54 protein-coding genes (1 of these 54 running past the window's edge) are annotated in these 56,258 nt (G+C 67.9%); 40 read left to right on the forward strand and 14 right to left on the reverse strand.

Features of this window, described 5'->3' with window-relative positions:
- The first annotated feature begins 401 nt into the window (after nucleotides 1-401).
- Complete coding sequence (locus tag ASF72_RS01255; protein ID WP_056595863.1) at nucleotides 402-845, forward strand: hypothetical protein; 444 nt, start codon at nucleotides 402-404, stop codon at nucleotides 843-845.
- Nucleotides 846-962: 117 nt separating this feature from the next.
- Here ASF72_RS01255 and ASF72_RS01260 read toward each other — a convergent pair whose 3' ends face one another.
- Complete coding sequence (locus ASF72_RS01260; protein WP_050687673.1) at nucleotides 963-1,229, reverse strand: MoaD/ThiS family protein; 267 nt, start codon at nucleotides 1,227-1,229, stop codon at nucleotides 963-965.
- A gap of 5 nt (nucleotides 1,230-1,234) precedes the next feature.
- Nucleotides 1,235-2,362 (reverse strand): GTP 3',8-cyclase MoaA, encoded by a 1,128-nt coding sequence (gene moaA, locus ASF72_RS01265; protein WP_200933604.1) that lies wholly within the window; start codon nucleotides 2,360-2,362, stop codon nucleotides 1,235-1,237.
- 298 nt (nucleotides 2,363-2,660) lie between these two features.
- Between moaA and ASF72_RS01270 the strand changes: the two genes are divergently transcribed.
- From ASF72_RS01270 to ASF72_RS01300, 7 genes are all read left to right on the forward strand, one after another.
- A complete protein-coding gene (locus tag ASF72_RS01270; RefSeq protein WP_056595975.1) occupies nucleotides 2,661-4,202 on the forward strand; it encodes a molybdopterin-dependent oxidoreductase in 1,542 nt (513 codons plus the stop codon).
- Between the two features lie 23 nt (nucleotides 4,203-4,225).
- On the forward strand, nucleotides 4,226-5,467 hold the full coding sequence (locus ASF72_RS01275) for a molybdopterin molybdotransferase MoeA (protein WP_056595978.1): 1,242 nt from the start codon (nucleotides 4,226-4,228) through the stop codon (nucleotides 5,465-5,467).
- Nucleotides 5,455-5,949, forward strand: a complete 495-nt coding sequence (gene moaC / locus ASF72_RS01280) for a cyclic pyranopterin monophosphate synthase MoaC (protein WP_056595869.1) — start codon at nucleotides 5,455-5,457, stop codon at nucleotides 5,947-5,949. The genes ASF72_RS01275 and moaC overlap by 13 nt, the downstream gene beginning before the upstream one ends.
- A gap of 101 nt (nucleotides 5,950-6,050) precedes the next feature.
- Nucleotides 6,051-6,530, forward strand: a complete 480-nt coding sequence (locus tag ASF72_RS01285) for a MogA/MoaB family molybdenum cofactor biosynthesis protein (RefSeq protein ID WP_056595872.1) — start codon at nucleotides 6,051-6,053, stop codon at nucleotides 6,528-6,530.
- Nucleotides 6,520-6,999: a molybdenum cofactor biosynthesis protein MoaE gene (locus tag ASF72_RS01290; protein ID WP_056595875.1), complete on the forward strand. Its 480-nt coding sequence runs from the start codon at nucleotides 6,520-6,522 to the stop codon at nucleotides 6,997-6,999. Before ASF72_RS01285 ends, ASF72_RS01290 begins: the two co-directional genes overlap by 11 nt.
- A 107-nt stretch (nucleotides 7,000-7,106) precedes the next feature.
- Nucleotides 7,107-7,877, forward strand: a complete 771-nt coding sequence (gene dapB, locus ASF72_RS01295) for a 4-hydroxy-tetrahydrodipicolinate reductase (RefSeq protein ID WP_056595878.1) — start codon at nucleotides 7,107-7,109, stop codon at nucleotides 7,875-7,877.
- A gap of 3 nt (nucleotides 7,878-7,880) precedes the next feature.
- Nucleotides 7,881-8,360 (forward strand): hypothetical protein, encoded by a 480-nt coding sequence (locus ASF72_RS01300; RefSeq protein ID WP_056595881.1) that lies wholly within the window; start codon nucleotides 7,881-7,883, stop codon nucleotides 8,358-8,360.
- Nucleotides 8,361-8,508: 148 nt separating this feature from the next.
- Here ASF72_RS01300 and ASF72_RS01305 read toward each other — a convergent pair whose 3' ends face one another.
- Nucleotides 8,509-9,747, reverse strand: coding sequence for a heparan-alpha-glucosaminide N-acetyltransferase domain-containing protein (locus ASF72_RS01305; protein ID WP_056595885.1), 1,239 nt, complete (start codon nucleotides 9,745-9,747; stop codon nucleotides 8,509-8,511).
- 151 nt (nucleotides 9,748-9,898) lie between these two features.
- On the opposite strand from ASF72_RS01305, the gene ASF72_RS01310 reads away from it, so the two are divergent.
- From ASF72_RS01310 to ASF72_RS01340, 7 genes are all read left to right on the forward strand, one after another.
- On the forward strand, nucleotides 9,899-10,237 hold the full coding sequence (locus ASF72_RS01310; RefSeq protein ID WP_050687687.1) for a hypothetical protein: 339 nt from the start codon (nucleotides 9,899-9,901) through the stop codon (nucleotides 10,235-10,237).
- A 166-nt stretch (nucleotides 10,238-10,403) separates the two neighbouring features.
- A complete protein-coding gene (gene dapA / locus ASF72_RS01315; RefSeq protein WP_050687689.1) occupies nucleotides 10,404-11,312 on the forward strand; it encodes a 4-hydroxy-tetrahydrodipicolinate synthase in 909 nt (302 codons plus the stop codon).
- Nucleotides 11,313-11,352: 40 nt separating this feature from the next.
- On the forward strand, nucleotides 11,353-13,044 hold the full coding sequence (locus tag ASF72_RS01320) for a ribonuclease J (RefSeq protein WP_050687691.1): 1,692 nt from the start codon (nucleotides 11,353-11,355) through the stop codon (nucleotides 13,042-13,044).
- A 120-nt stretch (nucleotides 13,045-13,164) separates the two neighbouring features.
- Nucleotides 13,165-16,074 (forward strand): FtsK/SpoIIIE family DNA translocase, encoded by a 2,910-nt coding sequence (locus ASF72_RS01325; protein ID WP_056595888.1) that lies wholly within the window; start codon nucleotides 13,165-13,167, stop codon nucleotides 16,072-16,074.
- A gap of 23 nt (nucleotides 16,075-16,097) precedes the next feature.
- Nucleotides 16,098-16,742 carry a CDP-diacylglycerol--glycerol-3-phosphate 3-phosphatidyltransferase gene (pgsA, locus tag ASF72_RS01330; protein ID WP_050687698.1) on the forward strand — a complete coding sequence of 215 codons (645 nt, stop codon included), beginning with the start codon at nucleotides 16,098-16,100 and terminating at the stop codon, nucleotides 16,740-16,742.
- A complete protein-coding gene (locus tag ASF72_RS01335; protein WP_056595890.1) occupies nucleotides 16,739-17,224 on the forward strand; it encodes a CinA family protein in 486 nt (161 codons plus the stop codon). The genes pgsA and ASF72_RS01335 overlap by 4 nt, the downstream gene beginning before the upstream one ends.
- A gap of 200 nt (nucleotides 17,225-17,424) precedes the next feature.
- Nucleotides 17,425-17,877 (forward strand): helix-turn-helix domain-containing protein, encoded by a 453-nt coding sequence (locus ASF72_RS01340; RefSeq protein ID WP_050687702.1) that lies wholly within the window; start codon nucleotides 17,425-17,427, stop codon nucleotides 17,875-17,877.
- A 108-nt stretch (nucleotides 17,878-17,985) separates the two neighbouring features.
- Here ASF72_RS01340 and ASF72_RS01345 read toward each other — a convergent pair whose 3' ends face one another.
- Nucleotides 17,986-18,519 (reverse strand): MarR family winged helix-turn-helix transcriptional regulator, encoded by a 534-nt coding sequence (locus ASF72_RS01345; RefSeq protein WP_050685706.1) that lies wholly within the window; start codon nucleotides 18,517-18,519, stop codon nucleotides 17,986-17,988.
- Nucleotides 18,520-18,560: 41 nt separating this feature from the next.
- On the opposite strand from ASF72_RS01345, the gene ASF72_RS01350 reads away from it, so the two are divergent.
- The 6 genes from ASF72_RS01350 (at nucleotide 18,561) to dapF (ending at nucleotide 24,171) form a co-directional block, all read left to right on the forward strand.
- Nucleotides 18,561-18,785: a DUF3046 domain-containing protein gene (locus ASF72_RS01350; protein WP_050685705.1), complete on the forward strand. Its 225-nt coding sequence runs from the start codon at nucleotides 18,561-18,563 to the stop codon at nucleotides 18,783-18,785.
- A 249-nt stretch (nucleotides 18,786-19,034) separates the two neighbouring features.
- Nucleotides 19,035-20,090, forward strand: a complete 1,056-nt coding sequence (gene recA, locus ASF72_RS01355) for a recombinase RecA (protein WP_050685704.1) — start codon at nucleotides 19,035-19,037, stop codon at nucleotides 20,088-20,090.
- A gap of 114 nt (nucleotides 20,091-20,204) precedes the next feature.
- On the forward strand, nucleotides 20,205-20,702 hold the full coding sequence (locus ASF72_RS01360) for a regulatory protein RecX (protein ID WP_157370866.1): 498 nt from the start codon (nucleotides 20,205-20,207) through the stop codon (nucleotides 20,700-20,702).
- Between the two features lie 3 nt (nucleotides 20,703-20,705).
- Nucleotides 20,706-22,283: a tRNA (N6-isopentenyl adenosine(37)-C2)-methylthiotransferase MiaB gene (miaB, locus tag ASF72_RS01365; protein ID WP_442854144.1), complete on the forward strand. Its 1,578-nt coding sequence runs from the start codon at nucleotides 20,706-20,708 to the stop codon at nucleotides 22,281-22,283.
- Between the two features lie 3 nt (nucleotides 22,284-22,286).
- The gene (miaA, locus tag ASF72_RS01370) at nucleotides 22,287-23,189 is read left to right on the forward strand and encodes a tRNA (adenosine(37)-N6)-dimethylallyltransferase MiaA (protein ID WP_056595893.1); all 903 of its coding nucleotides are present in this window, start codon (nucleotides 22,287-22,289) and stop codon (nucleotides 23,187-23,189) included.
- 37 nt (nucleotides 23,190-23,226) lie between these two features.
- On the forward strand, nucleotides 23,227-24,171 hold the full coding sequence (gene dapF / locus ASF72_RS01375) for a diaminopimelate epimerase (protein ID WP_056595987.1): 945 nt from the start codon (nucleotides 23,227-23,229) through the stop codon (nucleotides 24,169-24,171).
- Here the strand turns inward: dapF and ASF72_RS01380 are convergent.
- Entirely contained in the window at nucleotides 24,143-24,766 is a 624-nt protein-coding gene (locus ASF72_RS01380) for a class I SAM-dependent methyltransferase (RefSeq protein WP_050685701.1), read from the reverse strand. The two genes, dapF and ASF72_RS01380, sit on opposite strands and share 29 nt — an antisense overlap.
- Before the next feature lie 435 nt (nucleotides 24,767-25,201).
- Between ASF72_RS01380 and hflX the strand changes: the two genes are divergently transcribed.
- Together hflX and ASF72_RS01390 are read left to right on the forward strand one after the other, a co-directional pair.
- Nucleotides 25,202-26,770: a GTPase HflX gene (gene hflX / locus ASF72_RS01385; protein ID WP_050685700.1), complete on the forward strand. Its 1,569-nt coding sequence runs from the start codon at nucleotides 25,202-25,204 to the stop codon at nucleotides 26,768-26,770.
- Nucleotides 26,763-28,817: an ATP-dependent DNA helicase gene (locus ASF72_RS01390; RefSeq protein WP_056595896.1), complete on the forward strand. Its 2,055-nt coding sequence runs from the start codon at nucleotides 26,763-26,765 to the stop codon at nucleotides 28,815-28,817. Before hflX ends, ASF72_RS01390 begins: the two co-directional genes overlap by 8 nt.
- A gap of 109 nt (nucleotides 28,818-28,926) precedes the next feature.
- Here the strand turns inward: ASF72_RS01390 and lexA are convergent, their stop codons facing one another.
- Nucleotides 28,927-29,661 (reverse strand): transcriptional repressor LexA, encoded by a 735-nt coding sequence (gene lexA, locus ASF72_RS01395; protein WP_056595899.1) that lies wholly within the window; start codon nucleotides 29,659-29,661, stop codon nucleotides 28,927-28,929.
- 323 nt (nucleotides 29,662-29,984) lie between these two features.
- Here lexA and ASF72_RS01400 point away from each other — a divergent pair, with 323 nt between their 5' ends.
- From ASF72_RS01400 to ASF72_RS01430, 8 genes are all read left to right on the forward strand, one after another.
- Nucleotides 29,985-30,410, forward strand: a complete 426-nt coding sequence (locus ASF72_RS01400; protein WP_082483932.1) for a LysM peptidoglycan-binding domain-containing protein — start codon at nucleotides 29,985-29,987, stop codon at nucleotides 30,408-30,410.
- Nucleotides 30,411-30,552: 142 nt separating this feature from the next.
- The gene (locus tag ASF72_RS01405; RefSeq protein WP_056595901.1) at nucleotides 30,553-31,671 is read left to right on the forward strand and encodes a histidinol-phosphate transaminase; all 1,119 of its coding nucleotides are present in this window, start codon (nucleotides 30,553-30,555) and stop codon (nucleotides 31,669-31,671) included.
- 61 nt (nucleotides 31,672-31,732) lie between these two features.
- Nucleotides 31,733-32,359: an imidazoleglycerol-phosphate dehydratase HisB gene (gene hisB, locus ASF72_RS01410; protein WP_050685696.1), complete on the forward strand. Its 627-nt coding sequence runs from the start codon at nucleotides 31,733-31,735 to the stop codon at nucleotides 32,357-32,359.
- Nucleotides 32,356-33,129, forward strand: a complete 774-nt coding sequence (hisH, locus tag ASF72_RS01415; RefSeq protein ID WP_056595905.1) for an imidazole glycerol phosphate synthase subunit HisH — start codon at nucleotides 32,356-32,358, stop codon at nucleotides 33,127-33,129. The genes hisB and hisH overlap by 4 nt, the downstream gene beginning before the upstream one ends.
- Entirely contained in the window at nucleotides 33,130-33,288 is a 159-nt protein-coding gene (locus ASF72_RS20685) for a hypothetical protein (RefSeq protein WP_164468838.1), read from the forward strand. It abuts the gene before it with no gap.
- Between the two features lie 40 nt (nucleotides 33,289-33,328).
- Nucleotides 33,329-34,075, forward strand: a complete 747-nt coding sequence (gene priA, locus ASF72_RS01420) for a bifunctional 1-(5-phosphoribosyl)-5-((5-phosphoribosylamino)methylideneamino)imidazole-4-carboxamide isomerase/phosphoribosylanthranilate isomerase PriA (protein ID WP_056595908.1) — start codon at nucleotides 33,329-33,331, stop codon at nucleotides 34,073-34,075.
- 19 nt (nucleotides 34,076-34,094) lie between these two features.
- Nucleotides 34,095-34,982 carry an SseB family protein gene (locus tag ASF72_RS01425; RefSeq protein ID WP_056595911.1) on the forward strand — a complete coding sequence of 296 codons (888 nt, stop codon included), beginning with the start codon at nucleotides 34,095-34,097 and terminating at the stop codon, nucleotides 34,980-34,982.
- 55 nt (nucleotides 34,983-35,037) lie between these two features.
- On the forward strand, nucleotides 35,038-36,339 hold the full coding sequence (locus tag ASF72_RS01430) for an MFS transporter (protein WP_056595913.1): 1,302 nt from the start codon (nucleotides 35,038-35,040) through the stop codon (nucleotides 36,337-36,339).
- Nucleotides 36,340-36,547: 208 nt separating this feature from the next.
- Here ASF72_RS01430 and ASF72_RS01435 read toward each other — a convergent pair whose 3' ends face one another.
- On the reverse strand, nucleotides 36,548-36,934 hold the full coding sequence (locus ASF72_RS01435; RefSeq protein WP_056595916.1) for a DUF1844 domain-containing protein: 387 nt from the start codon (nucleotides 36,932-36,934) through the stop codon (nucleotides 36,548-36,550).
- Nucleotides 36,935-37,331: 397 nt separating this feature from the next.
- Between ASF72_RS01435 and infC the strand changes: the two genes are divergently transcribed.
- The 5 genes from infC (at nucleotide 37,332) to ASF72_RS01460 (ending at nucleotide 41,296) form a co-directional block, all read left to right on the forward strand.
- Nucleotides 37,332-38,354 carry a translation initiation factor IF-3 gene (gene infC, locus ASF72_RS01440; RefSeq protein WP_056595919.1) on the forward strand — a complete coding sequence of 341 codons (1,023 nt, stop codon included), beginning with the start codon at nucleotides 37,332-37,334 and terminating at the stop codon, nucleotides 38,352-38,354.
- A gap of 118 nt (nucleotides 38,355-38,472) precedes the next feature.
- The gene (gene rpmI, locus ASF72_RS01445) at nucleotides 38,473-38,667 is read left to right on the forward strand and encodes a 50S ribosomal protein L35 (protein ID WP_009358635.1); all 195 of its coding nucleotides are present in this window, start codon (nucleotides 38,473-38,475) and stop codon (nucleotides 38,665-38,667) included.
- A 118-nt stretch (nucleotides 38,668-38,785) separates the two neighbouring features.
- Nucleotides 38,786-39,265, forward strand: coding sequence for a 50S ribosomal protein L20 (rplT, locus tag ASF72_RS01450; protein ID WP_050685690.1), 480 nt, complete (start codon nucleotides 38,786-38,788; stop codon nucleotides 39,263-39,265).
- 66 nt (nucleotides 39,266-39,331) lie between these two features.
- On the forward strand, nucleotides 39,332-40,249 hold the full coding sequence (locus ASF72_RS01455) for a TrmH family RNA methyltransferase (protein WP_056595922.1): 918 nt from the start codon (nucleotides 39,332-39,334) through the stop codon (nucleotides 40,247-40,249).
- A 123-nt stretch (nucleotides 40,250-40,372) separates the two neighbouring features.
- Nucleotides 40,373-41,296, forward strand: a complete 924-nt coding sequence (locus tag ASF72_RS01460) for a cation diffusion facilitator family transporter (RefSeq protein ID WP_056595993.1) — start codon at nucleotides 40,373-40,375, stop codon at nucleotides 41,294-41,296.
- A gap of 21 nt (nucleotides 41,297-41,317) precedes the next feature.
- On the opposite strand, the gene ASF72_RS01465 is transcribed toward ASF72_RS01460, so the two are convergent.
- A complete protein-coding gene (locus ASF72_RS01465; RefSeq protein ID WP_056595925.1) occupies nucleotides 41,318-42,526 on the reverse strand; it encodes an MFS transporter in 1,209 nt (402 codons plus the stop codon).
- A gap of 162 nt (nucleotides 42,527-42,688) precedes the next feature.
- Between ASF72_RS01465 and ASF72_RS01470 the strand changes: the two genes are divergently transcribed.
- A complete protein-coding gene (locus ASF72_RS01470) occupies nucleotides 42,689-43,141 on the forward strand; it encodes a (deoxy)nucleoside triphosphate pyrophosphohydrolase (RefSeq protein ID WP_050685687.1) in 453 nt (150 codons plus the stop codon).
- Nucleotides 43,142-43,227: 86 nt separating this feature from the next.
- Here the strand turns inward: ASF72_RS01470 and ASF72_RS01475 are convergent, their stop codons facing one another.
- The 3 genes from ASF72_RS01475 to ASF72_RS01485 are packed head-to-tail and all read right to left on the reverse strand — an operon-like array spanning nucleotide 43,228 to nucleotide 45,607.
- A complete protein-coding gene (locus ASF72_RS01475) occupies nucleotides 43,228-44,355 on the reverse strand; it encodes an Rv2578c family radical SAM protein (RefSeq protein ID WP_056595928.1) in 1,128 nt (375 codons plus the stop codon).
- Nucleotides 44,356-44,411: 56 nt separating this feature from the next.
- On the reverse strand, nucleotides 44,412-45,083 hold the full coding sequence (locus tag ASF72_RS01480; protein WP_235504633.1) for an SIMPL domain-containing protein: 672 nt from the start codon (nucleotides 45,081-45,083) through the stop codon (nucleotides 44,412-44,414).
- A complete protein-coding gene (locus tag ASF72_RS01485; protein WP_056595931.1) occupies nucleotides 45,080-45,607 on the reverse strand; it encodes a hypothetical protein in 528 nt (175 codons plus the stop codon). Before ASF72_RS01485 ends, ASF72_RS01480 begins: the two co-directional genes overlap by 4 nt.
- Nucleotides 45,608-45,807: 200 nt before the next feature.
- Here ASF72_RS01485 and pheS point away from each other — a divergent pair, with 200 nt between their 5' ends.
- Genes pheS through ASF72_RS01500 form a run of 3 tightly spaced genes read left to right on the forward strand, consistent with a single transcriptional unit; the run spans nucleotide 45,808 to nucleotide 50,152 of the window.
- Nucleotides 45,808-46,869, forward strand: coding sequence for a phenylalanine--tRNA ligase subunit alpha (gene pheS, locus ASF72_RS01490; RefSeq protein WP_056595932.1), 1,062 nt, complete (start codon nucleotides 45,808-45,810; stop codon nucleotides 46,867-46,869).
- Nucleotides 46,870-46,871: 2 nt separating this feature from the next.
- Complete coding sequence (gene pheT, locus ASF72_RS01495) at nucleotides 46,872-49,415, forward strand: phenylalanine--tRNA ligase subunit beta (protein ID WP_056595935.1); 2,544 nt, start codon at nucleotides 46,872-46,874, stop codon at nucleotides 49,413-49,415.
- A gap of 38 nt (nucleotides 49,416-49,453) precedes the next feature.
- On the forward strand, nucleotides 49,454-50,152 hold the full coding sequence (locus tag ASF72_RS01500) for a 4'-phosphopantetheinyl transferase family protein (protein ID WP_056595939.1): 699 nt from the start codon (nucleotides 49,454-49,456) through the stop codon (nucleotides 50,150-50,152).
- A gap of 4 nt (nucleotides 50,153-50,156) precedes the next feature.
- On the opposite strand, the gene ASF72_RS01505 is transcribed toward ASF72_RS01500, so the two are convergent.
- The 3 genes from ASF72_RS01505 to ASF72_RS01515 all read right to left on the reverse strand — a co-directional run.
- On the reverse strand, nucleotides 50,157-51,518 hold the full coding sequence (locus tag ASF72_RS01505) for a M1 family metallopeptidase (RefSeq protein ID WP_056595942.1): 1,362 nt from the start codon (nucleotides 51,516-51,518) through the stop codon (nucleotides 50,157-50,159).
- A 19-nt stretch (nucleotides 51,519-51,537) separates the two neighbouring features.
- Complete coding sequence (locus tag ASF72_RS01510) at nucleotides 51,538-55,434, reverse strand: Pls/PosA family non-ribosomal peptide synthetase (protein ID WP_056595999.1); 3,897 nt, start codon at nucleotides 55,432-55,434, stop codon at nucleotides 51,538-51,540.
- Nucleotides 55,435-55,691: 257 nt separating this feature from the next.
- A protein-coding gene (locus tag ASF72_RS01515; RefSeq protein WP_050685681.1) for a quinone oxidoreductase family protein crosses the window boundary here: on the reverse strand, nucleotides 55,692-56,258 show its 3' portion. The gene runs 399 nt beyond the window's last position; only the last 567 of its 966 coding nucleotides appear in the window; the start codon falls outside the window, past its right edge; it ends in the stop codon at nucleotides 55,692-55,694.

The raw sequence follows: 56,258 nt of genomic DNA on the forward strand, positions 1-56,258 counted from the left end.
CCCGGAACATCGTCCCTGCCGTCCGTGCCTGGAGCTTCGTTGCCGTCCATAACCCCAGCATAGGCAGGGGGTACGACAACCGGATCCGACCCGAAACCGGACGGAGCGGCCCCGCAAACAGCAGCCGGAACGGAGTCCACTGCCGTCCGTGCCTGGAGCCTCTTCACCGTCCATAAAGGCAGCATAAACAGGGGGTGTGACCTTCCGGCTGGGCCCCGAAATAGCCAGGACATCAAGGCCCCGCCCGAAGCCGGCGCCAGTCCCAAGCGGTCTGCGGGACGGACCCTGGCACAATCCCGGAACGGGACCGGAATCCCGTGCTCCCTGACCAAGCCATCCTGACCCTAAGCCAAGGATTGGCAGTCGTCGGGTACAGCCCTTCAGCCAAGGCACGGCTGACAATGCTGCAGCCCGGACCCCCGCCACACCAGGGCGTGCCCGGCGAAGTGCTGAACGTGGCGGCACAACTGCTCGCGTGCGGGGCGGGCGGGGATAGGCAGGCACCGGAAGCCCGGGTCTGCATCGGCTCCGGCAGGTGGCTGCGGGCAACCAGGATGGCTGCGCTCTCCGCCGGCAGCACGTCGCCACTCGCAGTCACAATCCATGGCTGTTCGCCGGCGGCGAGGCTGGACATGTTTGCCCGGTGCTTCGGCCTGACCCGGCCACAAGGGGAACTGCTCGACCTGGCCGCCGCGGGGGCCAGGACTGCTGCCATCGCGGCAGCCCAGGCGGTCAGCCCCTATACGGTCCGGGACCAGATCAAGCAGATCTCCCAGACAGGCGCCGTCCACAGCCGCGCGTCACTGCTGGCACTGGCCATGGGCACAGCGCCCCGGCTCTCCTGAAACACATACCCAAACATCACGCACCACAGGACCAGCAAAGCTTCCGGCAAAGTGTGCAGCCCGGACTCGACCAACCATTTCCACCTCAACCGGTAACGCACAAAAGGACGAAGCGCCCTATCCGCCGGCAAACGGCGGCAGCACGTCAACGGTGTCGTCGGCGCCGACAACCGTGGACCGGTCCCGGACTGCCACCTCGTTCAACAGGAAGCTGGAGCGGGCCAGGATGCGTGGCAGCGGGGGAGTGCCTGCGGGCGGCGCACTCCGTTCCACGGCTTCGATTGCCGCCAGGAGGTCGGCAACGGACGCGCCGGCGGGCAAGGTGAAGGACTCTTCCTCCAGGCCTGCGGCAGCGCGCGCGGCAGCGAAGTATCGTACGTTCATTGCTGTCAGCCCCCGATGGCGCTCATGCTGCGATCCGGTTGGACAAAGTCCGGAGCGTCGAGTCCCACGTGGTCCATGCCGTGGGCTTTGGGTTTGATCCACATGGCATCCTGCCAGCGCCGGGCCAGGGCATCATCGTCAGCCCCGGAGCGCAGCAGGCCCAGCAGGTCGAATTCCTCGCGCGAGAACAGGCAGCTCATGATCTTGCCTTCGGCGGTGATCCGGGTCCGACGGCAATCGGAACAGAACGGCTCCGTGACGGAGGCGATAATTCCCACGGTGCCCACCACCGGTCCGGACTGATCCGCGGTCCCGGGCTCCCGGCGTCGTACTTCAAAGCGTTCCGCCGGTGCGCCGTCACGTGCGCGGCCGTCCGGGCTGAGGACAAAGTCCTTGGAGAGCAGTTCGCGGATCTCCGCCGCTGTGATCATGTTGCGCCGGGTCCAGCCGTGGTCGGCGTCCAGCGGCATCTGTTCGATGAACCGCAGCTCGTACCCGCGCTCCACCGCCCAGGCGAGGAGCGAGGGGGATGCGGCGTCGTTGATGCCGCGCATCAGCACCGCGTTGATCTTGACGGGTCCCAGGCCCGCAGCCCACGCCGCGTCCACGCCCGCCAGCACCTGGTCCAGGAACGGCCGGCGGGTCAGCTGCGTAAAAGTTTCCTCATGCAAAGTATCCAGCGACACGTTGATCCGGGTCAGGCCTGCAGCCTTGAGCGGCGCAGCTTTTTTGGCCAGCCCAACACCGTTGGTGGTCATGGAAATGGGAAGGTCCGGGTGGTTGCGCCGCAGCGCCGAGATGATGTCCACGAGGTCGTGGCGCACCAGCGGTTCGCCGCCGGTCAGCCGCAGTTCGCGGACGCCCAGGTGGTCCACGCCGATCCTGACAATCCGGATGATTTCGTCCGCCGACATCACTGCCTGCTTGGCCAGCCACTCCAGCCCTTCGGCCGGCATGCAATAGGTGCAGCGAAGGTTGCACTTGTCCGTCAGGGACAGCCGCATGTCGGTGGCGCGACGGCCGTAACGGTCAGCGAGTCCCGCCGGGGCGTCTGACGGCCGGGCCGGGGGCACGCCGGGGCCCTCCTGGTCTGTCCCCTCCCGGGGCTGCGGCATGCCTAGCTGGACACTCATGATTTCAGGCTACGCCACCCCGGCAAGGACGCCATACCAGATGACGGACCTGACCGTTTCCAGTGAATCCCCGGATGCCGCCGCCGGGGGCAAATTACCGCCCTATGCTGGGTTTGTGGATATCTCCCGGAACGATCAGGCAACGCACGACGGCGGCGCTGGCGGTGGGCGGGCAGGTGGCAGTTCTTCGCCGTCGGGCCCGGGCGCGGGGCAGGAAAGCGGTCCGCGCACGGCCCGGGAAAATGGCCGGGAACAGGCGCAGGAGTCCACCCAGGCGGCCGCACCCCCAACCGTCCCGGTGTCCCGTTCCCGCTACGCCGCAGCCGCCGGAGTGGTGGCCGTGGGAGCGGCAGTTGTTGTGGGGGAGACGCTCGCCGGGCTGGTGAGCCCATCCCTGTCACCCCTGACCGCTGTCGGCGGCTCGGTGATCGACGCAGTTCCGCCCGGCGTGAAGGAATGGGCGATTTCGCTGTTCGGCACAGCAGACAAAGCGGCACTCCTGGTGGGCATGGCCCTGGTCATTGCGTTGCTGGCCGCCGTTGCCGGTGTGGTGGAGGACCGCCGCCGGTACGCCGGCGTGGCGATCGCAGGGATCTTCGGCCTCGCCGGCGTCGCTGCCGTCCTCACCCGGGCGCAGCTGACGCCCGTCGCCCTGGCCATGCCCGTGGTCACTGCGGTGGTTGCCGGTTTCCTGCTGAGCTTCCTCATCCGCAGGCTCCAGGCCTGGCTAGGGGCAAAGGAACCGGGAACTACGTCCGGCACTGTTGCCGCCAACCGCCGCCGCTTCCTGCAGGTGCTCGGTGGCGGCGCCGTGGCCACCGCCGTGGGCGGGACGCTGGCGGGGATCTGGCGGGACGCCGCGGACGGGGTCCGCGAAGCCAGGGCCCGCATCAGCCTCCCGTCACCCGCGGCCCCGGCACCGGCCATCCCCGCAGGAGCGGAGACAGGCCTGGCCGGCATGCAGCCGCTCGTTACGCCCAACGATGATTTCTACCGCATCGACACCGCACTCGCCGTACCCACCATCAACCCCGATACGTGGACGCTGAAGGTCACCGGATTGGTGGACCGCAACGTGGAGCTCAGCTTCGCGGACCTGATGGCCAAGCCCCTGACCGAACGCCACGTCACCATCGCCTGCGTGTCCAACAACGTAGGTGGCGACCTGATCGGCAACGCCCGCTGGCTGGGCTGGCCCATCCGGGAACTCCTCGCCCTGGCCGGGCCGCAGGCCGGTGCTGACATGGTGCTCTCCCGCAGCGCTGATGGCTGGACCGCCGGCACACCCCTCGAAGCCCTCACCGACAACCGGGATGCCTTGCTCGCGGTGGGTATGAACGGCGAGCCGCTGCCCGTGGAACACGGCTTTCCCGTCCGGATGATCGTCCCGGGCCTCTACGGCTACGTCTCCGCGACCAAATGGGTGACGGAACTGAAGCTGACGCGCTTCGCCGATGACGAGGGCTACTGGACGCCCCGCGGCTGGTCCGAACGCGGACCCATCAAGATCTCCTCCCGGATCGATGTCCCCCGCAGCAACGCGTCCGTCGCTGCAGGCACAGTCATGGTGGGCGGGGTGGCCTGGGCCCAGCACACCGGCATCGGCAAAGTGGAAGTACGGATCAACCGCGGGCCGTGGCAGGAAGCCGGCCTGGCCCCCGGGATCTCCGTGGACACCTGGTACCAGTGGCAGCTCGGGGTGGACCTCACGCCCGGCCAGTACGAACTCCAGGTCCGGGCCACGGATCTCAACGGCAGGGCGCAGGACGAGGCAGGCAGGCCCGTCGCGCCGGACGGAGCCACGGGTTTCCATACGGTTAGAGTTGACGTGAAATCCTGATGGCCGCAACCGAAGGCGCACCCATGACCAGCCAGCACTCCGCCGGCCATTCCCACCACGGCGCACGTTCCGTCGCCGCGCACACGGCTGCAGTGCGGCAACTGTTGACTGCACTCAGCTCCGACGGACGGACGGAAGTCCTTCCGCTGGTGCAGGCCCTGGGCCGTGCCCTGGTTGACGGGGTGATCGCCCCCGTCAGCCTGCCGCCCTTCGCCAATTCGCAGATGGACGGATACGCGGTGCGGTCCGCTGACGTGTCCGACGGCGGCGCGGAGCTCCGCATAGCCGCTCCCGTTCCAGCGGGGCAAAGTCCGCAGCCGCTGGCACCGGGAACGGCGGCACCCATCATGACCGGCGCTCCGATCCCGGCAGGTGCCGACGCCGTAGTACAGATCGAACGCGCCGTTCCGGACCGTTTCCTGGCGCCGGGTGGGAAGGGGACCGTCCAGCTGCCGGCCGTGGCGCCGGGGACCTTTGTCCGGGCCACGGGCAGCGATGTGGCTGCCGGTCAGCAGGTACTGGCGGCGGGGACCTTCCTTGGCCCCGCGCAGTTGGGGCTCCTGGCAGCCCTGGGCCTCCCGGAGGCCACCGTGCACAGCAAAGTCACTGTGCTCCTGGTGACCACCGGCGACGAGGTAGTGGAACCGGGCAAACCCCTGGCGCCAGGGCGGATCTACGACGCCAACGGCACCCTCCTTGAAGCCGCCATGACGCAGGCGGGCCTGCGGGTGCTGCGTGCCGGCATCGCCACGGACAACCCGGTTCACTTCCGGGAACTGCTGCGCACCGAAGGCGCCGCAGCGGACCTGATCGTCACCACCGGCGGTGTCAGCAAGGGTGCCTACGAGGTGGTGCGGCAGGCCATGGCGGACGAACCCGTGGAGTTCCTGCACGTGGCCATGCAACCGGGCGGGCCCCAGGGCATCGGCACCTTCGACGGCATCCCGTTCCTTGGCTTTCCGGGAAACCCGGTCAGCGCCCTGGTGTCCTTTGAGATGTTCCTCCGCCCGGCGCTTTCGGCACTGTTCGGCTCACCCGCCGTCAGGCTGCCGCTCCGGGCCAGGCTGGGCCACAGCCTGTCCTCGCCGGCAAACAAGCACCAGGTCCGCCGCGGCAGCCTCGCCCCGGACGGCACGGTCCGGCTGGAGGGTGGCGAAAGCTCGCACCTCCTGCACGCCCTGGCAGGCTCCAACGTCCTGGTACACGTCCCGGAGGGCGTCTCCGCGCTCGGCGCAGGGGAAGAGGTGGAAGTATGGATGCTGTGAATCCTGAACCGATCCCTGCCGCCCTGACGCACCTGCGTACCGATGGCAGCGCCCAGATGGTGGATGTCTCCGCCAAGGCCGAGACCACCCGCGAGGCCACCGCCACCGCCACCGTGCAGACCACCGCCGAAGTAATGGGCCTGCTCGGCTCCGGAGGACTGCCCAAGGGCGATGCGCTCGCCGTCGCCCGTGTGGCCGGCATTATGGCCGCCAAAAAGACCCCCGAGCTCATCCCGTTGTGCCACCCCTTGCCGCTGGCGAAGGTCACCGTTGACTTTGAACTGGAAGCAGCGGCCGTCACCGTGAACGCCACCGTTAAGACCCGAGGCGTCACCGGGGTGGAGATGGAAGCACTCACCGCGGTAAGTGTCGCGGCCCTCAGCGTGTACGACATGATCAAGGCCGTGGACAAACACGCGGTCCTGACGGACATCAAGGTCCTCGCGAAAAGCGGCGGCAAGAGCGGAGACTGGACCCTGTGAGCATAACGCCCCATGAAGTGAACAGTACGGATACTACCAGGGTCCCTGGCGGGGATACCGCGCGCCCTGCCGTTCCGGCGGAACCGCACACCCACGGTGAGGTGCAGGGCCGCAAAGCCGGTGTGGTGATCGCCTCCACGCGGGCCGCCGCCGGAATCTACACCGACGAAACCGGCCCCGTGATCACCGACTGGCTGACCGAACACGGCTTTGAGGTGTTTCCCGCCATGGTGGTTCCCGACGGCGAGCCCGTGGGCGCAGCCATCCGCGCCCTGCTGACCCAGCACCCCGCCGTCGTGATTACCAGCGGCGGCACGGGCCTCAGCCCGGACGACCGCACCCCTGACGTCACCCTGCCCCTCCTGGACCGGGAAATCCCGGGCATTATGGAGGCCATCCGGCGCGCCGGAACGGAAAAGACCCCGCTTGCAGCGCTCAGCCGCGGGCACGCAGGTGCGTCCGGCAGCACCTTCATCGTCAACCTGCCGGGCTCGCCCAAGGGGGTCATGGACGGCCTGCACGTCCTGGATCCCGTGCTGGGTCACCTCTGCGACCAACTGGACGGCGGACATGGCCACTGAATCAACCTTCGAGGTGGTCTCCGCGGTCCTGAGCGCCGACCCCATTTCCGTGGACCACGCCATCGCGGCCGTGGAAAGCGACACCGCCGGCGCCGTGGTCAGCTTCTCCGGCGTGGTCCGCAACCACGACGGCGGCAAGCCCGTGGACCGGCTCAGCTACAGCGCGCACCCCACCGCGCACCAGGTGATGGCCGACGTCGTTGCCCGCCTTGTGGCGGAGCAGTCGGCCGCCGCTGGGGGAGCGGAAACCGGCGCGCCCGCCCAACCGGTCAGGATCTGGGCCGCGCACCGGATCGGTACGCTGGAAATCGGCGACCCCGCCCTGGTCTGCGCCGTCTCCGCCGCCCACCGCGGCCAGGCTTTCGCGGTCTGCTCGGAACTGGTGGACCGGATCAAGGACCAGGTGCCCATCTGGAAGGAACAGTTCTTCTCCGACGGCACCGTGGAATGGGTGGGCGCCGGCAGCTGACCGGCGCCACGGAGAGGCTTCCCGGACCGCCGCTCACTGCTGTTCCTGCGAGGTAACGCACACCGCCCGGTTCCAGCGCGCGCCGGGCCCACCGGTAGGGTTAACCCATGACCCAAAAACACCCCGATCCCAAGCTGGTGGCCGTGCTGGGCGCCAATGGCCGTATGGGCGCCGAAGCCGTAAAAGCCATCAACGCAGCAGCGGACATGGAGCTTGTCGCGGCACTGGGCCGCGGCGATTCCCTGGACCGGGTTGCCGCCGCAGGCGCGCAGTATGTGGTGGACCTGACGGTTCCCGAAAGCACCGAGGAGAACGTCCGCTTCGCCGTGGAGCACAACATGCACGCTGTGGTGGGCACCACGGGCTGGGATGCCCACCGGCTCTCCGCCCTGGAGGCCCTGCTGGCGGAGCATCCGGAAACCGGGGTGCTGATTGCGCCCAACTTTGCCCTGGGCTCTGTGCTTGCGTCCGCGTTCGCGGCCAAGGCTTCCCGTTACTTTGAATCGGTGGAGATCATCGAGCTGCACCACCCGGACAAGGTGGATGCCCCGTCCGGTACCGCCGTGCGCACCGCCCAGCTGATCGCGGCCGAGCGCAGTGCCGCGAAGGTGCCGGCCAGCCCCGACGCCACCACCAGCGAACTTGCCGGCGCCCGCGGCTGCGACGTCGACGGGGTCCGCGTGCACAGCGTCCGCCTCCGCGGCCTGGTGGCGCACCAGGAAGTCTTGCTGGGCGGACCCGGTGAGCAGTTCACCCTCCGGCACGACTCCTTCGACCGGGCGTCCTTTATGCCCGGCGTCCTGCTGGGTGTCCGCAGCGTTGCGGACCACCCCGGCCTGACCGTGGGCCTGGACGGCTACCTGGATCTGGGGCTGTAGGCAGTGAAGGCGTTTTTTGCGGGATTCCGAAAGAACCGCACCAAAATCTGGGTTGGCGCGGTTACGCTGCTGCTGGTGTTCTACCTTGTGGTGTCGTTCCAGCGCTCCATCCTGCTGCTGGCGGACAACAACCTGGCGGCCAAGGCGATCGGTGCCGCCTACCTGGTGCTCCCCGTCATTGGCGCCTGGGCCATGATCCGTGAGCTGATGTTTGGTGCCCGCACCGAGCAGATGGCCAATGTCCTCGCCGCCGAGGGTGGCCTGCCCGTGGACGACCTGCCCCGCACACCTGCGGGCCGGATCATCAGGTCCGCCGCTGATGCCGAATTCGAAAAATACAAAGCCGAAGCCGAGGCTGCCCCCGGTGACTGGCGTTCCTGGTTCAGGCTCAGCTGCGCCTATGACGCCGCGGGCGACCGGAAACGTGCCCGCGCCTCGATGCGTGATGCCGTCAAGCTGTTCCAGGGCAAAGTCCCCGCCTGACAGGGTGGTGTGCGCTGACCCGGTGCGGCGCACTGAGGGGTGCCACACGCTTAGCCGGTGCGGTGCGGCCGGTTGCCCTGGAGTTCGTCCCGGGAATTCCCAGGGGTGCGTTCGGGCATGGCAGCCGGCCTGGGTCAGCCGGCCTGGGTCAGCCGGCCTGGCTGCCCCGGCCGGCCCGGTTCGCCGCGTGGCCCAGCAGCTCCAGTGGGCCCCGCCATTTAAGGAGCGCGAACAGCACTCCCACGGCAACGGCAGCGCCCGCCTGAGCGAAGTACATGCCCTCCTCCGTCCACCCCGCAGGGAGCGGCTTGAGGTAGAGGGCGGAGACCACCCATACGTGGAGGGTATAGAGCGTCAGCGTCATGGCGCCGGCGCCGCGCAACGGCAGCAGCAGGTCAAGGTCCACCCATTCGGCCAGCCTGCCCAGCAGCAGGCAAGCACCGATCACAGCCGCGGCCACGGCGGACGTGTGCAACAGGTCCAGGGTGGTCCCTGAATGCGGTGCTGCCGACGCCAGCCACCACCAGGACCCCTCCTGGGGTATCCCCGTGAGGTTGACCTGCAGGATGCTCTTCAGCGGATAGCCGGGCGCGTTCAGCAGGTCCTCCAGTGCTGCCCTGCCGCCCCAGTTCTCCATGGCCGTAACTCCAAGGGTTTTCGCCAGGACCGCGGTGACGGTTCCGCCCACCAGGAGCAGGACGGGAACCTGGGCCTTGCTGAGCGCCAGCCGGCCGATCACCAGGCCCACCAACAGGTACGACAACCATTGGAAGACGGGGTAGTAACCCGTGAAAAACAGGTCAGCGAGAAGCCGCGCCGGGGTCCCCAGATCCTCCCAGGAAGGGTTGTGTCCCAGTTTCAGCGGGGGAGTACCCGCCAGCAGCCAGGGCCGAAGCAGGTACGCCAGGACCGGTGAGGCGAGGAGCCAGCCTGCCGCCCAGGCGCACAAGGGCTTTAATCCCAACCCCATGAAGGGCAGGACGCACAGGAACAGCAACGCGTAATGGACCAGGATGATGGCCAGGTTCACTTCCAGCCCGCCCAGGGTGAGCCCGACGGCGGCAATCACCAGGGCGCGCAGTGCCACACCCCGCCGGGCTGCCCACAGCGGCGACCCGGCCAGGGGCTGGTGCTTTCCGGTGGACAGGGCGAGGCCCACACCGGCAAGGACAGCAAACAGGGCTGCTGCCCGGCCGGAAAAGGCCAGGCCAATCCAGGTGGGGGTCAGGTTGGCGTTCTGTTCAAACGTGGCCAGCAGGTGGGTGGCCATCATGCCCAGCAGGGCCAGGCCCCGGGCAGCGTCGATGCCGTAAAGCCGTCCTGTCGCTGGCCGGCCGGTGGGCTTTCCGGTCTTCCCGGTCGATCGGGCCTGACGGCTGGAAGTCATGACCAGATCGTCTCATACCGGGCCATGAAGGGCTGCGGCCCCGCAGCGCTCAAGCCACAAGGCCCAGGTCCCGGGCGGATTATCCAGCGGCCCATTCCATCCCGGGTGCGCACCCTTGAATTCGAATATATGTTCGAATAGACTGACCCGCATGCACACTCCACCACACCGGGTCCCTGCCCCCGAAACCGGCAGTACGGGGCTTATGAAAGCCATGAGTCCGGGCACCGTCGACTACCTTTTCCGGCAGCTCGTAGCCGGCAGGCCGGCCGAGGACGTCCAATGGGCCAACGAGGGCATCAGCCTCACCGCACAGCCGGAGGGTGCTGAGCTCGCGCGCCGGCTGGCCGAGACGGACCTTGACGCCCTCACTCCGCTGGAGCTCTTCAATTACGTCAGGGCCGCCCAGCGGCTGGCCGACTGGGCCGAAAACCTTCGGCAGGCAGCCGTTGGAAGATACTGCCACGCGCCGGAGCAACGGCCGGCCTGAGCCTCCCACGCCCGTCCGCAGAGCGGCTTCCCGGGGCAGGCGGCCACCCGCCAGCACCGCAAAGCGGCTTCGGAAGCCCCATCATGACTTATGAAGCCGGTTGTTTGACGTTCATCACGCCCGTGGCATTGTCCTAACCAGCATGGGACAGGGTAACGTTTTTTCCATGTCTGACTTTTCCGCGCACACCCCTGCCCTTGGTTCACTCCTGACTGCCATGGTTACTCCGTTCACCAAGGACGGCGCAGTGGACTACGAGCAGGCAAAAGCGCTCGCCACCAAGCTTGTGGATGACGGCTGCGACGGCCTGGTGGTCACCGGAACCACCGGCGAAACCTCCACCCTCACGGATGCGGAAAACCTCGGCATGTTCCGTGCCGTCAAGGAAGCTGTGGGGGACCGGGCCGCCATCATCGCCGGTACCGGCACCAACGACACGGCACACTCGGTTCACCTCTCCCAGGAAGCCGCAGCCCTCGGCGTCGACGGCCTGCTCCTGGTGACCCCTTACTACAACAAGCCCAGCCAGGCCGGCATCAGGGCGCATTTCGAGGCCGTCGCCAACGCCGTCGACGTTCCCGTGATGCTCTACGACATTCCGGGCCGCTCCTCCATCGCCATCGAACCGGACACCATGATCCGCCTGGCGCAGCACCACAACATCGTCGCCGTCAAGGACGCCAAGGCCGACTTCGTCGCCGCCGCACGCGTGATGGCCGAAACCGACCTCGCGTTCTACTCGGGCGACGACGGACTGACGCTGCCTTGGATGGCCCTCGGCGCCGTCGGCCTCGTCGGTGTCACCACGCACGTGGCCACCCGCCGGTTCCGCGAACTCATCAACGCCGTCAACGCCAACGACCTCGGCACCGCCCGGAAGATCAACGCCGAACTGCTGCCCGTGGTCCGCGCCACCATGACCCGGGTCCAGGGCGCCGTCGCAGCGAAACAGATTCTTAAATGGCAGGGAGTCCTGCCCAACTCGATTGTCCGTTTGCCCCTCGTGGAGCCGGACGAAGCCGAGATCGAAACCATCCGCGGGGATTTGGCGGAAGCGGGGCTGGTCTTCTCCTGAAAACGCTGACCCGCACCTTCCGCCTGGAAAGAAGTGCACTATGACCCAAGTCGCCCTCACCGGCCTCGTTACTCCTCCCCGCCTGCCCCAGGGCACGCTGCGGATCGTCCCCCTGGGCGGGCTCGGGGAGATCGGCCGGAACATGGCCGTGTTCGAAATCGACGGCAAGCTGCTGATCGTGGACTGCGGTGTCCTCTTCCCTGAGGAAACCCAGCCCGGCGTGGACCTGATCCTGCCCGATTTCTCCTACATCGAGGACCGCCTCGACGACATCGTCGCCGTGGTCCTCACGCACGGCCACGAAGACCACATCGGCGCCGTTCCGTACCTGCTCCGGCTGCGCGCCGACATCCCGCTGGTGGGCTCGCAGCTCACGCTTGCCCTCATCGAGGCCAAGCTGCAGGAACACCGCATCCGGCCCTACACCTTGACCGTCGAGGAAGGGCAAGTGGAGAAGTTCGGTCCGTTCGAATGCGAATTCGTCGCCGTCAACCACTCAATCCCGGACGCCTTGGCCGTCTTCATCCGCACCGCAGGCGGCACCGTCCTGCACACGGGCGACTTCAAGATGGACCAGCTGCCCCTGGACGGCCGCATCACCGACCTCCGGCACTTTGCCAAGCTCGGCGAAGAGGGCGTTGACCTGTTTATGTCGGACTCCACCAACGCCGACGTCCCCGGCTTCACCACCGCGGAAAAGGAAATCGGCCCCACGCTGGAACGGCTGTTCGGCCAGGCCAGCAAGCGGATCATCGTCGCCTCGTTCTCCTCGCACGTGCACCGCGTCCAGCAGGTCCTTGACGCCGCGGCCAAGCACAACCGGAAGGTGGCCTTTGTGGGCCGCTCCATGGTGCGCAACATGGCCATCGCGGAGAAGCTTGGCTACCTTGACGTCCCTTCAGGCCTGATTGTGGACATCAAGAACATCGATAACCTGCCGGACAACCGCGTGGTCCTGATGTCCACCGGCTCGCAGGGCGAGCCCATGGCGGCGCTGTCCCGCATGGCCAACGGTGACCACAGGGTGGTGGTGGGTGACGGCGACACCGTCATCCTGGCCTCCAGCCTCATCCCCGGCAACGAAAACGCCGTCTTCCGGATCATCAACGGCCTGCTGAAGCTCGGCGCCGACGTGATCCACAAGGGCAATGCGAAGGTTCACGTCTCCGGCCACGCCGCCGCGGGCGAACTGCTGTACTGCTACAACATCCTCGAGCCGCTGAACGCCATGCCGGTCCACGGCGAAACCCGCCATCTGATGGCCAATGGCAAGATCGCCATCGAATCCGGCGTTCCCGAGGCCAGCGTGATCCTCGCCGACAACGGCACCGTCATCGACCTCAAGGACCACCGCGCAGACGTGGTGGGCCAGGTCGAGGTCGGTTTTGTCTACGTCGACGGTTCCAGCGTGGGTGAAGTCACGGAAGCGGACCTCAAGGATCGCCAGACCTTGGGCGACGAAGGATTCATTTCCATCATCACCGTGATCAACCGGACCACCGGCAAGGTGGTCTCCGGCCCCGAAATCCACGCCCGCGGCGTGGCCGAAGATGATTCAGTCTTCGATGAGATCATTCCCAAGATCAACGCCGCCCTGGAAGAGGCAGTGCTGAACCGCACCGACCACACCAGCCACCAGCTGCAGCAGGTGGTCCGCCGGGTGGTGGGCACGTGGGTCAACCGCAAGCTCCGCCGCAAGCCGATGATCATCCCCGTGGTGCTCGAAGCGTAGGGCGCCTTACCCCCGCCAGGAAGGCCCGGTTCTTCGGAACCGGGCCTTCCTGCGTGGAACCGCACCCTGAAGGGCCCGAAATCCGCGGAATACCGGCCCGGTTCGGGTACCGTGGCTACCATGGCCACACGTACTACTTCCGCGCCCAACGGGACCGGCAAGGGCAGCTCCGGCAACAAATCCGGCGGCTCCACGGGCCGCGGTTCCGGCGCGGCTGCCGCCCGGACCGGCCGGGCTGCCGGCTCCGCTGGTTTCCAGCGCACCCGCCAGCTTCCCGTCGTCGAGCACCACCAGCCCTGGCTGCTGCGGGTGGTGGGTGGTGCCTGGCTGGGCATCGGGCACCTGGTGGGCGGCGGCGTACGCCGGATCGGCCACGACGTCAGCGACCTCCCCGCGGAGGAACGCCGCGACGGCGCAGCCCTGTTCAACCTGGCCCTTGGCGTCTTCATCGCCACCTTCGCCTGGTGGGGCCTCACCGGCTGGTTCCCCGACGCCGTCTACGCCGTTGTCAACGGCACCTTCGGCTGGATGTCACTGCTGCTGCCGCTGATGCTCTTTGTGTGCGCTTTCCGGCTGTTCCGTAGTCCGTCCGACGGGCGCGGCAACAACCGGGTGGGCATCGGCTTCCTGATCATGACCTTCGCCGGCAGCGGCCTGGCCCACGTCATCGGCGGCCAGCCCACCGTGGCGCAGGGCTTCGACGGACTCCGGCAGGCCGGCGGCATGCTCGGCTTCCTGGCCGCGACTCCCCTGGCTGCCATTCACCCCGCCGTGCCCCTGGTGGCCTATGGCGTGGTGGCCTTCGTGTCGCTGCTCATCATCACCGCCACCCCCTTCGGCGCGATCCCGCGGCGGCTCCGCGGCGGCTACGAGCACCTGATGGGCATCGACCTGATGGAACAGGACGGGGACAGCGACACCCACGACCGCAGCTACCTGGAGCGCCCGGCACCGGCGGCACCCAAAAAGAAGAAGCGCCGCCTCTTCGGCAGGGACGACGACGGCGATACAGGTTTGGAGGGCTACGTCGGGGACGAGGCCTTCGAGCATGCAGTGATCGATGACGACGCTGAAGCACCGAAGAAGGGCCGCCCGGCCCCGGGCGTCCGCCGTCCCACCCAGGCGGAAATCGCCGTCGAGAAGATCAAGGCGGCCCAGGGCCTGGGCAGCGCCGCCGCGCCGGCCGGGAACGCCACGGAGTCCATCCCGCTGATCACGCCCGGCATGGCCGCAGCCGGCCTGGCAGCCTCCGCGGCGCCCGCCGCAGCCCCGCACGTTCCGGCCAAGCCGGTCACGCCCGCGCCGCCGCCCACCCCCATCCCGCAGCGCACCGAGCAGCTGTCCCTGGCCGGCGACGTTACCTACACCCTGCCGTCGTCGGACGTCCTGACCCCCGGGTCCATCCCCAAGGAACGCACCGAAGCCAACGACGCCATTGTTGCCTCCCTCACGGAAACCCTGACCCAGTTTAATGTCGAGGCCCAGGTCACCGGGTTCAGCCGCGGCCCAACCGTGACCCGGTACGAGATTGAACTTTCGCCGGGCACCAAGGTGGAGCGGGTTACGGCCCTGTCCAAAAACATCTCCTACGCCGTTGCCTCCAGCGATGTGCGCATCCTGAGCCCCATCCCGGGAAAGTCCGCCATCGGGATCGAAATCCCCAACACGGACCGCGAGACGGTCTCGCTCGGCGACGTGCTCCGCAGCCAGAACGCCCGCCGCACCGACCACCCCATGGTGATGGGTGTGGGCAAGGACGTTGAGGGCGGCTACGTGGTGGCCAACCTCGCCAAAATGCCCCACCTGCTGGTGGCCGGTGCCACCGGTGCCGGTAAGTCCTCATTTGTGAACTCGATGATCACCTCCATCCTCATGCGGGCCACCCCGGACGAGGTGCGGATGGTTATGGTGGACCCCAAGCGTGTGGAGCTCACCGCCTATGAAGGTGTCCCGCACCTGATCACCCCCATCATCACCAACCCCAAAAAGGCCGCCGAGGCGCTGCAGTGGGTGGTCCGGGAAATGGATGCCCGCTACGATGACTTGGCCAACTACGGTTTCAAGCACATCGACGACTTCAACAAGGCCGTCCGCGCCGGCAAAGTCCAGCCGCCCGTCGATTCCAAGCGGGTCATCCGGCCGTACCCGTACCTGCTGGTGATCGTGGATGAGCTCGCCGACCTCATGATGGTGGCCCCGCGCGATGTTGAGGATTCCATTGTCCGCATCACCCAGTTGGCCCGCGCCGCCGGCATCCACCTGGTGCTCGCCACCCAGCGGCCGTCCGTGGATGTTGTCACCGGCCTGATCAAGGCCAACGTGCCCTCCCGCATGGCCTTCGCCACGTCCTCCGTGACGGACTCCCGCGTGGTCCTTGACCAGCCCGGCGCCGAGAAGCTGATTGGCCAGGGTGACGCGCTGTTCCTGCCCATGGGCGCCTCCAAGGCCATGCGTGTCCAGGGCGCCTGGGTCACCGAATCGGAAATCCACAAGGTGGTGGAACACGTCAAGGGCCAGCTGAAGGCCGTCTACCGCGACGATGTGGCCCCCGAGGCGCAGAAGAAGCAGATCGACGACGACATCGGGGACGACCTCGAGGTCCTGCTGCAGGCCACCGAACTGGTGGTCACCACCCAGTTCGGCTCCACCTCCATGCTCCAGCGGAAACTGCGTGTGGGCTTCGCGAAGGCGGGCCGGCTGATGGACCTGCTGGAGTCCAGGGGAGTGGTGGGTCCCTCCGAGGGCTCCAAGGCCCGCGACGTCCTGGTCAAGCCGGACGATCTTGCCCCCGTCCTCGCCGCGATGAAGGGCCAGGACGCACCCGCCGTACCTGACGCCCAGACTGCGGCGCTGAGCGATAACGCCAACGCCAACGTCGCCCAGGGCGGCTACGCCGAGGACCTGGTGGCCGCGGATCTGGACCAGCGCAAGCAGAACGTGGAATATTACGACGGCTCGGATTCGGCCCCGGGAGGCTACGGAGATGACGAGGAAGGCTCCGAGGACGCCTGGTCGCTGACCGGACGCTAGGCGCTGGCAGGTAGCCTAGGAGGGTGACTAGCACCGATGCAACCGCCGCCGGCTCCAGCCGTGCCGGGGTCTGGAACCTGCCCAACATCCTGACCATGATCCGCATCGCCCTGGTGCCCTTCTTTGTCTGGTTCCTGCTTGCCGACGCGCCTGGCCTGGAAAGCACCTCCGGGCCGTGGCGCTGGGCGGCAGTGGCCGTGTTCGCCGTCGCGATCTACACGGACAAGCTCGACGGCGACATCGCCAGGAGCCGGAACCTCATCACCGACTTCGGCAAAATCGCCGACCCCATCGCCGACAAGATGCTTATTGGGTCCGCGCTGGTGATGCTTTCCGTCCTTGGTGAGCTGCCCTGGTGGGTCACCGTGGTGATCCTGGTCCGTGAATGGGGGATCACGGCGCTGCGCTTCGTGGTGATCCGCTACGGCGTGATCCCAGCCTCCCGCGGCGGGAAGCTGAAAACGGTGGTCCAGACGCTGGCCATCTTCCTGTACCTGCTGCCGCTCGCCGCCATTGCCGGCTGGCTGACCTGGGTGGCGCTGGCCGTGATGCTGGCGGCCGTGGCCATCACGGTCTGGACCGGCGTCGAATACGTCGTTGAAGCACTGCGCCTCCGGACCAAAGGCAAACTGCAGGCCAAAACCGGCAACGGTCCGGCAGCACCATGAGCAGCCTGCACCTGCTGGCCGGGCAGGCGGTTGCGGCGGCGCTCGACGCCGGAACCACCGTGGCAACGGCCGAATCCCTGACCGCGGGGATGGTCTCCGCCATCCTGGCCGACACCCCCGGCGCATCAGGCATGCTGCAAGGCGGGGTGGTGGCGTACCGGAACTCGGTGAAGGAAGAGGTCCTGCACGTCTCCGGCAGCCTCCTGGCCAGCGCCGGATCCGTGGACGCGGACGTCGCCGCCGCCATGGCGGCAGGCGCCCGGACCGTCCTCGGCGCCGGCATCGGCGTGTCCACCACTGGCGTGGCGGGCCCCGAACCGCACGACGGCAAACCCGTGGGAACCGTTTACATCGGTGTCGCCACCGCGGCCGGCGCTGAAGCGTTTGGTTACTCGTTCGCCGGGAGCCGGGCGGAAATCCGCGGCCAGGCGTGCGCTGCCGCCCTCGAACGGTTGCTGGCTGCGCTGGCCGCCCAGGCGTAACACCATTCCCGGCAACCCTTTGAGTGCTGCCTGTGGGATGCGCCACATAGTTACCGGACGTAAAGTAGCCGGGAACAAATGCCACCGGCGATTAGTTATTACATTGTGTCGCTTCCGAAGAGCGGAGGCGCCTAGGATGAAATCACCACGTTGGCCCGCATCTCCGCGGACCTGACATAAGAGGGAGCAAGGCGATACAGATGGTAAAGCAGCCCGTATCCGTAAACGGCGTTGTCCGCTGGAAGGATGTGGGCCTCGCCGATCAGGCTAAGAGCGAACAGAAGGAGCGCAAGATGGTTGTACTTCGTCACGAAATCGGTGATGTCCTGCGCGATGTCCGCCAGCGCCAGGGGCGCACGCTCCGTGAAGTTTCGCACAGCGCCCGCGTTTCCCTGGGTTACCTCAGCGAAGTGGAGCGCGGCCAGAAGGAAGCTTCCTCCGAGCTCCTCTCCTCGATCTGCTCGGCCCTGGACGTTCCGCTGTCCACCATGCTCCGCGAGGTCAGCGACCGGGTGGCAGTCGCCGAAGGCGTCGCCGTGCCGGACACCGTGCCGCAGGAATTCTCCCAGCGCTACGGCCGCGACCTGGAGCGCGACCTCAGCTCGGAGCTGAACGACGAACTCTCCACCGGACTCCTGTCCGGCGCCCGCTAAGGGCATTCCAGCCGCTTTTCAGCAAACGCAGCGAAGCCCCCGACCGTCCGGTCGGGGGCTTCGCTGCGTTTTCTGGCCGGTGGCCCAAGCGGGCCCGATCCAGCAGGGCTAGGCGTCCTTGCTGCCCGGTTCCGCAGGTTCGTCCTTCGGGAAACCGTCGCGCTCATACGTTGCGTTCAACTTGGCCATGTAGCGGGCCAGTTCTTCCAGGTCGGCCACCGGCCATTCGCCCAGGCGTTCCTGGAATACCTGCCGGCGGGCGTCCTGGACCTGGTGCATCTTCTCCTCGCCCTTTGGCGTCAGCTGGATGGACTGGGCGCGCCCGTCCAATGGATCCGCTTCCTTGGACACCAGGCCGATGCTCTCCAGGAACGCAATCTGCCGGCTGACGGACGGCTTGCCCACGCCGATGTTCATGGCCAGCTCCGTCAGCCGGATGGGACCTTCGCGCCGGATGATGGTCAGCAGGCCGTAGGCGGCAGGCTCCATATCCGGGTGGACCTGGCGGGACAACTGGTTTGAAATGGCCCGGGCACGCCGCCAGAACACGCTGATCTGGTGCTCAACGTTCCTTAGGGCGGCGTCAACCACATCAATGTCTGCGGGGCGGTCAACTGATTGGCCGCCGGGAGAGTTGCTCATGGCAACAATTCTAGGGTCCGCGGCCGTGAGAGGATTTACCGATGCGGATCAGCGACTACTGGCGACTCATGGACGACGAGTTCGGCGCGGGCTATTCCCGCGTGCTGGGCAACACCCTGGTCCTGGCCGGGGTGGGTGGCCGCACGGCCCAGCAGGCGCTGGCCGCCGGGGTGGAACCAAGGAAGGTCTGGCTGGCCATGTGCGACGTGCAGGACGTCCCTGCAGACCGGCGCCTGGGCCGCGACATCAAACCCGCCGCCGACTGATCCCGGCTGCGTTTCCGGCCGGCCCAAGCGCCCTCCGCGCCTGCCGGGGCGAGCGAAAAATCCGGAATACCTGCTGACACGCCGGGCGCGGGTTCGAATACCTGTTCGGATAAAGTTATGCTTTTACCAGCGGGTTATCCACATAGCCGATGCCATCCGGCGGAAATGTCAGTGGGTCCCCCTAGCGTCAGAGATGACCAATAAACGGCCCTGAAGGCCACCATCGAGAAAGCATTAGAGGTGTCAACCATGGCGGCAGCCCCGGATCGTGCAAAAGCGCTGGAAGCAGCTTTGGCCCAGATTGACAAGCAGTTCGGCAAGGGCTCGGTCATGCGCCTGGGCGATGAGGTCCGTGCCCCCATCGAGGTCATCCCCACCGGCTCCATCGCACTGGATGTCGCGCTTGGAATTGGCGGCCTGCCCCGCGGTCGGGTTGTGGAGATCTATGGCCCGGAATCCTCGGGTAAAACCACCGTTGCGCTGCACGCGGTGGCCAACGCACAGCGCCAGGGTGGCATCGCAGCGTTTATCGACGCCGAGCACGCCCTTGACCCCGAATACGCCGCCAAGCTCGGCGTGGACACGGACGCCCTCCTGGTCTCCCAGCCGGACACCGGTGAGCAGGCCCTCGAAATCATGGACATGCTGATCGGCTCAGGCTCCCTGGACGTGATCGTCATCGACTCCGTAGCCGCCCTGGTGCCCCGCGCCGAAATCGAAGGCGACATGGGCGACAGCCACGTGGGCCTGCAGGCCCGTCTGATGAGCCAGGCGCTGCGTAAGATCACCGGCCGCCTGAGCCAGACCAAAACCACCGCCATCTTCATTAACCAGCTGCGTGAGAAGATCGGCGTGTTCTTCGGCTCGCCCGAGACCACCACCGGTGGTAAGGCGCTGAAGTTCTACGCTTCCATCCGCATTGACGTACGCCGGATCCAGACCCTGAAGGAAGGTGCCGACTCCGTCGGCAACCGGACCAAGGCCAAAATTGTGAAAAACAAGATGGCCCCGCCCTTCAAGATCGCCGAATTCGACATTATCTACGGCCAGGGCATCTCCCGCGAGGGTGGCATCATCGACATGGGTGTGGAGCACGGCCTCATCAAGAAGTCCGGTTCCTGGTTCACCTACGACGGCGACCAGCTGGGCCAGGGCATGGAAAACTCCCGCCGGTTCCTGCGCGATAACCCGGAGCTTGCCGCAGAGCTCGAACGGCTCATCAAGGAGAAGCTCGGTGTGGGTGTGAAGCCGGCTGAGGCCGAGTCCGCCGATTCGCCGAAGCTGAAGGCCGTCGACGGGTTTTAGCAGTTGACCGGATTCGGAGAACCGCGCAGCAGGCGGGCCCGCCGCTCCACCCCTGAGGTGGAGGAAGGCGGACCCGCCGGCTTCCCGGCGGATGCGGAGGCGGACCCGGAGGCGGTGGCCAAGGCCATCGTCTACCGGCAGCTGTCGGTGGCACCCAAAAGCAGGCTCCAGCTGGCCCGCAAGCTGGCCGAACGGGACGTTCCGGAAGATGTCGCAGAAAAGGTCCTGGACAAGTTCGAGGACGTTCGGCTCATTAACGATGCCGAGTTCGCGGACATGTGGGTCCGCAGCCGCGCGCAGTCACGGAAACTCGCCAAGGGCGCGCTCCGGCGGGAACTGGCAGAGAAAGGCATCGAGCCGGACACCGCGGAAGCCGCCCTGGAACAGCTGTCCGACGCCGACGAGGAACTGGCAGCCCGGAGCCTGGTGGAGCGCAAGCTCCGGCCCGGCCTGGACCTTGACGACCGCGCTGGGCGCGACAAAACAACCCGCCGGCTGGCGTCCATGCTCGCCCGCAAGGGGTATCAGCCCGCCCAGGCCTTCCGGATTGTGGCTGACGTCATCGATGCGCACGCGGCAGACACCGGCCAGCCGGTAAGCGGCTACCCTTAACAGGTGAGTTTGACCATTCCTTCCCCCCTTCCCGGCAACGGTTCCGTTGCAGCGCCCGCAACCGAAGCGGAGCCGGCTCCGCCGCTGCACTCCGGCCCTGCCGGCGCCCGCACCTACCAGGTGCGGACCTTCGGCTGCCAGATGAACGTGCACGACTCCGAGCGGATGGCCGGGATGCTGGAGGACGCCGGCTACGTACCGGCCGAAGGCGCCCAGGCAGACGTTGTGGTCTTTAACACCTGCGCGGTCCGGGAAAACGCCGACAACAAGCTCTACGGCAACCTGGGCATGCTGGCCCCCATCAAGGCCGCCAACCCGGGCATGCAGATCGCCGTCGGAGGCTGCCTGGCCCAGAAGGACCGGGACACCATCCTGAAGAAGGCGCCGTGGGTGGACGCTGTCTTCGGTACCCACAACGTGGGTGCGCTGCCGGCACTGCTGGACCGGGCCCGGCACAACAACGAAGCGCAGCTGGAAATCCTTGAATCACTGGACGTCTTCCCGTCCACGCTGCCCACCAAACGCGACTCGGTCTACTCGGGCTGGGTATCCATCTCCGTGGGCTGCAACAACACCTGCACGTTCTGCATCGTGCCCGCCCTCCGGGGCAAGGAAAAGGACCGCCGCCCGGGCGACATCCTCGCCGAAATCCAGGCCCTGGTGGCTGACGGCGCCATCGAGGTCACCTTGCTTGGCCAGAACGTCAACTCCTATGGCGTGGAATTCGGCGACCGGCAGGCCTTCTCCAAGCTGCTGCGCGCCTGCGGCGACATTGAGGGGCTCGAACGCGTCCGGTTCACCAGCCCCCACCCGGCCGCTTTCACTGACGACGTCATCGATGCCATGGCCGAAACCCCCAACGTGATGCCGCAACTCCACATGCCGCTGCAGTCCGGTTCGGACGCCGTCCTGCGGGCCATGAAGCGCTCCTACCGGTCCGCCAGGTTCCTCGGCATCCTGGACAAGGTCCGGACCCGGATCCCGCATGCCGCCATCTCCACGGACATCATCGTGGGCTTCCCCGGCGAGACCGAGGAGGACTTCCAGGCCACCCTTGACGTGGTGGAGCAGTCCCGGTTCGCCACCGCCTTCACCTTCCAGTACTCCAAGCGGCCGGGCACTCCCGCCGCCGACCTGCCTGACCAGCTGCCCAAGGCCGTCGTGCAGGAACGCTTCGAACGGCTCACCGCACTTCAGGACAGGATCGCCGCAGAAGAGAACCGCAGCCAGCTGGGCCGCCGGGTGGAAGTGCTGGTCACCGCGCAGTCAGGACGCAAGTCCGAAGAGACGCACCGGCTCTCCGGCCGTGCCCAGGACCAGAGGCTGGTGCACTTCTCGGTTCCGGCAGGGGCCCCGGCCCCGCGTCCGGGTGACCTGGTCACCGTCACCATCACCGAGGCAGCAGCCTTCCACCTCGTCGCCGATCCTGCTCCGGAGGACTACAGCCTCAGGCGCTCACGCGCCGGGGACGCCTGGGACCGGTCCCTGGCGGACTCCTGCGGCGCTCCCGCACCAGGGGCTGCAAAGGGTGGTTCCGGCGTGTCCCTTGGCATGCCTGCCCTGCCGCTGCGCACCCGCTGACCGGTGGCAGCCCCGGCCGTCATCGCCGTCGTCGGCCCCACCGGCTCCGGTAAGTCAGACCTCGCTGTTGACCTCGCCCTCGCTCTGGACGGCGAGGTCATCAACGCTGATGCCATGCAGTTTTACCGGGGCATGGACATCGGCACCGCAAAAATCACCATCGCCGAACGCCGGGGTGTGCCGCACCACCTGCTGGACATCATGGACGTCACCCAGGAAGCGAGCGTTGCGGACTTCCAGGAGCAGGCCCGGGCAACTGTGGCAGCCATCCATGCCCGCGGCAAACGGGCCATCCTGGCCGGCGGCTCGGGACTGTACGTCCGGGCGGCCCTCGACGTCCTGGAGTTCCCCGGCACCAGCCCCGAACTTCGCGGGCAGCTGGAAGCGGACCTTGCAGCCCAGGGAACGGCGTCGCTGCGCGAACGCCTTCGCACCGTGGACCCGGTGTCGGCGGAGCGGCTCACGGATGACCGCCGCATCATCCGTGCACTGGAAGTCCAGCAGCTCACAGGCCGCCCGTTCAGCGCCTTTATGCCCCGCCGGGAGTACTTCCAGCCGGCCGTGCAGATCGGCCTGGCAGTGGACCGGGAGGTGCTCCGCGTCCGGCTCGCTGACCGGGTGCACGGCATGGTTGCCAACGGCCTGACCGCCGAGGTCCGGCGGCTCGATGCTGAGGGCCTGCGGCGCGGCAGGACAGCTGCCAGGGCCCTCGGGTACTCCCAGTTCCTCAACGTCCTGGATGGAGTGGCAACAGAGGCCCAGGCGGCAGAGGAAACCATCGTGGCCACCCGCCAGTTCGCCCGCCGCCAGCTCACCTGGTTCCGTGCCGACCCGCGCGTGGACTGGCTGGACTGGAAGGACCCGGAGCTCGCGGCGAAGGCAGTTGCGCTCAGCCGGCATGCCTGATTCGGGTGCCGGCACCGTGGCCGGTAACCTAGGACCCATGGACGCAGCCACCGCACGCACCGCCACCCCGGCCCTGCCCGACCTTGCCGGCCTCCGGTTCGCCAAAGGACACGGCACCGGCAACGACTTCGTCCTGGTGGCCGATCCTGAGGGAACCTCCGTTATCGGCGCAGACCACGTTGCTGCGCTGTGCGACAGGCACCGCGGCATCGGTGCGGACGGCCTCATCCGCGCTGTCCCTTCCCGATTCCTGCCCGAAGGCCGCGACCTGCTGGCCTCCAGCCCCGACGCCGAATGGTTCATGGACTACCGGAACGGGGACGGCTCACTGTCCGAAATGTGCGGCAACGGCGTGCGTGTCTTTGTCCACTTCCTGCGCGCCGAAGGCCTGATCGACCTGCCCGACGGCGGCGCCCTCACCATCGGCACGCGCGGCGGCGTCAAGACCGTGGTCCGGACGGGCGACGGCTACGCGGTGGACATGGGCCCCTGGGAGTTCATCTTCCCCGGCGATGCCACCGCCAAGGCCATGGACTCGCTGGTCACCGCCGACGGCCTCGAAGTGCCGCGGCCTGCCCTGTCCATCAGCATGGGCAACCCGCACACCGTAGTTGCCCTGGCCGAACTTTCTGAACTCAGCGCCACCCGGCTGTACACAGCGCCCACCGTTGAGCCCGTGCCGCCCCACGGCACCAACGTCGAATTTGTGGTCCCCGCCGACCCGCTGGTGCACAACGGCGTCGGGTCGGTCACCATGCGGGTGCACGAGCGCGGCGTGGGGGAGACCCAGTCCTGCGGCACCGGGGCCTGCGCTGCGGCTGTGGCCATCCGTCACTGGGCTGGGGCCGAAGCCCCGGACACGTGGCAGGTCAACGTCCCCGGCGGTGCGGTGGGCGTGAAGTTCTTCGCCGGGCCCGGCGGCCACGAACACGTGGAGCTCAGCGGCCCCGCCGTTATTGTGGCGACAGGGACGCTTTCCTGACCTTCAGGATCCGGAACGTCTTGGCCGTGGATTCGCGGGTCACGCTGAACGTGGCGTCCAGCTCCGAGGCAAGCCACCGCTGAAGTGAATCCGAGCCGAGGTTCTTCTGGACCACCAACCAGGCGGTGCCGCCCGGGGCCAGCCGGGGCAGCCAGAGCCGAAGCAGGGAATGCAGCTCGTCCTTGCCGATCCGGATGGGCGGATTGGACCAGATGGTGTCGAAGCGCACCCCCGGATCCACCGCATCCGGAAGGGCTGCTGCCACATTGGCCAGCCCCAGGGCCGCCGCGTTTTCGTTGGTCAGCGTGATGCACCGTTCATTGACGTCCACGGCGTGGACTGTGGCTTCGGGTGCCAGCAGCGCCATGGTCAGGGCGATCGGGCCCCACCCGCAGCCAATGTCCAGCAGGTTTCCCTGCGGGGAGGGCGCCGGGACTTCGGCCAGGAGGACAGCGGTTCCCTTATCGATGCCGTCAGGGCTGAAGATGCCTGCGGAGGTGTGGAGGTGCCGGGTTTCGCCGGCGAGATCCACGGTGAGCGGCTTGCGGGTAAAAGGGCCGGCGGGTGATGCGCTGAAATAATGTGCTGACTCCATAACGAGCCAGAATAGTTCCCCTTGGAGCGTAATGGGAAACCGCGTACTTTGGCGCTCTGCTAGTGTTGGGAGCATGTTCCTGATCTTCGAGTAGCACGCGCCGGGCCCCGCCCGCCCCGTGCCCCGTCCCACAGCGACGCAGGTTAGCCAACCTTCCGCTTGTGCACCGGACCAGCCGCGATCCGCGCTGTTCCGGCCGCCGGACAATCCTCGAAGCATCAGCCTGGCTGGCGCTCCTGCCTTTTCCGGCCCTATTTCTTCCCTGCACCGGGAGCGAAAGCATGATGTCCCGTGCAGGCACGCCAACCGCAGCCCAGGGGGCTGCGCGAAAAACAGGAGGCATGGATGACTGCAGGCCGTCACCCCAGCTCAGAGACTTCACCACAGCACAGCGATCGGCACTATTCTGGAAATGCCGAATCTTCAAAGGAGACCATGACCGACCAGCCCAACCCCGGATCCGATCCCGCCGCCTCGGACCTCAGCCCCGCCGACATCCAGGCTGTGATCGACCGGATCCTCTCCAAGGACGTGCCGGCCGGCAGCAACGGGAAGTCGGACGACGGCGGGAAGGCAGTCTTTGGCAAAGCCCAGGCGATCTCCCACCAGGAGCAGGAGCATTCCAGCTACGACGGCGACCAGCAGGACCTTGAGGAACGCCGGGCGCTGCGCCGCACCGCAGGGCTGTCCACGGAACTCGAGGACGTCACCGAAGTCGAGTACCGCCAGCTTCGGCTTGAGCGGGTGGTCCTTGCCGGGCTGTGGTCCGAAGGGACCCTCGCCGATGCCGAGAACTCGCTGCGCGAGCTGGCGGCCCTTGCCGAAACGGCCGGCTCCGAGGTCCTCGACGGCCTGGTCCAGCGCCGCGCCAAACCGGACCCCGGAACGTTCCTGGGCTCGGGCAAGGCCCTGGAGCTCAAGGACATTGTGATGTCCACGGGCGCGGACACTGTGGTGGTGGACGCGGAGCTGGCACCATCCCAGCGCCGTGGCCTGGAGGACATCGTCAAGGTCAAGGTGATCGACCGTACCGGCCTGATCCTGGACATCTTCGCCCAGCACGCCAAGAGCCGCGAAGGCAAGGCCCAGGTTGAACTGGCCCAGCTCGAATACCTGCTCCCGCGCCTGCGCGGCTGGGGCGATTCGATGTCCCGCCAGGCAGGCGGCCAGGTGGGTGGAGCCGCCGCAGGTATGGGTTCACGTGGTCCCGGTGAGACAAAGATCGAGCTGGACCGCCGGCGCATCCGGACCCGGATGGCAAAGCTGCGGCGCGAAATAGCCGCGATGAAGCCCGCCCGGGAAACCAAACGGGCCAACCGCCGTCGTAACGAAGTACCATCCGTTGCCATTGCCGGCTATACCAACGCCGGGAAATCCTCGCTGCTCAACCGCCTGACGGATGCCGGTGTCCTGGTGGAGAACGCCTTGTTCGCCACGCTGGACCCCACCATCCGCAAGGCGGAGACCGCGGACGGCCTGGGCTACACCCTTGCCGACACCGTGGGCTTTGTCCGGTCACTGCCCACCCAGCTGGTGGAGGCCTTCCGGTCCACCCTGGAGGAGGTAGCGGACTCGGACCTGATCCTGCATGTGGTGGACGTCTCGCACCCCGATCCCGAGGGGCAGATCGCTGCCGTCCGCAAGGTCTTCACCGAGGTGGACGCGCGCAAGGTCCCCGAGATCATCGTGCTGAACAAGGCCGACGCCGCGGATCCGTTTGTGGTGGAGCGGCTCAAGCAGCGCGAACCCCGCCACGTGGTGGTTTCGGCGCGCACCGGTGAAGGCATCGACGCGCTGCTGCAGGCCATCAGCGACGGTATCCCGCGGCCCGGCGTCAAGCTGGAGCTGCTGATCCCGTACGACCGCGGGGACCTGATCAGCAAACTGCACGAATCGGATGCCGAGATCATCAGCGTTGACCACGTTGAGAACGGTACCCGGGCCGTGGTGATGGTCCGGGAAGGCCTTGCGGCCGAGCTCGAACCATTCGCCAGCAATGACTGATACCGGGCGGAGCGCCACGGGCACACCCGGCGAGGAGTTCGCCATTGAACTCCTCGACCGGGCGGTGTCCGGCATGGGCGGGCAGAGCCGCAGCGGCCAGCACGAGATGACCCGCCAGGTGGCCCGCGCCCTCGAAACCGGCAACCACCTGCTGGTCCAGGCCGGTACCGGTACGGGCAAATCGCTGGCCTACCTGATCCCGCTGATCGCCCATGCCATCGAAAGCAACAAACCGGCGCTGGTGTCCACAGCGACGCTGGCACTGCAGACCCAGATTGTGGGCCGCGACCTGCCCCGCCTGCTCAAAGCGATCACCCCCGCCCTTGAGCGGCCCGTCAAAGTGGCCCTGGTCAAAGGCCGGTCCAACTATGCCTGCCTGCACAAGCTCGAAGGCGGCTTCCCGTCCGAGGAACCCGCCGAAGGCCAGCTGTTCTCCCTGGCCGAAGACACCAGCGTGCCGCACTTTGCCGCGTCGATGGGCGGTCCCTCATCCCAGCTGGGCCGAGAAGTGGTCCGGCTGCGTGAATGGGCGGAGAAGACCACCACGGGAGACCGCGACGAGCTGCTTCCCGGCGTAACCGACAAGGCGTGGCGGCAGGTGTCCGTGACCTCCATGGAGTGCCTGGGGGCACAGAAGTGCCCCATGGCCGCCGAGTGCTTCAGCGAGCTGGCCCGCCAGGACGCCGCCGAGGCGGACCTGGTGGTGACCAACCACGCCATGCTGGCCGTCAGCGCGTTCGAGGGCCTTGCCGTGCTGCCCGAGTATGACGTGGTGGTGGTGGACGAGGCCCACGAACTCCAGGACCGGGTGACGGGCGCGGTCTCCGGCCAGCTGTCCGTTGCCATGATCCACGCCGCCGCCTCCGGAGCCCGGAAGCACACGGCCATCACCGTGGATGCTCTCAACGCCGCCGCCGGGAACCTGGAGTTGGCGCTGGACGGTGTCCCCAACGGCCTGCTGCCCAACGGGCTCAATGACGAACAACTCGACTGTGTGGACCAGCTCCGTGAAGCGTGCCGGGCGGCGCTGTCCGATTCCAAGGCCGACGGAAGCGCTGCGGCCGACGGCGGGCGGCAGCTGGCGCGGTCCCGGCTGATGCTCATCCTGGAACTGTGTGAGCGGCTCCTGACAGCCCGCGACAACCGCGAAGTGGTGTGGTTCTCCCGCGCCAGCAGCTTCGATCCCGGCCAGGGCTATTCGCCGCCGGACGAGACCGCCCCGGTCCTGGTGAACATTGCCCCGTTGTCAGTGGCGGGCCGCCTGCGTGAAGGCCTGTTTGCCGGCCACACCGTGGTCCTTACCTCCGCCACCCTTGCCATCGGCTCGGCGTTCGAACCCGCAGCCGGTGGGCTGGGCCTGGTGGGGGAAGGTGCCCCCACCTGGACGGGCATCGACGTCGGCTCGCCCTTCGACTACCCGCGGCAAGGCATCCTGTACGTGGCAGGGCACCTGCCCAAGCCCGGGCGCGGGGTCTCCCCGGAATCGCTGGCTGAACTCGAAACCCTCATTACGGCCTCCGGCGGGGGAGCCTTGTGCCTGTTTTCGTCCCGCCGCGCGGCAGAGGAAGCGGCGGAGGCGCTGCGGCCCAAACTGGAACAGACAGTCCTGTGCCAGGGCGATTCCACCATGACCGCGTTGGTGAAACAGTTTGCTGACGAGCCCGACACCTGCCTTTTCGGCACCATGTCGCTGTGGCAGGGCGTGGACGTGCCCGGCGGTTCATGCCGGCTGGTGGTGATTGACCGGATCCCGTTCCCGCGCCCGGACGATCCGCTGATGACCGCCCGCTCCCGCGCCGTGGCGCAGGCCGGCGGGAACGGCTTTATGTCCGTCTCGGCCACCCACGCGGCCATCCGGCTCGCCCAGGGCGCCGGCCGGCTGATCAGGTCCACCGGGGACAAAGGCGTGGTGGCAGTCCTGGACTCCCGCCTGGCCACCGAACGTTATGCGGGCTTCCTGCGCGGGGCGCTGCCCCCGTTCTGGGCCACAACGGATCCCAAGACTGCTGTGGCAGCCCTGGAGCGGCTGGCCCGGGAAAACGCCTAGCTGCAGACCCTGGCCGGACGCGGAGACAAGTACGGCCGGTGGGCAGGCAGCGACGCTGCCAGCCCACCGGCCGTACCGGCAGTTCGGGGGAACAGGAGTTTGGCGACAGTCAGAGGGACCGCAGCACCGAGACCACTTTGCCCATGATGGTGGCGTGGTCACCAAGAATGGGCTCGTACTGGGTGTTTTGCGGGAGCAGCCAGGTGTGGCCGTCACGCTGGCGGAACGTCTTGACCGTTGCCTCGTCATCGAGGAGGGCGGCGACGATGTCGCCGTTCACGGCGTCCGCCTGGCGGCGCACCACCACCCAGTCACCATCGCAAATGGCGGCGTCCACCATGGAATCGCCGGCCACCTTGAGCATAAAAAGTTCGCCCTGGCCCACCAGCTGGCGGGGGAGAGGCATCACGTCCTCCACCACCTGGTCCGCCAGGATGGGGCCGCCGGCGGCAATACGGCCCACCAGTGGCACCATGGCCGTATCCAGCGCGGTGGGCAAGACGGTGACGGTTGCGCCGCCCGCAGAGGCGCCGTTGGCCGGGCGTGACTCAGCTTTGGCTGCGCCGCCGTCCAGCGTGAGGGGCATCAGGACTTCCATGGCGCGGGGCCGCTTGGGATCGCGGCGAAGGTAGCCGAGCTTTTCCAGCTGCGAGAGCTGGTGCGTCACGCTGGAGAGGCTGGCGAGCCCCACGGTGTCGCCGATTTCACGCATGGACGGCGGGTAGCCGTTGTCATTGACGGACCGCTGGATGGTCTCGAGGATTTTCTTCTGCCGGGGGGTCAGGCCCTTGGCGGTCCTCTTCGGTTGCGGGGTTGCCCTGCTTCCGGCGGCTGCTGCTGCCATATTCGCCAATGCCTTTCGGTTGCCACCGGGCTGTCCGTGCCCCCGGGCCGGTTGGTCCCGTCCTCATTGTCAGACCCTGGTGATCAACTTCAGAGGTGGTTGTTCGTTGGTTCAAAACTAGGCCAGCCACAAGGCTTTTTCAAACATTTGTTCTAGCGAGTCTCGACATTGTTCGTTGATAGATGCTAAAACTGAAGAAGCAAAGTTCGAATATGTGTTCTATTCCTTGCTTGCCCCGTTCGAAGAAGATGCCGGATACGCCGGGGCGTGGCTGCTGGGAAGGACAACCGGGCAGCACAGTACGGTCCAGGAGGGCTCAGTTCATGTCAGCTACATCACTCACCCAGGTTTCACTTCCCGTGGTTGCACACCCCGCGGCTTCCATCCGCCAGGTTCCGCGTACAGGGGCTTCCCGTTCCAAGGCTTCAAAGGCCCTGCCGCCGCTCCGCCTCACCCGGCGCGGCCGGATTGTCCTGGTGGGCATCCCGCTGATGCTGCTGGCAGCGGTCCTGCTCTCCCTGGCCGGCTTCTTCACCTCGCCGGCCAAAGCGTCCGACTCCGTTGCGGATCTCGCCCCCACGCCCTCGGTGTCGGTGACCGTCCAGCCGGGCGACTCACTGTGGGCCATTGCCGGCTATGTGGCTCCGGACCGGGACGCGCGGGACGTCATTGCGGACATCGTGCAGCTCAACAACCTCACCGGCGGAGCAGTCCTCCCCGGCCAGCAGCTCTTCGTCCCCACGTACTAGCTTGTTCGAACGCACGTGCGGGCTGTTCGTCCCCACGTTCGGGCCAGCACCAACGGCTGGAAACAAGGACACCCCACCCGCAGGATGGCAGTCCCGGACCGTCACATTTTCCGGGGCCGGGCAGGGCCACTAAACTGTTCAGGTGAATGACCAGCTAGAGCGTTTGAACCGGCTTCCCCTCCGCAGCAACCTCCGTGGGCTGACCCCTTACGGGGCCCCCCAGCTGGATGTTCCCATCCTGCTCAACGTCAACGAGAACACCCATGGCGTCCCGGCGGACGTCCGTGCCGCCATCAGCGCAGCAGTCACCGAGGCCGCTGCCGGGCTCAACCGCTACCCGGACCGCGAATTCACCGATCTGCGGAAGGCCCTGGCGGAATACCTGGGGCACGGCCTGGACGAGGCCAACCTCTGGGCCGCCAACGGCTCCAACGAGGTCCTCCAGCAGATCCTGCAGGCGTTTGGCGGCCCCGGCCGGACCGCCCTGGGTTTTCCTCCCACGTATTCCATGTACCCGCTCCTGGCCAGCGGCACGGATACCGAATACATCGCAGGGGTACGCGCCGAAGGGTACGGCCTCAGCGCGGAGTCGGCTGCCCGCCAGGTGCGCGAGCTGCAGCCCAACGTCGTTTTCCTCTGCTCACCTAACAATCCCACGGGAACCGGGCTGGGCCTGGACGTGGTTGAGGCTGTCTACGAAGCCGGCAACGACAGCCAGACCATCGTCATCGTCGACGAGGCGTATCACGAGTTTGCCCACGAGGGCACACCCAGCGCCCTCACCCTCCTGCCTGGCCGGGAACGCCTGATCGTCACCCGCACCATGAGCAAGGCCTTCGCCCTGGCCGGCGCCCGGCTCGGCTACATGGCGGCGGCCCCGGAAGTCACCGACGCCCTCCGCCTGGTCAGGCTGCCGTACCACCTGTCAGCCATCACGCAAGCCACTGCCCTTGCCGCACTTGAGCACCGCGAGGCCCTGATGGCGGACGTGCAGGACATCATGGTCCAGCGCGACCGCATCGTGGCCGGGCTGGAGCTGCTGGGCCTCAAGCCCGCGGCGTCCGACTCGAACTACGTGTTCTTCGGCGGCCTCACGGACCCGCACCAGGTCTGGCAGGAACTCCTGGACGCCGGCGTGCTGATCAGGGACGTAGGGATCCCCGGACACCTGCGCGTCACTGCGGGCACGGAGAAGGAAACAACGGCGTTCCTGTCCGCCCTGGAGAGCATCCTTGCCAGGACGCCCGGGCTTCGCGCCTAGACTTGACCAACAGGGCGCACCCCGTCCCACCACCCCCACTTCCCTCAAAGGACCCTTGACCATGAGTTCCACCGGATCGAACGCAGCCGAGTCCCGGACCGCACGCATGGAGCGTGCCACCAGTGAATCGTCAGTGCTCGTGGAGATCAACCTTGACGGCACCGGTGTATCGGACATCGACACCTCGGTGCCGTTCTACGACCACATGCTCACAGCACTGTGCAAGCACTCGCTGATCGACATGACCGTCAAGGCCACCGGTGACACCCACATCGACGTCCACCACACCGTCGAAGACGTCGCCATCACCTTCGGGGAAGTCCTCCGCACCGCCCTGGGCACCAAGGCCGGGATCCGGCGCTTCGGCGAAGCCACTGTCCCGCTGGACGAGGCCCTTGCCCACGCCGTTGTTGATGTCTCGGGCCGGCCCTACCTGGTGCACGGCGGCGAGCCCGCAGGCCAGGAGTACCACCTGATCGGCGGGCACTTCACCGGGTCCCTGACCCGCCACGTTTTCGAAGCCATCACCTTGCACGCCGGCATCTGCCTGCACATGAACGTCATGGCCGGCCGCGATCCGCACCACATCGTGGAGGCACAGTTCAAGGCGTTCGCCCGGGCCCTGCGCGCGGCCGTTGAACCCGACCCCCGCGTTGAAGGCATCCCGTCCACCAAGGGCGCCCTGTGACGGGCCGGATCCTCAAGGACGGCGCGATCATCGACCCCTCGGCAGCCCAGCGGCTCGAGTCGCCCCAGGGCAAACCCACCGTCACCGTGCTTGACTACGGTTCCGGAAACGTACGCTCCGCCGTCCGCGCCCTTGAGCGTGCCGGAGCCGAGGTCATCCTGAGCGCCAAGCCCGGGGACGTGCTGAACGCGGACGGCCTGGTGGTGCCCGGCGTCGGCGCCTTTGAAACGGTGATGCGCGAGCTCAAAGCCGTGGACGGGATCCGCCTGATCGGCCGCAGGGTGGCCGGCGGACGCCCGGTCCTGGGCATCTGCGTAGGACTCCAGGTGCTTTTTGAAGCCGGTGTGGAGCACGGCACCGAAGCTGAAGGCATCGGCGAATGGCCCGGCAAGGTGGAACTGCTGCCCGCCGAGGTGGTGCCCCACATGGGGTGGAACACCGTGAAGTCTCCGGCCGGCTCCAAACTGTTTGCCGGCGTCGAAAACGAACGCTTCTACTTTGTGCACTCCTACGGGGTGCAGGAATGGAACTTCGACATCATCCAGCCGCGTATGGCGGCGCCCCTGGTGACCTGGTCCGAGCACGGCGCCCCGTTCATTGCCGCGGTGGAGAACGGGCCGCTGTGCGCCACCCAGTTCCACCCGGAAAAGTCCGGGGACGCCGGAGCCCGGCTGCTGCGCAACTGGGTGGACGCCCTGCGCCGCCCCGCAACCAGCGATGCCACCGCAGCCGAAACCGCTGCCCAGCCCGCGGCCGGCGGCGATTCCTGAATGTGGTCCATTGTCCTGATGGGCCTGGCCGGTCTCCTGGTGGGCGGCGCACTGTCCTTCCGCCAGCAGGCCAAACCGCTCTGGACCCAGGTCTCGTTCTACGTCCTGGCCGCGATGTCGCTGGTGGCCGCGTATCTCCTGACCCTGCCTGGCTCGTGACCGGGCCCGCGTACTCCGTCACCCAACCCTGAGGAAACTGATGACCACCGCAAACGACCTGCCGGTCCTGGAACTGCTGCCCGCCGTCGACGTTGTTAATGGACAGGCCGTCCGGCTGGTCCAGGGCGAGGCCGGCAGCGAAACCAGCTACGGCACCCCGCTGGAAGCTGCGCTGAACTGGCAGGACCAGGGTGCCGAGTGGGTGCACCTGGTGGACCTCGACGCAGCCTTCGGCCGGGGGTCCAACGCGGAACTGCTCCGCGAAGTGGTGGGCCGGCTGGACATCAAAGTGGAACTGTCCGGCGGGCTGCGCGACGACGAAAGCCTCGAAGCTGCCCTTGACTTGGGCGTCGCGCGCGTGAACCTGGGCACCGCCGCGCTGGAGAACCCGGACTGGACCCGCCGGGCAATCGACCGCTTCGGCGACCGGATCGCCGTGGGCCTCGACGTCCGCGGCACTACACTGGCAGGCCGCGGCTGGACCAAGGAAGGCGGGGACCTCTGGGACGTCCTGGCACGCCTTGAGGACGCCGGCTGCGCACGCTACGTGGTCACGGACGTCACCAAGGACGGCACCCTGCAGGGCCCCAACGTGGAGCTCCTCCGCCGGATGGTGGAGAAGACCGGCAAGCCCGTGGTCGCCTCGGGAGGCATCTCCAGCCTCGAGGACCTCAAGGTCCTCCGTTCGCTGGTTCCGCTGGGCGTCGAAGGTGCCATTGTGGGCAAGGCCCTGTACGCCGGCGCCTTCACCCTGCCCGACGCCCTCGACGTTGCCGGCCGCCGCTGAGGCGCAACAGGGAAACCGCATGACAAGCCGAGAGTCCGGTCCGGACAGCCCCGCGCCCCGGCACCTGCCCGGGCATATCGCCGCCGCGTTGGCCGGTGCCGGCGGCGCCGCCGACTCTGCCGGACAGCCCTGGGCAGGCCGCAGCCTGGCCGGCGATGACGCCCGGATCCACAATTTCGACGACGACGACGGCGCTGCCGACGCCGGTTACCTCGCCGCCGTCGCGGCACTCCGGTCCGGCACCGGCGACGAAGCCGGGGTCGTGGCTTCGCTGGCCACGGCCCGGGTGTTTATCCCGATCGTTGCGCAGCTGGCCGAGGAAGCCGAAACGGACTCGGGGCTGCACGCCGACAAGCAGGCCGACATGGCATTGGTCACCCTCAAAGCCGCGGACGGACGGACGGCCATGCCGGCCTTCACGTCAGCCGGGGCCCTTTCGGCCTGGCACCCGGACGCCCGGCCGGTGGCCGTCTACGCCGCCAGGGCCGCGCTGTCCGCGGTGGCAGAGGGCGCCGAGCTTATGGTGCTTGACCCAGGGGCCGGGGTCACCTTTGTGGTCCGCAGACCGGGCCTGTGGGCGCTGGCCCAGCAGCGCTCCTGGTCGCCGTCCTATGCGGACGCGGAACTGGCCACCGAAATGCGGCAGGCTGCAGCGGCCTTCCCCGCCGTCCGGGACCTTCAGCTGAAACCCGGCAGGGGAGTGGCCACCGCCGCAGCGGATGGCTCAACCCTTGCCGGTGGCGGCGCCGGTCCCGAGCTGCAGGTGGTGCTCTACCTGGCGGACGGGCTGGACGCTGCCGGGGTACAGCAGCTGGTGGCGGGGCTCCAGGGCGAGTGGTCGCGGAATGTATTGTTTGGGGAGCGGGTCGACTCGATCGAGGTCAAGTTGAGGCGCGCCATACACTAGCCGGCAGCCAGGCGGGAAACCCCGGGAGGCTGCGGCAGACCTAAGGATCATTTTCGTGAATTTCGCTCTCTACCGGGAGTTGCTCGCCGTCCAAGCCATCCGGCGCCTGCTGCTGGTGGGCATGATCGCCCGTATTCCCCACTCCGCAGCCGGCGTGCTGCTGACCCTGCACATCGTCCTCACCCTGGACCAGGGCTATGCCGCCGCCGGAGCCGCCGCCGCCGTGATGACCATCGGCATCGCCGTTGGCGCGCCGTGGCGGGGCCGCAGGGTGGACACCGTGGGCCTGCGGAAGGCCCTCATACCATCCGTGGTTTCCGAAGCGGTCATCTGGACCGTGGTGCCCCACGTCTCGTACCAGTGGCTGCTGCCCCTGGTGTTTGTGGGCGGCCTGCTCACCCTCCCCATCTTCAGCGTGGTCCGCCAATCGCTGGGCATCCTCGCTGAGGGGGACCAGCGCCGCACGGCCTTCGCCCTCGACGCGATCACCACCGAACTGGTGTTTATGATCGGCCCGGCGGCCGGCGCCATCATTGCCACCAGCGGCCACACCGTCGCCGGCCTCACCGTTGTAGGCCTGGCCACATCCTTCGCCGGCCTGTTTCTCATGTGGTTCAACCCACCCACCCGCAGCCCGGCCCAGACCGCAGACGCCGAGGGGGAGCGCAGCCGGGACGAGCGCCACGCCGCCGAAGCGGCAGTGGTGGCCGCGGCCCCGGCCCACCTTCAGGAGGCGGCGGCGGAACTGGTGCCGGCAGGTGCCCCAGCCCCGGGGATCCGGGGACGGGTGGCGCACAACTTCGCCTGGTTCACGGCGACCGTAGCGGCATTGTTCGCCGTGGCAGCCGGAACCGGGATGGTCCTCAGCGGCACCGATGTGGGCATCGTCGCTGCCCTGGAAGGAGGCGGACACCAGGGCGAAATCGGGATTGTTTTCCTGTTCTGGTGCGCCGCGTCCGTGGTCGGTGGACTGATTTACGGTGCCATGCACCGGCCCGTGTCACCCATCCTGCTGCTGCTCGGAATGGCCGCCTTCACCATCCCCATGGGCTTCGCGCACGATACCTGGACCCTGGCGCTGGTCTCCCTGCTCCCCGGCCTGCTCTGCGCGCCGGTGCTGTCCTCCGCGTCGGAGAAGGTCGCGGATCTGGTCTCGGAGGAACGCCGCGGCGAAGCCATGGGCTGGTACGGCTCTGCACTGACCGGCGGCGTTGCCCTGGGCGCGCCGCTTGCCGGGGTGTTCATCGACGGTGTCGGTCCGTCCGGCGGCTTCTTCGCCGTCGGCACCGCCGGAGTCCTGCTGTGCCTGGTGGGACTGGTGCTTCAGCAGGTTCGCCGGCGACGCGCAACCGCCTGAGCTGCACGGCCGGGGTTGGTAAAACCAACAACAACGGCCGCCGGCGCTGCGGCGTGGGCTGGATTGCTGTCTGAGCCGGCCCGCCGGCGCAGCCGCCAGGCCCGTAGAGCCGGTTGGTTAACCAACGACGGCGGCGGCAGGCCCGTGTGGGCCGGCCGCCGCCGTGGTGGTCATCAGTCTCCGGAGCCGGCGCCCCGGAAGGTGTCCGTCAGTTGACGGCGCCGGTGAACTTCTCGCCCGGACCCTTGCCCGGCGGATCCTGGATCAGGGATTCCTCGCGGAAGGCCAGCTGCAGCGACCGCAGGCCATCACGCAACGGGCCCGCGTGCTGGGAGCCGATCTCGGGTGCCGCGGCGGTTACCAGACCGGCCAGGGCGTGGATCAGCTTCCGGGCCTCGTCGAGGTCCTTGAGCTCTTCGGCGTTTTCCTCGGCGGCGAGGCCCAGCTTGACGGCGGCCGCGCTCATCAGGTGCACGGCGGCGGTGGTGATGACCTCAATGGCCGGAACTTCGGAAATGTCCCGGATCTGCTGCGAGACGCCACCGGCGTCACCTGCAGGCTCGAAAACATGTGAATTACTGTCTGGGGTGCTCATACTGGTAAGCTTGACACAGACCGACTGGATGCTGTTATTTCAGAGATTGTCCTTACGATCGGATTCCTGCGGCGCCCCGCGGCGTTGACAGGAATCTTTTTCTGTAGAATGGCATGCAGTTTGCAAGCGGAGTTCTCTCCCACCCGCGTCAGCCGTTGTCCTTCGATGTTCCTGAACATCTGATGGACGCAAGGTTGCCGGGTACCTGGTTGGGCATGGCGCCGGCAGTAGCCGGTGTGTGCGGGCAGTCCCTTAGTGGGGCAGTCCAGTCAACCTTTTAGAGGCCTTCGATTGCTCCGGCAATTGGGGGCCTTCTCTATTTGCCGGAATCCACAACAAACACAGGAGCTTTAACATTAGCGAGCCAAGAATCAATGAGCGTATCCGCGTCCCCGAGGTGCGGCTGGTCGGCCCTGCAGGTGAACAGGTAGGAATCGTCCGTATTGATGATGCACTGCGCCTGGCTGCCGAGTCCGATCTTGATCTCGTTGAAGTTGCGCCGCAGGCCAAGCCTCCGGTGTGCAAGCTGATGGACTTCGGCAAGTACAAGTACGAAGCCGCTGTCAAAGCCCGTGAAGCCCGGAAGAACCAGACGAACACCGTTCTGAAGGAAATCCGCTTCCGCCTGAAGATCGACACCCACGACTACGAGACCAAGCGCGGCCACGCCCTCCGCTTCCTCGGCGCCGGGGACAAGGTCAAGGCCATGATCCAGTTCCGTGGCCGTGAGCAGCAGCGTCCCGAGATGGGCATCCGCCTGCTCCAGCGCTTCGCCGACGACGTCGCTGAAGTCGGTGTGGTGGAGTCCAGCCCCCGCATCGACGGCCGCAACATGGTGATGGTGGTTGGCCCGCTCAAGAACAAGGCTGAGGCCAAGGCCGAAGCCCGCCGTGCCACCCAGCGCGCCGAGTCCAAGGCACAGAACGAAGCCCGGGCAACGGGCGGCCACATCGACGTTTCCGGCGATGACCAGGCACCCTTCACGCAGTCCCTCGCGGACCTGCTGCCCGAGGGCTTCGCCATCACCACCGAACCCGCCGCAGCAGTCGAGGCTCCGGAGGAAAAGCCGGCAGCCGCCGTCGAACCTTCCGAAGCCGCCGCGGCACCGGCTGAAGCCCCCAAGCAGGAGGCTCCGAAGCAGGAAGCCCCCAAGCAGGAGGCCAGCAAGGCCGCCGCGCCGAAGGCTGCCGCTCCTAAGGCCGCTGCTCCCAGGGCCGCTGCCCCCAAGGCTGCAGCCCCGAAGGCCGCCGCCCCGGCTGCCAAGCCTGCTGCTGCTGAAAAGACGGAAGCCGCCACCCCGGCTGCCGCTCCCAAGCCGGCTGCTGTGCCGAAGCCGATGGCCCGGCCTGCTGCCCCCAAGCCTGCTGCACGCCCTGCCCCCAAGGCAGCGCCGAAGCCGGCTGCGAAGAAAACCACTTAGTCCACAACTGCCGGCGGTAAGTCCCGCCGGCAGCCAGCAACCAGCACGCCGCCCGTAAGGGTGGCTGCTCGATAGAACTGCAGGCCCAGCCTGCGGACACGTAAGGAGATCGGTTCCCATGCCGAAGATGAAGACCCACAGTGGTGCTAAGAAGCGCTTCAAGCTGACCGGCAGCGGCAAGCTGCGCCGCCAGCAGGCCAACCGCCGCCACTACCTCGAGCACAAGTCCTCCAGGCTGACCCGCCGCCTCGCCGGCGACAAGATCGTCTTCAAGGGCGACGCCAAGGTCATCCGGAAGATGCTCGGCATCTAATTTCCAAGTTCTTTGACGGGCCGCCAACCGGCAGCCGGTCAGCTACCAAAAAGCCTTCTCAGGCCGCCGGGAAACCGGCAGTAGATGCTTGGGATCAGATTTTCGAAGGAGTACGCACGTGGCACGTGTGAAGAGGGCGGTAAACGCCCACAAGAAGCGTCGGGTTATTCTTGAGCGCGCAAAGGGTTACCGTGGTCAGCGTTCACGCCTGTACCGCAAGGCCAAAGAGCAGCTGCTGCACTCGTTTGTGTACAGCTACGGCGACCGCAAGAAGAAGAAGGGCGACTTCCGCCGCCTGTGGATCCAGCGCATCAATGCTGCATCCCGCGCCAACGGCCTCACCTACAACCGACTGATCCAGGGCCTGAAGGCCGCTGAGGTTGAGGTTGACCGCCGCATGCTGGCCGAGCTGGCCGTCTCGGACGCCAACGCTTTCGCCGCGCTGGTCCAGGTTGCCAAGAACTCGCTGCCCGCCGACACGTCCGCTCCGGCCGTCCAGGTTGAAGCCGCAGCGCCGAAGGCCGAGAAGAAGAAGCCTGCTGCGAAGAAGCCCGCTGCGAAGAAGCCTGCCGCCAAGAAGGCTGCAGCAGCCGAGTAGCAGCAAAGCGTTCCTTCGGGAAACGGCAGTTCAGGAACGGGTGGCAGCAGCCATTACAGTTCTTATATGAACGAAACCGGGCGCCCGCAAGATTTTCCACTTTCCAACCCCCGAGCAGATCGGGTCCGGGACGTGGCGAAACTTGCAGGGCGCCCGGCCCGTTTAAGGCGCGGCGAATTCCTGGTGGAAGGCCCCCAGGCGGTGCGGGAAGCCCTGAAGCTGCACCAGCAGCGGCTGGCCGCAGGTGCGCCGGGCATCGTGACCGAAGTGTTTGCCAGTGAGGCCTGCCTGGACCGCTACCCGGAGTTTGACGGGCTCGCGGAGGGCACCGATGCGCGGCTGGCAACCGAGGACGTCCTGGCAGCCATGGCGGACACCGTCAACCCGCAGGGAATTGTGGCCGTCTGCCGCTTTGTGGACGTGTCCCTCACTGACGTGCTCGACGCCGGCCCCCGCCTGATTGCCGTCCTGTGCCAGGTCCGGGACCCGGGGAACGCCGGGACGGTCCTCCGGGCCGCCGACTCCGCCGGGGCGGACGCCGTGGTGCTGACCGGTTCCAGCGTGGACATCTACAATCCCAAAGCCGTCCGCTCCACGGCAGGCTCGCTTTTCCACCTTCCGGTGGTCATCGGTGCAGACGTGGCGGAAGTGGTGGCAGCCTGCAAGGAACGGGGGATCGGGGTCCTCGCCGCCGACGGCTATGGCGCCCTGAACCTGGACACGCTCCAGGACGGCAGTGCCCGGCGCAGGCTGACCGGTGACGGGCCGGAGACCGGCTACGACCTGGCGGCCCCCACGGCCTGGTTGTTCGGCAACGAGGCGCAGGGCCTCTCGGAGGAAGAACTGGCCCTGGCCGAGCATCGGGTGGCGGTCCCCATCTACGGCGCTGCCGAAAGCCTCAACCTCGGCACCGCGGCCACCGTGTGCCTTTACGCCAGCGCCCGCTCGCAGCAGGAGCCAGCCGCGCAGCCAGCTGACCGGTAAGGCGCCGCCGGGCCGAACTGCCGTGCGCTCCAGGTTCCGGCCGGGTACGGTAATGCATGGGCGGAGCCAGGCTGGGTCCGCAATAAGTGCTGGATTCCTGATCCTGGAGAGGTGGATGCCACCGTGGCTGCCAATGGCGGTACCAAAGCGATCGTGGCGGCCCTGGCTGCGAACCTGGGCATCGCCGTCCTCAAGTTCGTGGCGTACCTGCTGACGCTGTCCTCGTCGATGCTGGCCGAAGCCATCCACTCGCTGGCGGACTCCGGCAACCAGCTCCTGCTGCTGGTGGGCGGAAAGAAGTCCCGGCGTGCTGCCAGCCCGGAGCACCCGTTCGGCTACGGCCGGGAGCGCTACATCTACGCATTTATCGTTGCCATTGTGCTGTTCAGCGTCGGTGGCCTGTTTGCCCTCTACGAGGCCTACGAAAAATTTCTGGAACCGCATCCCATCGAGGGCAGCTTCTGGTGGGTGCCACTGGCCGTGCTGTTGGGCGCGATCGTGGCGGAATCCCTTTCGTTCCGGACGGCGATCCGCGAATCCAACACCGTCCGCGGCAAGCAGACCTGGGTGAAGTTCATCCGGAGCGCAAAACAGCCGGAACTGCCCGTCATCCTGCTCGAGGACTTTGGCGCCCTTATAGGCCTGGCCTTCGCCCTGATGGGGGTGGGCCTGACCCTGCTGACAGGGAGCGGGGTGTGGGACGCCGCCGGCACTGGCATGATTGGTCTCCTGCTGGTGGCCATCGCCGTGGTACTGGCCATGGAGACCAAGTCCCTGCTGGTGGGGGAGTCCGCCGGTAAAGAGGACCTGGAGCGCATCAGGGCCGCCATCGAGGCCGACGGCGGCCGCATCATCCACCTCAAGACCCTGCACCTTGGACCCGATGAACTGCTGGTGGCAGCCAAGATCGCCGTGGACAGCACGGAGACGGGCCGGCAGATCGCCCAGGAAATCGACAGGACCGAGGCGCGGATCCGGGCAGCAGTGCCCATCGCCAGGGTCATCTACCTGGAACCGGACCTCAACCGGTCGGATACCGGCGAATAATCCCAGGAGTCCAACCCGGGATCAGACGGTCAGCGGCTTTTTGCGTTCCAGGAGGCCGCTGAGGATGGCGACGCCGAAGCCCAGGAGGGCCAGCACCGCACCGACCAGGGCCGGGGCGACGTAGCCCCAGCCGAGGGCGATGACCACGCCGCCCAGGAATGCACCCAGGGCGTTGGCCACGTTCAGGGCCGCGTGGTTCAGGGACGAGGCCAGTGAGGGGGCGTCCGGGGACGCGTCCAGCAGCCGGGTCTGCAGGGCCGGGATCAGCATGGACCCGGCGGCTCCCACCACAAACACCATGACGTAGGCGGACCAGGGCCAGTGCACGGCCACCGCGTAGACCACCAGTGCCACGGCAACGCCGGGCAGCACCTTGTAGATGGTCCCCATCACGGATTTGTCGGCCAGCCGCCCGCCCACCACGTTGCCGGCCACCATGCCCAGCCCATAGAGGGCTACCACCAGCGGGATCAGCGACGACGGGATCCCGGCCACCAGTGTCATGGTGTGGGCGATGTAGGTGTAGGTGGCGAAGAACCCGCCGAAGCCCACGATGCCGATGGCGATGGCCAGCCACACCTGGATCCGTTTCAGTGCGCCGAGTTCACGCCTGATGCTCGCGTCCGGGTGGGCCGCCTGGAACGGCACGAACTTCCAGATCAGGGCCATGGTGACCAGGCCAATGGCGCCCACCAGGATGAACAGCAGCCGCCAGCCGTAGGTTTGGCCCAGCCAGGTGGCGAAGGGGACACCCACCACGTTGGAGATGCTGAGGCCGGCCATCACCATGGAAATGGCCCAGCCGCGCCGGGACGCGGGCACCAGGGATGCGGCGATGACGGCGGCGACACCGAAGAACGCGCCGTGCGGAAGGCCGGCGGCAAACCGGGACAGCAGCATGGTGCCGTAGTCGGGGGCCAGGTAGGACGTGAGGTTGGCCAGCGTGAAGAAGAGCATCAGGCCCAGTGCCAGCTGCTTGCGCGGCAGCTTGGCTCCCACCGCCGCCAGCAGCGGCGCGCCCACCACCACGCCCAGGGCATAGGCGGAAATCAGGTGGCCGGCCTCCGGGGTGGAAATCCCCAGGCCTTGCTCCACCTCCTTGAGCAGCCCCATCATGGTGAATTCCGTGACCCCGATCCCCACCCCGCCCATGGCCAGGGCGATGATGGCCATGGCAAGGAAGGAGGAGGTGGCCGGGGACGCCGTGGACGTGCGGAGGTCGCTGCTCATGTGCCTGCTTCTCGAACGTGGTGCTTGATGGTGGGACATGCCACGGCAGTGGGGCGGTGGTACGGGGGTGGGCCTTTTGCGGAAACCGCGGTGCCGGCTGCGGTATTCCCGCCCGTGCGGCGCGCTGCCCGGTCCTTCCATTGTCCCTCATAGAATGGGGCGGTGACTGGACTGATACAGGTAGTGGGCGGAGCCCTGGTGGACAGCCTGGCCGAACCGGCCCGTTTGCTCGTGGCGCGCCGAAGCGCACCGGAGCAGCTTGCAGGGTTGTGGGAGTTCCCCGGCGGCAAGGTTGAGCCCGGCGAAAGCCCCGACGATGCACTGGTGCGGGAGCTTGCCGAGGAACTTGGAATAGCAGCCCGGTTGGGCGCTGAGCTGCCGGCACCGGAGGCCACGGGCTGGCCCCTGAACGCAAAGGCCAGCATGCGGGTGTGGCTGGCGGAGATCGTCACGGGTGAGCCGGAGCCTCTGGAGGACCACAACGAGCTGCGCTGGCTGCCGCTGGCGGATCCGGAAGCGATCCTGGCCCTGCCGTGGATTCCGGCGGACTTTCCGATCGTCAGGGCCCTGCTCGCAGAGCTGGGTGTTGCCGGCGAAGCTGCGCGGCAGGCTTAGACCCGGCAGGCTTGGACCCGGCAGGCTTGGACCCGGCAGGACTGGATCCGGCAGGACTGGACCCGGCAGATAGGGATGCGGCAGGCCTAGAAGAGGGCGTCCTGCCCCGCCGGCCCGGCGCTCGGACCCGCGGCCAGGGCATGCTGCCCGGCACGGCGGTGGTTGGCTGCCCCCGGTTCCGGGATGCTCCCGGCCGGGTACTGCGCCTCTTCGCCGCGGGGATCGTCCACGTCATCATGGCTGAAGCCGGACGTGCCCGTGAAGCCGTGCCGCGCCTTGAAGTACCGGACCTTGGCCGCCAGCCAGGTGCGGTATTCCTTGGAAGCGTAGGACCCCGTGCCGTACAGCCGCCGGTACTTGCCGGCAAGCTCCGGGTGCCTGGCGGCGAGCCATTGCATAAACCATTCGCGGGTGCCGGGCTTCAGGTACAGGGCGCCGGCGGAGACCCCCGTGGCGCCGGCCGCGGCCAGCGCGGCGAACAGCGAATCCAGGGCCTCGTCGCTGTCGGAGAGCCACGGCAGGATGGGCATGGCCATCACGCCGCAGGGCAGGCCGGCTTCCCGCAGCCGGGAGACCAGTTTCAGCCTGGCGCGCGGCCCCGGGGTGCCGGGTTCAATGGCTTCGGACAGCTCTTCGTCCGTCATCGCCAGCGAGATGCCCAGGCCCACCGGAACCTGCGAGGCAGCGCTTTTAAGCAACGGAATGTCCCGGCCCAGCAGGGTGCCTTTGGTCAGGATGGAGAACGGCGTGCCGGTCTCTGCCAGGGCGGCGATGATCCCCGGCATCAGCTTGTACCGGCCTTCGGCGCGCTGGTAGGGGTCGGTATTGGTTCCCAGGGCCACCTGGTGGCCCTTCCACGACGGCTTGGACAGTTCGCTGCGGAGCACCTCGGCGGCGTTGACTTTGACCACCACCTGGCTGTCGAAGTCCAGGCCGGCGTCGAAATCCAGGTAGGTGTGGCTTTTCCGGGCGAAGCAGTACACACAGGCGTGGCTGCAGCCGCGGTAGGGATTGACCGTCCACTCGAACGGCATCCGGGATCCCGCCGGCACCTTGTTGAGCACCGATTTGGCGGTGACCTCATGGAACGTGATGCCGGCGAACTCCGGAGTGGTGACGGAGCGGACCAGGCCCGCCAGGGGCAGGAGCGCCGGAGCTGCTCCCGCCGTGCCGGGGTCCGGTGCCGGTACCAGTGCTTGCGCATCCCATCTCATGGCTTCCATTCGAAGGTATGTTCGAATGATTGTCAAGGAGGTGCCGCGGCGGAGCCTCAGGATTCCGGGACGATTTCCCAAACGACGGTGACGGCGGCATCCACCCTGTCCTCGCCCGCCTCAATGGCGACGCCCTCCACCGCAGCGGCGCGTTGCAGGCCCGCCGCGGGCACCGGCCCCGCCGCGGGACCCCGCTCCGCCACGGACACCACCCTGCCCAGCCGGGCGGAAGCGAGGGCTGCGAACTGGGATGCTGCGGCCTGGGCGTTGCGCCAGGCAGCGTCGCGGGCACTGGCACGCACCGCTGCGTCGTCCAGGATGGCCAGCTGGAGGTTGTGCAGGCGCACGTCGTTGCCGCCGGCTGCTGCTGCGGCCGAGACCGTTGCCGACGCGGACTCCATGTCCCGGAGCTGGACCGACAGCGAGCTGGTGGCAATGTAGCCTGCCACCCGCTGGCCCTCGCCATCGCGCCAGACCAGGTCCGCGCGGACGCCGAGCCCGGTTGTCCGGATATCGGCTGGGGCCACGCCGTTGCCTTTGAAGGTGGCGGCCACGGCGGACAGGGCCCTTCCTGCAGCGGTATAGGCCTCGTCCACGGACGGGGCGCGGCTTTCCACGCCAATGGCGACCACCATCAGGTCCGGCGCGGCATCGGCCCAGCCCGTGCCGGTGACGGTCACGGTGCCCGGCATGGGCCCGGATGTTTCGAACAGCTGGTTGCTACTCATACGGTTCTCCTTTGAACACGTGGTGGCGGGGGTGGGAAAAAGCCAAAAAGCCGTCGGACCGAACCAGCAACGGCCTTCCGGGGTGGCGTGTGCACGGGGTAGCCGCCGGCGGCCAGCCCGGCGTTGCGCTCAAAGACGTTGCCGGTTCCGGGGTTTCCGGTGCGCGCCACGGACCAGCCGGCAGCCAACAGGTACAACGGGATGAAGGGCAGGCCCAGGCACCAGGCATACTGCGTGCAGTGGCGCTCCTCATGGCCCAGCAGCGCCGGCCGGGCCAGCATTCCTGCCGTGCTCCCGCGGCACAGGACCACGTTGCCCAGCGTGAAAGCACCGGCAACCGGTAGCCGCCACGCATACCCTTCGGCCAGGATCAGGCCCCGCGGGCCGGCGCTGAGCCGGGTCCTGGCGGCCAGTGCCACCACAACGCCGGCCAGGGTGCTGCCGTTGACCACATTGGCGGCCTGCCGCAGCCGCTGTCCTGCCGTGAGGGGCGGGCGGGGTCCCGGACCCGGCCGTAATGTCATGAGGCCATGGTAGCCGGAGCGTTCAATTAGACTGGAGAAAAAGGCCCACCGGTTTTTTCCGGTGTGCCCTGAACCTGGTCATTGGAAGCCCTGAAACCGGGGGCGTCCGTCCATGACCTGCCAGTGACGGGACGCGCCGCCGGGAAACCGGGACGGCTGCCCCGCCGCCGGCAGCCGCAACTCGTAGCTAAGAACAGTAGATGACTGAAACTTTGCCGGGCGCCGCCATCCCGAACCCCACGGATGAAGCCGCCATCAACGCCGCTGTAGACCAGGCCATCACCGCCATTGCCGGTGCTGGCACCCTCGATGGGCTGAAGGCGGTGCGGCTGGCGCACACGGGCGAAAAGTCGCCCCTGAGCCTCGCCAACCGCGAAATCGGAGCCCTTCCCAAAGACCAGAAAGCCATCGCCGGCAAGCTGATGGGGTCTTCCCGCGGCAAGGTCAACAAAGCGCTCGCGGACCGGACAGCCGAGCTGGAAGCCGAAAACGACGCCCGGATCCTGCTGGAAGAAACCGTTGACGTTACCGCCGCGCCCCGCCGTCGTCGTGCCGGCGCCCGGCACCCGCTCTCAACGCTGCAGGACCGCGTTGCGGACATCTTTGTGGGCATGGGCTGGGAAATCGCCGAAGGCCCCGAGGTTGAATCGGAATGGTTCAACTTCGACGCACTGAACTTCAAGCCGGACCACCCGGCCCGCGAAATGCAGGACACCTTCTTTGTGGAGCCGCCCGAGGCGCACCTGGTGATGCGCACCCACACCTCCCCGGTGCAGGTGCGCTCCATGCTGGAACGCGAAGTCCCCATCTATGTGCTGTGCCCCGGCAAGGTGTTCCGCACCGATGAACTCGATGCCACCCACACCCCGGTGTTCCACCAGTTCGAGGGCCTGGCCATCGACAAAAACCTGAGCATGGCCGACCTCCTGGGCACCCTGGAGCACTTCACCCGGCAGATGTTCGGCGATGAGGCCTCCGTCCGGCTGCGGCCCAACTATTTCCCGTTCACCGAGCCGTCCGCCGAACTGGACATCTGGCACCCCGGCGCCAAGGGTGGTCCGCGCTGGATCGAGTGGGGTGGCTGCGGCATGATCAACCCCAACGTCCTGCGCGCCGCCGGCATCGACCCGGACGTGTACTCGGGTTTTGCCTTCGGCATGGGGATCGAACGCGCCCTGATGTTCCGCAACGAGGTGGGCGACATGCGCGACATGATCGAAGGCGATGTACGTTTCAGCGAGCACTTCGGGATGGAGATCTAAGCATGCGTATCCCAATTTCCTGGCTGCGTGAATTCGCGGCAGTACCGGCCGGAGCAACGGCCGAAGATGTGATGGCGGAACTGGTCAAGGTCGGTTTCGAAGAGGAGGACGTGCACCGTCCCACCGACACCCTGCAGGGTCCCATTGTGGTGGGCCAGGTCCTGAGCATCGTCAAGGAACCCCAGACCAACGGCAAAACCATCAACTGGTGCCAGGTCCGCGTTGTCCCCGAAGGCCAGGAGCAGACCCTCACCGGCGACGGCATCGACCCCTACGGTGTGCAGGGCATCATCTGCGGCGCGCACAACTTCGTGGCAGGGGACAAAGTGGTGGTCACACTGCCCGGCGCCGTCCTGCCCGGCGACTTCCGCATCTCGGCGCGGAAAACCTACGGCCACCTTTCCGCCGGCATGATCGCCTCCGTCCGTGAACTGGGGATCGGCGATGACCACGACGGCATCCTGGTGCTGTCCCGGATCGGCCTGGACCCGGAAATCGGCACCGACGCCATGGAACTGCTGGGCCTCTACGACCAGGCAGCCGAAATCAACGTCACCCCTGACCGCGGCTACGCGTTCTCCATCCGCGGTGTGGCCCGCGAGTATGCCCACGCCACCGGCACACCATTCACGGACCCCGCCGCCAACGTGCAGGCGCCCCAGGGCCTCACCGGCGGCTACGCCGTGACACTTGACGACGCCGCCCCCATCTACGGCAAGCCGGGCTGCGACAGGTTTGTGGCCCGCACCGTCTCAGGCGTTGACGCCACCAGGCCCACGCCGCCGTGGATGACGTCCCGGCTGCGGCTGGCCGGCATCCGTTCCATTTCCCTTCCCGTGGACATCTCCAACTACGTGATGCTTGAACTGGGCCAGCCCACGCACTGCTACGACAAGGACAAATTGTCCGGCGGCATTGTGGTGCGCCGCGCCGCCGCGGGCGAGAGGCTCACCACCCTTGACGGGAAGGACCGGGCGCTCGACGCCGGGGACCTCCTGATCACCGACGGTTCCGGCCCGATCGGCATTGCCGGTGTGATGGGCGGCGCCGCGACCGAGGTGGGCGATTCGACGTCGACCATCCTGGTGGAGGCCGCCCACTTCGACGAGGTGTCAATCGGCCGCTCCCGGCGCCGCCACAAGCTGCCGTCCGAGGCGTCCAAGCGCTTCGAGCGTGGCGTGGACTGGCACGTGGCGGATGTTGCAGCCCAGCGTGTGGTTGACCTGCTGGTTGACCTCGCCGGCGGCACCGCCGACGCAACCGGGACGGATGTTGGGACCGCGCCCGGCGCCGTCACCATCACCCTGCCGGCAGGCTTCGCCGCGCAGCGGATCGGCATCGACTTCACCGCGGAGCAGATCACCACCTCCCTGGTGGACCTCGGCGCCACCGTTGAAGCGTCCGACGCCGGCTGGACCGTCACGGCGCCCAGCTGGCGGAGCGACCTGGAAACCAAGGAAGACCTGACCGAGGAAATCGCCCGGCTGGTGGGGTACGACAAGATCCCTGCCACCTTGCCCGTGGCGCCACCCGGCCGCGGCCTGACCCGGCTGCAGCAGCAGCGCCGGCGCCTCATCCAGGCCCTGGCGGACGCCGGCCTCACCGAGGTCCTGTCCTACCCGTTTGTCACCAAGGCAGCGAACGACACGTTCGGCGTCGCCGAGGCCGGCGCTGTCCGCAGCGCCGTCAAGCTGGCCAACCCCATCAGCGAGGAGCAGGGCTTCCTGCGGACCTCCATCCTGCCGGGCCTGATCGAGGTGGCCAAGCGCAACCACTCCCGCGGCTTCCGCGACCTCGCCGTCTTCGAAAGCGGCCTGGTGTTCCTGCCGTCCGGTACCGTGGGCACCGCGGAGATCCCGCCGTTGGGCGCCAAGCCTTCGGACGAGGTGCTTGATGGACTGTACGACGGCGTCCCGGACCAGCCGTTCCACGTCGCCGCCGTATTCACCGGACACGACTCACCGGCAGCCGCGGCCCACACGCCGCGCGCCTGGGACTGGGCCGACGCACTGGACATCGCCCGGTTTGCCGGCGACGTCCTGGGCGTTGACCTGGTGGCCAGCCAGGGCAGGCACCAGGCCTTCCACCCGGGCCGGGCGGCGCTGCTGTCGCTGCGTTCCGGGGAACCGGTGGGCTACGCCGGCGAACTGCATCCCAAGCTCCTGGCCGCAGCGGACATGCCCGCCCGCTCCGTGGCGCTGGAACTGAACGCGGACGCCCTGTTCCAAGCCGCGCCGGACGTGATTGTGGCCCGCCACATCTCCGCGTTCCCCGTGGCCACCCAGGACGTGGCACTCGTGGTGCCTGCCGACGTGCCGGCTGACAGTGTCCTCGCTGCGCTCCGCGAAGGCGCCGGCGAACTCCTGGAGGACGTGGCACTGTTTGACGTCTACGCCGGCAAGGGCATCGAGGACGGCCGGAAGTCGCTGGCCTTCGGGCTCCGGTTCCGGGCCGCCGACAGGACACTGACGGCGGATGAGGCCTCGGCAGCCCGCGAAAGTGCCGTGGCGCTGGCCGGCGAGCGGTTCGGCGCCGTCCAGCGCTAGGAGCCGCTGCGGCGGGAAGTCCTGGAAGGGCGGGATGCATGGCCTCGAGGTTTGTGGTGCGTGCCATCCCGCCCTTTTTGCTGCCGCCGCAGGCCCCAACAGCCGGCGCGGAGCTGGACACGTCAGAGCTGGCCCGCGCCGCGGCCATGGCACCGGCGGTGCGGGCTGTGTTCGTGGCCGGCCGGCTGGCCCAGCGCCGGTTCGCGGCGGAGCTCCTGGGAGTGCCGGCCGGCGACCTCACCGCCAGCTATCGCTGCCCGCGCTGCGGCCCGGACGCCGGCCACGGCAGGCCCGGCTACACCCTGGCCGGTGTTCCGGCGCCCCTGGTCCTCAGCCTTTCCCGGGCGGCGGGCTGGACCCTGCTGGCCGCCGTGACGGATCCGGCGCCGGGTTTTTTGCTCGGCGTTGATGTGGAGGACCCGGCCCGGACCGGTTTTGCGGGCTTTGCCGGCGTGGCCCTGACGGCAGCCGAGCAGCGGGCGGTGGCGCCGCTCCACGGGGACATGTTGCTGGCCGCCCAGGCCCGGCTCTGGGCGCGCAAGGAAGCCTGGTTGAAAATGACCGGCGAGGGGCTGCGGACGTCCCCGGCCGGACTGGACGTCACCGCCCTGCCGGGCCTGGCTGACTTGGCCCCCGCCCGGAGCGGGCTGCCCGCCCACCTGGCGGCCGCCGTCGCCCGTTCCGACGGGACGCTGCCGGAGCTGGCTGGAGACCCGGCACTGGAACAGCAGGCCTGAGCCCTCAGCTCCCGGGCAGTGGCGGCAGGGCTTCCTCGTAGAGCCACGGGTGGAGCAACGCCTCCGAATCAAGCCCCGTGGCCCGGTCCACGGCCAGGATGAAGTCGGCGGTGGCCACCGATCCGTGGCGGTGCGCCGTGGCCCATTCCTGCAGCAGCGCAAAAAAGGCCAGGTCGCCGCAGGCCACCCGGACCGCGTGCAGGGCCAGGGCGCCGCGCTTATACACCCGGTCATCAAACATGTGTTCCGGGCCGGGATCGCCCACCAGCAGGTCCTGGGCATCGGCGTTGAGCCGGCGCCAGGCAGCAGCCGCCCGGTCCGCCACACCCATCACGCCGGCCTCCTCGGACCAGATCCATTCGGCGTAGCAGGCAAAGCCCTCATGCAGCCAGATGTCCTGCCAGGAAGCGGCGGTCAGCGAATTGCCGAACCATTGGTGGGAGAGCTCATGGGCGACCAGGCGCTGCGCCTCCCAGTCCAGCTCAAGGTGGTTGGGGCCCAGGATGGACATGCCCTGCGCCTCCAGCGGGATCTCCAACACGTCCTCCGCGACCACCACCGTGTAGGCAGGGAAGGGATAGGGCCCAAAGCAGTTGATGAACGTGCGCATCATGGCCGGCTGGTGGGCCAGGCCAAGGCGGGCCTGGCCGGCGAGGGCCGGGGGAACGGCCACCAGCTGGGTGACCTGGCCGGGGTGGCGGCCGGCGTCGAGCTCCAGCAGCTGGTACCGGCCGATCTGCACGGTGGCGAGATACGTGGCCATGGGTTCGGCCTGGTCATAGGTCCAGGTCTCGCGGCTGGATCGGGTGGTGTGGCCCTGCAGGGTGCCGTTGCATACGGCCCGGTAGTTCGCGTCCGTGGTGACAGTGAACCGGTAGCTGGCCTTGTCGCGCGGGTGGTCGTTGCAGGGGAACCAGGACGGCGCGCCGTTGGGCTGGCCGGCCACCAGGACCCCGTCGGAAAGCTCCTCCCAGCCCACCTCGCCCCAGAAGCCCCGGCGCGGCGCCGGATTGCCTTCGTACCGGACTTCAAGCGTGAACGGCTGCCCGGGTTCCAGGGGTACCGGTGTTGAGACCACCAGCTGCTCGGCGCGCTGGCTGAAGCGGGCTGCCTTCCGGCCGTCCAGCTGGACTTTGGTGGCGCGCAGCCCGGTCAGGTCAAGGACAATGGCCGACGCCTGTTCCTGGGCCACGCCGCGCAGCACCGCCCTGCCGCTGAGGCGGTTGCTGGCCACTTTGTAGTCGAGGAACAGGTCGTAGTGCTCCACCCGGTATGCGCTGGTACCTGCACCGGGCAGGTAGGGGTCGGGCGCGCCGCCGCCCGGCAGGCCGATCGGGCTGCCGGCGGGTGGTGCTGTGGGACTCATGAACGACCTTAGGTTTGTGTCAGGCAGGCGGGGCGGCGGGGCCGGTCCACGGACTGACCGGGTTGCCCATCCAGTACGTGGCGGCAGGCACCGATTCGCCGCGCATCACCAGGGATGCCGGGCCTACGGTACCGCCGGCGCCGATGCTGGCCTGTGGCAGGATGACCCCGTGCGGTCCCATGGTGGCACCGTCTTCGAGCGTAACAGCGTCCAGGCTCATCACCCGGTCGTGGAAAAGGTGGGTCTGGACCACGCAGCCGCGGTTGACTGTTGCGTTGCGGCCCAGGGTTACCAGGTCCGCTTCCGGCAGCCAGTAGCTCTCGCACCAGGTGCCGGTGCCGATGCTGGCGCCGAGGCTCCGGAGCCACCAGACCAGGGCCGGGGTGCCGGTGGCTGCGCGGGCGAACCAGGGGGCGCTGACCATCTCGATGAACGTGTCCACCACTTCGTTCCGCCAGATGAAGGAACTCCACAGCGGATGTTCGCCGGCCCGGATCCTGCCCACCAGGATCCATTTGGCCAGCACGGAAGCCGCGGCGGCCGCGGCCCCGGCCAGGATCATCACCACGCCGCTGAGCAGGGCGGCCACGGCGTAGTTGAAGGTACCGGCCAGCCAATCGAAGGCGAGCATCACTGCCACGGCGATGCCAACGGTGAGCATCACGGGAATAAACCGGCCCAGTTCCCAGAGGGTCCTGGCCACTTTGAGCCGGAACGGCGGCTGGAAGGTGCGGGCGTCGTCGGAGGCAATCGCGGTACGCCGCAGCCGGACGGGCGGGCTGCCCAGCCATGAGGTGCCGGACTTCGCCTTGGCCGGCGTGGCGGACAGGACGGCCACCAGCGAGTTCTTGGGCACGTTCCGGCCCGCGGCCGTCATGCCGGAGTTGCCCAGGAACGAGCGCTTGCCGATCTTGGCCGGGGCCACACGGAGCCAGCCGCCGTCCAGTTCGTAGGACGCCACCATGGTGTCGTCGGCCAGGAACGCGCCTTCGCCCACGGTGGTCATCTTGGGGATCAGCAGGACAGTGGAGGCTTCGACGTTTTTGCCGATTTTGGCGCCCAGGAGGCGCAGCCACACCGGGGTGAACAGGCTGGCGTAGATGGGGAACAGCAGGTCCCGGGCCAGGTCCAGGACTCGTTCGGTGGCCCACACCTGCCAGCCAACCCGGCTGCGCACCCGGTGGTGGCCTTCGACCAGCCCGATGCCCAGCAGCCTCGTGGCGGCCAGGATCAGCAGGGCGTTGGTGAGTAACCAGGCCAGCGCTGCCGGTGCCAGCGCCAGGGCCAAGCCGGGAATCGCGGCAGAAAGCGAGGAGCTGCCCTGGATGAACGGGTACGCCACCGCGAGTGCGGCACCGGCCGCCACGATGGGCAGCAGGGCCAGGGCCGCCGAGGCCGAGGCAAACCCGGCAAACCACAGCCTGGCCAGGAACCTGCCCTGCGCCGGGGCGTCCGGGAAGGAGTGCCGGGCTTTGCCGCGGCGCACTGCGGGGGAGCCGGCCACCAGCTGGCCGGCCTTGACCTTCCCCAGCACCGCGGACCCGGCCTCCACCTGCGCCCCGGCACCGATCGAGGCGCCGGGCATCAGCGTGCTCCGGGCTCCCACCGTGGCGCCTGCACCGATCCGGACGGCGCCGATATGGACGCTGTCGCCGTCGATCCACCAGCCGGACAGGTCCACTTCCGGTTCCACGTTGGCCCCCGGTCCCAGCGTCAGCAAACCTGTAACCGGCGGCAGCGAATGGAGCTGGACGTCCCGGCCGATCTTCGCGCCAAGGGCCCTGGCGTAGTAGGGCACCCACGGCGCGCTGGCCAGGCTGATGGCGCCGGAAAGGTCCTGGATCTGCTCGGCCAGCCACAGCCGGAGATGAACCCGGCCCGAGCGTGGATACGTCCCCGGCCCGACACCGCGCAACAGGAACCGGGCTGCGGCCACCGACATCAGCATCCGGCCGGCCGGGCTGACGAAGAGCAGCCAGGCGGCGGCCACCCACCACCAGGAAACGGTGGGCGCTGCCGAGAAACCTGCCACCGCCGCGAGCACGTTGTTGGCGGCCATCACGTAGGTCAGCCACCGCATGCCCACCAGGATGTGCAGCGGGACGCCCATCAAGGTCTGGAAGATCTGCGATTTCCGGGCCGTGGGCCGGACGGGCCGTTCCCTGGCCGGCCCGGCCGTACCGCCCGGGTTGGACTGCCGGGCCACTTCCACCAGTGCTCCGATGCGGGGCGTGGCGTAGATGTCCGCAACGGTGATGGTGGGGTAGCGCCGGCGCAGGGCCGAGACCAGTTGCGCGGCGGACAGCGAGCCGCCGCCGTAAGCAAAGAAGTCAGCGTCGAGGGACGTGACCGGGCTGCCCAGCACGGCGCTCCACTGCTCCACGATCCAGGCGGCGTCGTCCGGCAGGTTCAATGGGGCGGCATCGGCTGCCGCGGCACCGGCGCCGGCCAGCGGCCAGGGCAGCGCGTGGCGGTCCACCTTTCCGCTGGTTTTGGTGGGCAGCGAGGGGACCACGGTCAGCAGGGGAACCAGGGCCGCCGGCAGGCTGGTGCCGAGCAGCGCACGGGCTGCAGCCAGGTCGATGTCCTGTCCGGAAGCGGGGGCCAGGTATCCCACCAGGATCTGGTTCCCTGCCGCCGTGGTGCGGACGGCCGCCGCGGCGCCGCCCACGTGCGGCAACGACTGGAGGGCGGCATCGATCTCGCCGAGTTCGATCCTGCGGCCGCCCAGCTTGACCTGTTCGTCCGCGCGGCCCTGGAAGATCAGGCCGGCCTGCTCGTACTTGACCAGGTCGCCGGAGCGGTAGGCGCGTTTCCAGCCGAGGCTGGGCATGGGGGCGTACTTCTCGGCGTCCTTGGCGGGGTCGAGGTAGCGGGCCAGGCCTACGCCGCCGATGATCAGCTCACCGACTTCCCCTTCGGCAACGGGCACCCCATCGGCGTCCACCACTGCCAGGTCCCAGCCGTCCAGCGGCAGCCCGATCCGGACCGGCCCGGGGCCGCCCAGCGGGGCAGCGCAGGCAACCACTGTCGCTTCCGTGGGGCCGTAGGTGTTCCAGACTTCGCGGCCATCCACGGCCAGGCGTTCGGCGAGTTCCGGCGGGCAGGCTTCGCCGCCGAAAATCAGCAACCGGACGCTCTCCAGCGATTCCGCGGGCCACAGCGCCGCCAGCGTGGGGACTGTGGAGACTGCCGTGATGCCGTGGCTGATCAGCCACGGGCCAAGGTCCATTCCGGTGCGCACTAGGGCCCGCGGGGCGGGCACCAGGGCTGCACCGTGGCGCCAGGCCAGCCACATCTCCTCGCAGGAAGCGTCAAAGGCCACCGACAGCCCGGCCAGGACCCGGTCCTGTGGCCCCAACGGCTCCCCGGTCAGGAAAATCCGGGCTTCGGCGTCCACAAACGCGGCGGCCGACCGGTGTTGGACGGCCACCCCCTTGGGCGTACCGGTTGAGCCGGACGTAAAAATGATCCAGGCGTCGTCGTCCGGGCCCGGCGGCCGCGCACCGGCAAAAGGCCCGGTGCGTCCGGTGCCGGACAGGACTCCGCCCGTACCCAGCACCCCCGCCACCTTGGCTTCACCGAACACCAGGCGGGCCCGTTCGTCGGGATCGTCAGCGTCCACGGGCACGTAGGCGGCGCCCACCAGCAGCACCGCGAGGATGGCGATGTAAAGCTCGTTGGTGCCGGAGGGGATCCGCACCCCGATCCGGTCCCCGGCGCCCACCCCCGCCTGGTGCAGCTGCAGCGCCGCAGCCCGGACTTCCACCAGAAGCTGGGCGTAACTGAGGGACTGCCGGCCGTCGTCTAGCGCGGAAGCGTCGGGGTAGCGGGCCGCCGTGTCCTGGAGGATGTCGATCAGGGTGCGGACCGGCGGGGTTGCCGGGAGGCCGGGCAGCTGCGGGGCGTGGACCAGGTCCCCGCCGGGCAAAGTTCCGGGCGCAGCATCCGCGGGTCCGGGCTGGCCGGGCACCCCCGGAGCCGGCCCCTCCGGTGGCGCCAAAGGCGCCGCAGCGGAGGTTGCCGGGCCGGAAAGGATGTTCCCCGAAGGGGCATGCTGCGAAGTCACCCGGGCATTGTGCCTGCGCCAGATGAACGGAAGGTGTCCGTGACGGCGGTTTACGTCCCGCTCCCGGAACGTCTGTGTGTCCGCTGTTCCATCCCGGGACGTGCCTAGGGCACCAGGAGGACCTTGCCGGTGGTCCGGCGGCCCTCGAGGTCGCGGTGTGCCTGTGCCGCGTCGGCGAGGCTGTACTGTGCGCCGATCCGGACTTTCAGGCTGCCGTCGGCGGCTGCCGCGAAGACCTCGCCCGAACGCCAGCGCCGCTCGGCGGCGTCCTGCAGGTAGTGCGCCATGGTGGGCCGGGTCAGGAACAGGGAGCCGCCGGCGTTAAGGCGCTGCGGGTCAACCGCGGGCACCGGCCCTGATGCGGCCCCAAAAAGGACCAGGGTGCCGCGGATGCGCAGCGCCGCCAGTGAGCCATCGAACGTATCCTTGCCCACGCCGTCGTACACCACGTCCGCGCCGGTGCCCCCGGTGATGTCCCGGACTTTGTCCGCGAATCCGTCGTACCGGAGCACATGGTCAGCCCCGGCGCCGGCTGCCAGTTCCGCCTTCGCGTCGCTGGAGACAGTGGTGATGACCCTGGCGCCGCGGGCCTTGAGCAGCTGGATCAGCAGCAGGCCAACCCCGCCCGCGCCGGCATGGAGCAGGACCGTGTGGCCGGCGGCCACCTTGAA

This window comes from Arthrobacter sp. Leaf141, from assembly GCF_001424565.1.
Lineage (GTDB): Bacteria > Actinomycetota > Actinomycetes > Actinomycetales > Micrococcaceae > Arthrobacter.

Coding starts and splice junctions, on each gene's coding strand:
- ASF72_RS01255 (WP_056595863.1), top strand. CDS start 402: ATGCTGCAGCCCGGACCCCCGCCACACCAGGGCGTGCCCGGCGAAGTG.
- ASF72_RS01260 (WP_050687673.1), bottom strand. CDS start 1,229: ATGAACGTACGATACTTCGCTGCCGCGCGCGCTGCCGCAGGCCTGGAG.
- moaA (WP_200933604.1), bottom strand. CDS start 2,362: ATGAGTGTCCAGCTAGGCATGCCGCAGCCCCGGGAGGGGACAGACCAG.
- ASF72_RS01275 (WP_056595978.1), top strand. CDS start 4,226: ATGACCAGCCAGCACTCCGCCGGCCATTCCCACCACGGCGCACGTTCC.
- moaC (WP_056595869.1), top strand. CDS start 5,455: ATGGATGCTGTGAATCCTGAACCGATCCCTGCCGCCCTGACGCACCTG.
- ASF72_RS01290 (WP_056595875.1), top strand. CDS start 6,520: ATGGCCACTGAATCAACCTTCGAGGTGGTCTCCGCGGTCCTGAGCGCC.
- dapB (WP_056595878.1), top strand. CDS start 7,107: ATGACCCAAAAACACCCCGATCCCAAGCTGGTGGCCGTGCTGGGCGCC.
- ASF72_RS01305 (WP_056595885.1), bottom strand. CDS start 9,747: ATGACTTCCAGCCGTCAGGCCCGATCGACCGGGAAGACCGGAAAGCCC.
- ASF72_RS01310 (WP_050687687.1), top strand. CDS start 9,899: ATGCACACTCCACCACACCGGGTCCCTGCCCCCGAAACCGGCAGTACG.
- dapA (WP_050687689.1), top strand. CDS start 10,404: ATGTCTGACTTTTCCGCGCACACCCCTGCCCTTGGTTCACTCCTGACT.
- ASF72_RS01320 (WP_050687691.1), top strand. CDS start 11,353: ATGACCCAAGTCGCCCTCACCGGCCTCGTTACTCCTCCCCGCCTGCCC.
- ASF72_RS01325 (WP_056595888.1), top strand. CDS start 13,165: ATGGCCACACGTACTACTTCCGCGCCCAACGGGACCGGCAAGGGCAGC.
- ASF72_RS01335 (WP_056595890.1), top strand. CDS start 16,739: ATGAGCAGCCTGCACCTGCTGGCCGGGCAGGCGGTTGCGGCGGCGCTC.
- ASF72_RS01340 (WP_050687702.1), top strand. CDS start 17,425: ATGGTAAAGCAGCCCGTATCCGTAAACGGCGTTGTCCGCTGGAAGGAT.
- ASF72_RS01345 (WP_050685706.1), bottom strand. CDS start 18,519: ATGAGCAACTCTCCCGGCGGCCAATCAGTTGACCGCCCCGCAGACATT.
- ASF72_RS01350 (WP_050685705.1), top strand. CDS start 18,561: ATGCGGATCAGCGACTACTGGCGACTCATGGACGACGAGTTCGGCGCG.
- recA (WP_050685704.1), top strand. CDS start 19,035: ATGGCGGCAGCCCCGGATCGTGCAAAAGCGCTGGAAGCAGCTTTGGCC.
- dapF (WP_056595987.1), top strand. CDS start 23,227: ATGGACGCAGCCACCGCACGCACCGCCACCCCGGCCCTGCCCGACCTT.
- ASF72_RS01380 (WP_050685701.1), bottom strand. CDS start 24,766: ATGGAGTCAGCACATTATTTCAGCGCATCACCCGCCGGCCCTTTTACC.
- hflX (WP_050685700.1), top strand. CDS start 25,202: ATGACCGACCAGCCCAACCCCGGATCCGATCCCGCCGCCTCGGACCTC.
- ASF72_RS01390 (WP_056595896.1), top strand. CDS start 26,763: ATGACTGATACCGGGCGGAGCGCCACGGGCACACCCGGCGAGGAGTTC.
- lexA (WP_056595899.1), bottom strand. CDS start 29,661: ATGGCAGCAGCAGCCGCCGGAAGCAGGGCAACCCCGCAACCGAAGAGG.
- ASF72_RS01400 (WP_082483932.1), top strand. CDS start 29,985: ATGTCAGCTACATCACTCACCCAGGTTTCACTTCCCGTGGTTGCACAC.
- hisB (WP_050685696.1), top strand. CDS start 31,733: ATGAGTTCCACCGGATCGAACGCAGCCGAGTCCCGGACCGCACGCATG.
- ASF72_RS20685 (WP_164468838.1), top strand. CDS start 33,130: ATGTGGTCCATTGTCCTGATGGGCCTGGCCGGTCTCCTGGTGGGCGGC.
- priA (WP_056595908.1), top strand. CDS start 33,329: ATGACCACCGCAAACGACCTGCCGGTCCTGGAACTGCTGCCCGCCGTC.
- ASF72_RS01425 (WP_056595911.1), top strand. CDS start 34,095: ATGACAAGCCGAGAGTCCGGTCCGGACAGCCCCGCGCCCCGGCACCTG.
- ASF72_RS01435 (WP_056595916.1), bottom strand. CDS start 36,934: ATGAGCACCCCAGACAGTAATTCACATGTTTTCGAGCCTGCAGGTGAC.
- rpmI (WP_009358635.1), top strand. CDS start 38,473: ATGCCGAAGATGAAGACCCACAGTGGTGCTAAGAAGCGCTTCAAGCTG.
- ASF72_RS01455 (WP_056595922.1), top strand. CDS start 39,332: ATGAACGAAACCGGGCGCCCGCAAGATTTTCCACTTTCCAACCCCCGA.
- ASF72_RS01465 (WP_056595925.1), bottom strand. CDS start 42,526: ATGAGCAGCGACCTCCGCACGTCCACGGCGTCCCCGGCCACCTCCTCC.
- ASF72_RS01475 (WP_056595928.1), bottom strand. CDS start 44,355: ATGAGATGGGATGCGCAAGCACTGGTACCGGCACCGGACCCCGGCACG.
- ASF72_RS01480 (WP_235504633.1), bottom strand. CDS start 45,083: ATGAGTAGCAACCAGCTGTTCGAAACATCCGGGCCCATGCCGGGCACC.
- ASF72_RS01485 (WP_056595931.1), bottom strand. CDS start 45,607: ATGACATTACGGCCGGGTCCGGGACCCCGCCCGCCCCTCACGGCAGGA.
- pheS (WP_056595932.1), top strand. CDS start 45,808: ATGACTGAAACTTTGCCGGGCGCCGCCATCCCGAACCCCACGGATGAA.
- pheT (WP_056595935.1), top strand. CDS start 46,872: ATGCGTATCCCAATTTCCTGGCTGCGTGAATTCGCGGCAGTACCGGCC.
- ASF72_RS01500 (WP_056595939.1), top strand. CDS start 49,454: ATGGCCTCGAGGTTTGTGGTGCGTGCCATCCCGCCCTTTTTGCTGCCG.
- ASF72_RS01505 (WP_056595942.1), bottom strand. CDS start 51,518: ATGAGTCCCACAGCACCACCCGCCGGCAGCCCGATCGGCCTGCCGGGC.